The organism is Streptomyces sp. Ac-502 (assembly GCF_045222935.1).
Taxonomy (GTDB): domain Bacteria; phylum Actinomycetota; class Actinomycetes; order Streptomycetales; family Streptomycetaceae; genus Streptomyces; species Streptomyces monomycini.
In genome coordinates this window covers 7,105,557-7,163,227 of the sequence record NZ_JBHFFO010000001.1, presented here as the reverse complement: position 1 = coordinate 7,163,227, position 57,671 = coordinate 7,105,557, and the positions used below count along the sequence as shown (strand labels likewise).

The following is a 57,671-nucleotide window of genomic DNA, read 5'->3' as shown; positions in this document are numbered from 1 at the left end:
CGTTCGAGAAGGCCAACCCGGGCAAGAAGGTCAAGCTGATCCCGATCCAGGCGTCCGAGAACGACTACTACGCCAAGATCCAGCAGATGATGCGCTCCCCGAAGACCGCCCCCGACCTGGTCTACGAGGACACCTTCCTGATCAACTCGGACATCACCGCCGGGCTGCTGCGCCCGCTGGACGACCACCTCGCCACGTGGGCGGACTGGAAACAGTTCGAGCCGGCCGCGAAGGCCGCCGCGCGGGCCCAGGACGGCAAGACGTACGGCGTGCCGGACGGCACGGACACCCGCGGCCTGTGGTTCAACAAGAACATCTTCAAGAAGGCCGGGCTGCCGCAGGACTGGCGGCCGAAGACCTGGGACGAGGTGCTGGACGCGGCCCGCGCCGTCAAGCGCAAGGTCCCGGGCGTCATCCCCCTGAACGTCTACACCGGCAAGGGGGCGGGCGAGGCCGCCGTGATGCAGGGCTTCGAGATGCTGCTGTACGGCACGGGCAAGGACCAGCTCTACGACCCCGCGACGAAGAAGTGGGTCACCGGGAGCAAGGGCTTCCGGGACAGCCTGGAGTTCATCCGCACCGTGTACGCGGAGAAACTGGGCCCCGACGTGTCCGACGCGCTCAGCCCCAACATCCAGACGAACGTCGCCACCGAGCTGATGCCCGAGGAGAAGCTCGCGATCAACCTGGACGGCTCGTGGCTGGGCCAGCAGTGGCAGCCGAAGGGCGGCGGCAAGCCGTGGCCCGAGTGGCCGGCGGTGCTGGGCCGGACGGCGTTCCCCACACAGACCGGAGCCGCGCCCGGCCGGGTCAGCCTGGCGGGCGGCTGGACCTGGTCCGTACCGCGGCAGGCGCAGCAGCCCGACCTGGCCTGGAAGCTGATCGAGACGCTCCAGACGCGGCACAACGCGCTGGAGTGGTGTGTGCGCGGCGCCCAGGTCGCCGTACGCAAGGACGTGGCGGCGGACCCCGCGTACCTGAAGTCCATCCCGGGCATCGACTTCTTCACCGGCCTGGTGCGGGTCAGCCAGTACCGTCCGGCGCTGCCCGTCTACCCCAAGGTCTCGGCGGCGATCGGCGAGGCGATGGAGGCGGTCACCTCCGGTGACGCGACGCCGGAGAAGGCGGCCGCGGACTACGACGAGCAGCTGAAGTCCGTCGTGGACGGACAGGTCGTCGCCAAGCCATGAGCCGCGCCGCCACGACGACCACCGCGTACGGCACGGCGGGCCGCGGCGCCCGGCCCCGCCGCACGGCCCTGCTCCGCTGGTCACCACTGGCCCCCGCGACCGTCCTGCTGCTGCTCTTCCTCGCCGGGCCCATCGGCTACTGCGTCTACATCGCCTTCACCGACATGCAGCTGACCGGCCAGGAGTCCGCCTCCTTCGTGGGCCTGGACAACTTCCGGCACGCCTTCGGCGACCCCGCCTTCCTGAACGCCGTCGTCCTGACCCTGGTCTTCACCCTGATCTCCTCGATCCTGGGCCAGAACACGCTGGGCCTGGCGCTCGCCGCGCTGATGCGGCGCGCGTCCAAGCCCGCCCGTACGGTCACCGGCGCGGTCGTCCTCACCGCCTGGGTGCTGCCGGAGATCGTCGCGGGCTTCCTGCTGTACACCTTCTTCGAGCGGCGCGGCACGCTCAACGCGATCCTGGACTGGCTGCATCTGCCCTCGCAGAACTGGCTGTTCACGCTGCCGATCCTGGCCGTGTCGTTCGCCAACGTCTGGCGCGGCACGGCCTTCTCGATGCTGATCTACTCGGCCGCGCTCTCCGAGATCCCCCAGGAGGTCACCGAGTCGGCGGAGGTGGACGGGGCGAGCGGCCGGCAGCGGCTGTGGCACGTGACGCTGCCGATGATCCGCCGCTCCATCGGCACCAACCTGATGCTCAACACCCTCCAGACGCTCTCCGTGTTCGGGCTGATCTGGGCCATGACCCGCGGCGGGCCCGGCAGCCGCAGCCAGACCCTGCCGGTGTTCATGTACGACCAGGCGTTCCTGAAGTCGCTGATCGGGTACGGCACCGCCGTCGCCCTGCTGCTGCTCGTGGTGGGCGCCCTCTTCTCCGTCGTCTATCTGCGTCTGCTGCGCGAGGAGGTGTGACGCGGTGCGCGCCTCCCGTGCCCGGCCCCTGCTGACCCGCCGCACCCGGCGCCGCCTCGCCGCCGACGCGGCGCTGCTCGCCGTGGCCGCCGCCTTCGCCGTACCGCTGGCCTGGCTGGTGCTCTCCTCGCTGGACACCGAGGCGACACTGCGGGTCCGGGTGCCGGGGTCACCGTCGCTGGACAACTTCTCGGCGGTCCTGACGGACGAGATCACCTTCACGCCGATGCTCAACAGCCTGGTGCTGTGCGGCAGCGCCACCGCCCTGACGGTCGCCTGCGCGGCGCTGGCGGCCTACCCGCTGTCCCGCTACCGCTCCCGGTTCAGCCGCCCGTACCTGCTGACCGTCCTGTTCTCCACCTGTCTGCCCATCACCGCGGTCATGGTCCCGGTGTACGCGCTGTTCGTGCAGGTCAACCTGATCGACACCGTGTACGGCACCGCGCTGTTCCTCGCCGCCTCCCAGCTCCCGTTCGCCATCTGGCTGATGAAGAACTTCATGGACGGCATCCCCCGGGTCCTGGAAGAGGCCGCCTGGACCGACGGCGCGTCCTGGTTCCAGACGCTGTGGCGGGTGATCCTGCCGCTGACGGGGCCGGGTGTCACGGTCGTGACGATCTACACCTTCGCGATCATGTGGGGCAACTTCTTCGTCCCGTTCCTGCTGCTCCTGTCCCCCGAGCAACTGCCCGCCTCCGTCAGCATCTTCACCTTCTTCGGCAACTACGGCGCCATCGCCTTCGGCCAGCTGGCGGCGTTCTCGATCCTGTACTCGACACCGGTCGTCCTGCTGTACGTGCTGATCTCGCGCCGGCTGGGCGGCGGGTTCGCGCTGAGCGGCGCGGTGAAGGGCTGACCCGTCCCTCCCGAGGAGGAACCGTGAGACCGAGACCGATACCAAGACCGATACCGGGACCGGGGCCGGGACCGGGACCGGTGTCCCTGCTGGCGCCGAGATCCGCCGCGGCGCTCCGCTCCCTGGCAGCCGCCCTGGCCGCCCTGGCCACCGCCGCGTCAGCCCTCCTGGCCGCCGCGCCGCCGGCCGGTGCCGTCCCGGAGACCGGCCCGTCCCGTACGGCCGCCGCGACGGCGGTCCGCGGTGGCAACGTCCTGTTCAGCGCGTCCGGCCGCTGCACCGTCGGCTTCAACGCCACCAAGGGCGGCACCTATTACGCGATCATGGAGGGCCGGTGCGTGGGCGGCGCCCGGGACTGGTACGCCGACGCGGCCCGTACCGTGCACGTCGGCGTCACCGAAGCCGTGCGCTTCCCCGGCGAGGATCACGCCCTCGTCCGCTACACCAACCCGGCCGTCTCCTACCCCGGCGAGGTCGACCTCGGCGGCGGCCGGTACCTGGACATCACCGGCGCCGCGCGGCCCGTCGTCGGCCAGTCGGTGTGCCTGCCCGGCTCCGCGACCGGTCAGCGCTGCGGGCGGGTGGACGCCGTGAACGTCAGCGTGACCTACCCGGAGGGCACCGTGTCCGGGCTCGCGCGGACGTCGGCCTGCACCGAGCCGGGTACGGCGGCGGGCCGCCCCGCCGTCTCCGGCAGCTCCGCCGTCGGCCTCGCCATCGGCGGCAGCGGCACCTGCGCCTCCGGCGGCACCACCTACCTCCAGCCGGTCCTTCCGGTGCTCCAGGCGTTCGGCCTCACTCTGCACTGACGAAACCCGGGCGGGCGGGCGCGGACCGGCGCTCACCGGCAGTACCAGTCCTCCGGCACGCCCCGCGCCGTCTGCCCCCAGTGGCCCTCCCGGCTCAGCCGGCAGATGTTCTCAGCCGCGTCCCCGACATCGACGGACCACTCCCGCACCGTGCCGTCCGCGCTGCCGCTGACCATCGACCGGCCGCCGGGCCAGTACGACAGGGACAGCACGCTGCCGGTGTGCCCGGACAGCACGGCCGTCGTAGCGCGGGCCGCCACGTCCCACAGGCGTACGGTGTCGTCGTCGCCGCCCGAGGCCAGGAAGCGGCTGTCCGGGCTGAACGCCAGCGAGGCGACGCTGCTGGAGTGGCCGCGCAGCGTGGCGGCCAGGCGGCGCCCCGGGACGTCCCACAGCAGGATGTCGTGGTCCGTACCGGACGTGGCCAGGGTCTTGCCGTCGTCGGCGAAGGCGGCGGCGAAGACAGGGTAGGAACGGCCGGTGAACCGGGCGGTCTCTTCGAGGGTGGCCGCGTCCCACAGCCGTACGACGCTTCGGTTGCCGGCGTTCTCGGTGACCGCCAGGTTCCGGCCGTCCGGTGCGAAGGTGACGGTGGAGCCGTTGCCCGAGAGCTGGCGCCCGGCCGTACGCCGGTGGCTCGCCACGTCCCACAGGAACAGGCGGCGGTCGTCCCCGACGGTGGCCAGCCGCTTGCCGTCCTTCGAGAAAGCCGCCTCCCGCACGGTGTTGGTGTGCGCGCGCAGAACGGCGAGCAGCCGGCCGGAGCGCACGTCCCACAGCCGGACCGTACGGTCGGCGTGCACGGACGCGAAGACATCGCCGTGCGGCGAGAACACCAGGCTGGTGATGACCCCGGGCGGTGCGTCGAGCGACCGCAGGGGTTGCGGCCGGTCGGCGGACCACAGCGTCAGCTCGCTGCCCGCGGCGGCGATGGTCCGGCCGTCCGGGGACACCGCGACCGAGGTGATCCCGCCCTGCCGGCCGCCGAGCCGCTCCCGCCCGTGGCCGGCGGCCCGCCACAGCCGGACCGTGCCCGTGTCGTCGTCCGCGGGCGCGGCCAGGGCGGTGCCGCCCCGCGCGTAGGACAGCGCGCTCGCCGACTCCACGCGCGCCGTGAACTTCTCCCGCGCGTGCCGGCGGTTCACGTCCCACAGCCGGACGATGCCGTCGTAGCTGCCCACGGCGAGGGTACGGCGGTCCGGCGACCAGGCCAGGGCCGTGATCCGGTCGGCCGTACCGGTGAGTTCGCCCGTCCGGCGCCGCCCGGCGACGTCCCACAGCAGCACCGTACGGTCCCCGCCCCCGCTGGCGAGGCTGCGCCCGTCCGGGCTGAACGCCAGCGCGAACACCGGCTGGACGTGCCCGGTGAGGGTGGCCAGCGGCCGGTGGGTGCGCGCGTCCCACAGCCGGACCGTACGGTCGTCACCGGCCGACGCCAGGACCTTCCCGTCCGGGGAGAAGGACACCGCCGTCACATTGCCCTGGTGCCCGGTGAGATCGGCGACCGGGCGCCGCGAGGCGACGTCCCACAGCCGCACCGCGTCGCCCGTGCTGCCGGACGCGAGGGTGCGGCTGTCCCGGGAGAAGGACAGCGACATCACCCGGCCCGAAGGGCCCTCCAGCACGCCGAGCAGGCGGCGTTCGGCGACGTCCCACAGCCGCACGGTGGTGTCGTCCCCGGCGGTCGCGAGGAAGCGGCCGTCCGGGCTGAAGGCGAGGGCGTAGACCGGGCCGATGTGGCCGGTCAAAGTGCCGCGCAGCCGGTCGGTGGCGGTGTCCCACAGCTTGACCGTACGGTCCACCGAGCCGGTGGCCAAGGTGCGGCCGTCCGGGCTGAAGGCCACCGCGGTCACGACGCCGGTGTGGCCGGTGAACTGGTTGGCGCGGAACGCGCCGTAGGCGCTCAGCAGACTGCCCCGCGCCTCGACCGTCGCCGCCTGCCGGTAGCCGTAGAGCGCGGTCAGCGCCGCCGCCTGGGGCTGCTCCCGGCGCAGCTCGGCGGCCTCCGCCGCGTACTGCCGGGACACCGCGATCCGGCGCTGCGCCTCGGCGTCCGCCCGCTGCTCGAACGCGATGCCCGCCGCGATCAGCGCGAGGACGAGCAGGGCGCCGAGCGAGGCGGTGAGCCAGCGCGCGCGGCGGCCCCGCCGCCGGTCGGCGCCGGTGGCACTGCGCAGGAAGTCCCGTTCCAGGGCGTTGAGCGCGGCACCGTGCACCCGCTCCCAGGTCTGCGCGCCGGCCAGCTGCGCGCCCCGGTACAGCGCGCCCGCGTCCCGGCCCAGTTCGTGCCACGCCTCGGCGGCGGTGGTGAGTCTGCGGTGGGTCCGCAGCGCCTCCCGGTCCTCGTCGAGCCAGCGCCGCAGCCGGGGCCAGGCCCGGATCACGGCCTCGTGCGCCACCTCGACCGTCCCGTCGGACAGCACCACCAGCCGGGCGGCGGCCAGCTTGCGCAGCAGCCCGTCGATCTCCCGCGGCTCGGCCAGGCCGTCCAGTTCGCGGCGGGCCAGCCGGCGCCGGGTGTCCTCGGTCCCCTCGCCGAGCGCGGTCAGCCGCAGGAACACCGCGCGCATCACGTCCCGCTGCCGGGGCGCGGCCTCCTCGTACATCCGCTCGGCGGTCTGCGCGACGGCGCCGCGCATCCCGCCGGTGGCGCGGTAGTCCGCCAGCCGCAGCGTGTCGCCGCTCCGCCGCTGCCACGCCTCGCGCATCGCGTGCCCGACCAGCGGCAGCGCGCCCGGCTGGCCGGCCGCCTCGGCCAGCACCGCCTCCACCAGGTCGGCGTCCACCTGGACGCCGGACCGGACGGCGGGCTCGGCGATGATGTCCCGCAACTCGGCGCGGCCGGGCGGCCCGACGGGCAGCTGGGCGGCCGTACGCAGCACGGCGACCAGCCCCGGGTGGACGAAGCAGCGCGCGTAGAAGTCGGCCCGGATACCGACGGCCAGCCGGATCCGCCGGTCGTCGGAGCGGGCCAGGCCGGCCACCGCGCCGAGGAAGGCGGTGCGCTCGGCCTCGTCGGCGCAGAGCGTGAAGGCCTCCTCGAACTGGTCGACGACCAGCAGCGCGCGGGTGGTGTCGGGCCGCGCGGCGAGCCAGGTGCGCAGGGCCAGGTCGAGCGCGGCGGGGTCGTCGTCCATGCTGCGGCGGAGGGGGTGGCGGGGGCTTCAGGGGCGGGGGCTTCAGGGGCGGGGGTTTCGGGGGCGAGGGCTTCAGGGGCGGGGGCTTCGGGAGCGGGGGCTTCGGAAGTGGGGGTGGGGCCGTCGTCCGTACGCGCCTGCTCGTCCGTGTCCGCGTCGCCCTCGTCCGTGCCGGCGTCGCCCTCGCCCGTGCCCGCGTCGCCCTCGCTCGTGCCCGGGGATGCGTCCGTACGCGCGGAGCCGCCCGTACTCGCGGCCTCAGCCGTCCCCCCGGCCCCATCACCCCCCGCACCTTCTCCCTCCCCCACAGCCCCCACCGCCGCAGCCGCCTCCCCCACCGCGGCGACCGTGTCGGCGGCCGGGCCTCCGTCGCCCGGCGGGCCGGGTTCCGCCACCAGGCGGGCCACGGCCGCCGCCAGGGCGGTGAGCGGCCGCGCCCCGGGGGTCAGCAGTACGGGGTGCCAGTGCGCGCCGAGGTAGGGCAGCAGTCCGGCCCGCAGCAGGGAGGACTTGCCGCTTCCGGAGGCGCCGAAGACCACGGTGAGCGCGTGCTGTTCGACGCGCCCGGCCAGTTCCTTGGTGAGGGTCGCCCGGCCGAAGTACTCGGCGGCGTTGGCGGCCTCGAAGGCGGCCAGCCCCGGGTACGGGCACCGTGCCGTGACCGGTTCGTCGCCGCCGGCCCCGGCGGCCGCCCGCCACCGCGCCTCCCACTCGGCACGCTCCCCGCCGCACGCCTGGGCGTAGGCCAGCACGACGTCCAGCGTCGCCAGCCGCTCCCCTTGGCCGCCTCCGCCAGGGTGCTGGCCGAATAGTGCGCCGTCTTGGCGAGCGTGCGATAGCTCGGCGTCCCGGCCCGCTGCCGCAGTTGCCGGAGCTCCCAGGCCAGCCGCTCCACCGGCCCGGCCTGCGGGTCCACCGGGCGTTCGGGCCGTCCCAGCCGGGGCTTGTGCTGCCCTCCCCCTGCGATCCCCGCCACCTTCTTCCTGCGCCGGGGCCGCCCCCGCGGCCCGATCTCCCATTGTCCGACTTGTTTGTCCCGGACGAGCTGCACTTTCGGACAACTCCACGGCGTTGCACAGTCGTGCTCTCCGGGGCGGTCGGGGTGGCGAACGAGGGTGGTGCGAGTACCACGTGTCCTCGCGCCGCAAGCGGCCCCGACGCCCCGGGCAGCCGTAGCTTCCTACGACTTCGCTTCCTGTACCTCCGCACCATAGGTGCGCCGGTGCCGCCGCCCCTACCGTGTGCCGGTGACCACGCACCCCACCGGTGGCCCGTCCGGGCCGCCGTTCGACGCAGCGGCGGCGCGGCGGCTGCGCGAGGCGCTCGGCATGACGCACGCGCATGTCGCGTACGGGCTCTGGGCGGCGTACGGGCTGCGGGTGTCGCCCGCGGCCGTGGCCGCCTGGGAGCGGGGCGAGGCGTCCCCTTCGCAGGCCGAGCTGACCGCGCTGGCCGGGGCCCTGTGGTGCGCGCCCGGCGAACTGCTCGCGGCGCCGCGGTCCTTGCGCGATCACCGGCTCGCGCGCGGCATGGCGGCGGACGACCTGGCGCTGCGTATCGGGATGGACGCCGCCGCGTACGCGCGGATGGAGGCGGCCGGTACCTGGTCCGGCAACGACCGGCAGGCGGCCGGGCTGGCCGAGGCGCTGCGGCTGCCGCCCCGCGCGCTGACCCGGCTGACCGGCCGCGACGCCAGGCTCACCGAACTGCTGCGCAGTGCCGCGACGACCCGCTGGCAGGCGTACGTGCGGCCGGTCGCCAAGCTCGTCCCGCTGCCGAAGCCGCGTGTGCAGGCGGCGCTGCGCGGGCTGCACGGCGACTACCAGGGGCTGATGACCGCCTCGCTGAACTGGGGCGGCGGCGGGAGCGCCGACGCGTCGGGGCAGGCCGGGCAGACGTTCCTCGATGGCATCCTGGAGACGTTCTGGGCGCGCACCGGCGGTGGCTGACCGCGTCCGGTCCCTACGGCGGGGAGGGCGGCGCGGTGGGCAGGGCGGCAGACGGGACAGCGGGCGGGACAGCCGACGGCTCCGGGGGCATGACGGAGGCCACGGCAGAGGTCACGGCAGAGGTCACGACGGAGGTCACGGCGGAGGTCACCGCGGACTTCTGGTTCGACCCGGTCTGCCCGTACACCTGGATCGCCGCGCAGTGGCTCCGGGAAGTGACCCGGGTCCGCCCGGTCGGGGTACGGCTGCGGCTGATGAGTCTCCAAGTGCTCAACGAGGGCAGGGAGGTCAACCCCGAGGACCCGGACGGCGAGTGGGGCGCGTACCTGTGGGCGCCGGTACGGGCCTGTGCGGCGGTGCAACAGCGGTACGGGCACGCGGCGTTGGGCCGCTTCTACCGGGCGCTCGGCATCCGGCTGCACCACCGGGGCGAGTGGGACGGCATCGAGCGCGCGCTGTCGGACGCGGGGCTGCCGCGCGAGGTGGCCGCGGCGGCGTGGACCACGGAGTACGACGCGGTGATCCGGTCCTCGCACGCACGCGCCGTCGCCCTGGTCGGAACGGACGTCGGCACGCCGGTCGTCGCGGTGGACGGGGTGGCCTTCTTCGGGCCGGTGGTCTCCCCGCTCCGCGAGGAGAGGCGGCGGGCCGGCTGTGGGACGGTGTCCTGAAGCTGGCTTCCGTACCGGGCTTCCACGAGCTGCGCCGCCCAGCCGCCGCACCGGACTTCGGACCCGAACCGGCCGCCGGGGCCCTTCCTTGTGTCGGCCACAAGTCGGACGGGTGTCCCCCTACGGGATGACGGCCCCTGCCCAGGTCGGACTTCCGGCCGGTACCGCTTTCACCCCTTCGGACTGAGGCATCGAGGACCCCGGACCACGAAGAATGGGACTGCACCACCCACCTGCCTCCCAGGGCCCTCCCGGCCCCGTGGAGCCCGGTGTTCCGCCGGGGCCCGACCGCCCCGGCGACCCCGCCCGTCCCCTTCCCTGGAGTTCACCCGTGTCCCACGCGGCCGCTTTCCCCGCCCCCGCCCGAGCCACCGCGGCCGTCGCCGCCCGTGCCACGGACCTGAGCAAGGTCTACGGGCAGGGTGAGACCCAGGTGGTCGCGCTGGACCAGGTGTCCGTCGAGTTCGGCCGGGCCCGCTTCACCGCGATCATGGGACCGTCCGGTTCCGGCAAGTCCACGCTGATGCACTGCATGGCGGGCCTGGACTCCATATCGTCCGGCTCGGCCCTGATCGGGGACACCGAGCTGACCGGTCTGAACGACAAGAAGCTGACCCAGCTGCGCCGCGACAAGATCGGCTTCATCTTCCAGGCGTTCAACCTGCTGCCGACGCTCACCGCGCTGGAGAACATCACGCTGCCCATGGACATCGCGGGCCGCAAGCCCGACCGGGACTGGCTGGACCGCATCGTCTCGACGGTCGGCCTGTCCGGGCGGCTCAAGCACCGGCCCGCGCAGCTCTCCGGCGGCCAGCAGCAGCGCGTCGCGGTGGCCCGCGCGCTGGCCTCCCAGCCCGAGATCATCTTCGCCGACGAGCCGACCGGCAACCTCGACTCCCGCTCCGGCGCCGAAGTCCTGGGCTTCCTGCGCGAGTCCGTACGGGCGATGCAGCAGACCGTCGTCATGGTCACCCACGACCCGGTCGCCGCCGCCTACGCGGACCGGGTGATCTTCCTCGCCGACGGCCGCATCGTCGAGGAACTGTACGAGCCGACCGCCGACGCCGTCCTGGACCGGATGCGGCTGTTCGACGCCAAGAACCGTACGAGCTGACGCCCGCCGCCGCCCCCTCACCCCAGGACTGACACCACCACCATGTTCCGAACCGCCCTGCGCAACGTGCTCGCGCACAAAGCCCGCCTGATGATGACCGCGCTCGCGGTCCTCCTCGGCGTGGCCTTCGTCTCCGGCACCCTGGTCTTCAGCGACACGGTCGGCGAGGCCGTCAAGAAGGCCTCGGCCAAGAGCTACCAGGACGTGGCCGTCTCCGTACAGGCCACCTCGGGCGACGCGCCGCCCATCCCCGAGGACGGGCAGAACCGCACGACCCTGCTCACCGACCGGCTGGCCGACCAGGTCCGCTCGCTGCCGGGCGTGGCCGCCGTGCACGCCAACGTCCAAGGCCGCGCCACCGTCGCCGACAAGGAGAACCAGCCGATCGGCCGCGACTGGCAGAACGTGGCCACCAACTACCAGCCGGGCGCGGACGGCAAGGACAGCCGCTACCCGGTCGTCCAGGGCCACGGCCCGGCCGCGGCCGGTGAGATCGCCCTGGACCAGGCCACCGCCGAGAAGAGCGGCCTGAAGCTCGGCGACACCGTGCGCTTCGCCACCAACGGACCGGCCCTGCACAAGAAGCTCGTCGGCATCGTCCACTCCGAGGACCCGCAGGTCACCGCGGGCGGCAGCCTCGCGCTGTTCGACACCGCCACCGCCCAGAAGCTGTTCGTGCACCCCGGCCAGTACGACGAACTCGTGGTGGCCGCCAAGCCCGGCACCGACGAGAAGGCGCTGACCGCCGCGGTCGAGAAGCTGCTGCCGAAGGACCGCGCGACGGCGACCAGCGGCGCCGCGCTCGCCGCCGGCCAGGCCAAGATGGTCGAGCAGAGCAACCAGGCGATGAGCAAGACGCTGCTGGTCTTCGCCGGTATCGCGCTGTTCGTCGGCATCTTCATCATCGCCAACACCTTCACCATGCTCATCTCCCAGCGCAGCCGCGAGATCGCGCTGATGCGGGCGATCGGCGCCTCCCGCCGTCAGGTGGTGCGCTCGGTGCTCGCCGAGGCCGGCCTGCTCGGCCTGGTCTCCTCCGTCGTCGGCTTCGCCCTCGGCACCGGCATCGCGGTCACCATGCGCGCCGTGCTCAACGCCAACGGCGCCGGCTTCCCCGACGGCCCGCTGGTCATCAGCCCCAACGCCGTACTGTCCGCGCTCGGCGTCGGCGTGCTGGTGACCGTACTGGCCGCCTGGCTGCCCTCCCGCAAGGCCGCGAAGATCGCCCCGGTCGAGGCGCTGAACACCGTGGACGCGGCGCCCGAGCTGCGCGGCCTGGTCGTGCGCAACACCATCGGCGCGGTCGTCACCGCCGCCGGCGTCGCGATCATGCTCTACGTCTCCACCCTGAAGGACGCCGAGGACATCACGCCCGCCATGGCGGGCTCGGCGCTCACCCTGGTCGGCGTCATCATCCTCGCGCCGCTGCTGTCCCGGCCGCTGGTCTCGCTGGCCGGCAAGGTCACCACCCGGGTCTTCGGCATCAGCGGCAAGCTGGCCAAGGAGAACGCGCTGCGCAACCCGCGCCGTACCGCCGCCACCGCCTCCGCCCTGATGATCGGCCTCACCCTGATCACCGGCATGACGGTCGCCGGCGTCTCCGGCCAGCGCGCCTCGGACGAGATGGCCGCCCAGGGCCTGACCGCCGACTACCAGGTCAGCACGGCCAACTTCCGCGGCCTGGACCCCGAGCTGACGAAGAAGGCCGGACAGCTGCCGGGCGTGCGGGCTGCGGTGCCCCTGCGCTCGGCCGCCTTCGAGACGGACGGCGGCGACGGCTACGGTTCGCTCACCGGCACCGACCTCGCGCACCTCGGCCAGGTCACCGACCTCAGGTTCGTCAGCGGGTCGCTGGACGCCGTGCGCGACGGCGGGGTCGCGGTCTCCCGCAGCCGGGCGGAGAAGCTGCGCTGGAAGACGGGCGAGACCCACGAGGTCGGCTTCTTCACCGGCACGGAGAAGAAGGAGAAGGCCCGGCTGAAGATCGCCGGCGTCTACGAGGACAACGCCACCGTCGGCGACATGTTCGGCTCCACCGCGCTGGTCGACCCGCACAACAAGCCCGTCAAGGACGAGAAGGTCCTGGTCAAGACGGTCAACGGGCCCGACGCCGGGCTGGAGAAGGAGATCCGCAAGGCCCTCGGCGACAGCCCGCTGCTCAAGGTCCAGGACAAGGACGCGCTGCGCAAGGAGAACGCCGGCAGCATCGACACCGTCCTGAACATGGTCTACGGACTGCTCGGCATGGCCGTGATCATCGCGGTGGTCGGTGTCGTCAACACCCTGGCCATGTCGGTCTTCGAACGCACCCGTGAGATCGGGATGCTGCGCGCCATCGGCCTGGCCCGCGGCGGCATCAAGCAGATGGTCCGTCTGGAATCCGTCGTCATCTCCCTGTTCGGCGCGGTGCTCGGCATCGGCGTGGGCGTCTTCCTCGCCTGGGCCGGCGGCAAGATGGCGGCCGGCGCGATGCCGACGTACGAGATGATCCTGCCGTGGGACCGGCTGGGCATCTTCCTGGCGATCGCCCTGGTGGTCGGTGTCCTCGCCGCCGCCTGGCCGGCCCGCCGCGCCGCCCGCCTGAACATGCTGGAGTCCATCGGCGCCCAGTGACCCCGAAGGCGCCTGCCCCTCCCGCCCGTCCGCCCCGCCCCGCTTCCCCCAGGGACGGGGCGGACGCTTTCGCGGTACCGGCGGCAGAACCGGACGCCGAGGGTTCGGCCGCCCCGAAAGGGCAACCCGCAGCGGCATGGCAGCCGAATCCTCGTCCGAGAAACCCACCACGCTGATGGCCCACTCGTGGTGGTCCGTACTGCGGCGTACGGCCAAGGAGTTCGTGGACGACGAGCTCCACGACCGCGCCGCCGGCCTCACGTACTACGGGGTGCTCTCCCTCTTCCCCGCGCTGCTGGTGCTGGTCTCGATGCTCGGCGTGATCGGGAAGTCGGCGACCGACGCCGTGCTCGGCACGCTGGAGGAGATCACGCCGGACGCCGCGCAGCAGATCCTGAGCGGCGCGGTGCGCCAGCTCCAGCACGGTCCCGGTACGGGCAGTGTGCTGGCCGTGCTGGGCCTGCTGGCCGCGCTGTGGTCGGCCTCCAGCTACATCGCGGCCTTCATCCGGGCCGCCAACGCCGTCTACGACCTGCCGGAGGGGCGGCCGGCGTGGAAGACCCTGCCGCTGCGGCTCGGGGTGACGGTCGTACTGATGGTGCTGCTGGCCGCCAGCGCGGTGATCGTGGTCTTCACCGGCTCGCTGGCCCGGCAGGCGGGCCGCGGCCTGGGCATCGGTGACACCGGCCTGGCGGTCTGGTCGGTCGCCAAGTGGCCCGTCCTGGTCCTGCTCGTGGTGCTGATGATCACCATCCTGTACCGCGCCACGCCGAACGTGCGCGACCAGGGGCTGCGGTGGCTGACCCCCGGCAGCTTCCTGGCCGTGGCGCTGTGGCTGGCCGCCTCGGCGGGCTTCGCGCTGTACGTCGCGAACTTCGGCTCGTACAACAAGACGTACGGCACCCTGGCGGGCGTCGTGATCTTCCTGGTCTGGCTGTGGCTGTCGAACCTGGCGGTCCTGCTGGGTCTGGAGTTCGACGCCGAGCTGGCCCGGCAGCGGGCGATCACCGAGGGACACCCGTCGCGCGAGGAGCCGTACGTGGAGCCGCGGGACACCCGTACCTGGCCGGACCGCCTGCGCCGGCCGCACCGGCGCCACCGTACGGAGCGGGAGCCGTCACCGGACCACTGAGAGCGCCGCCCGGCGGGACTGCCCCAAAAAGGTGAGCGTCTGCACCACCACCGCCCCAGTGGGTACTCCTGACCTTCCGGGGCCCACCCGCGGCGCGGACCCGAGCGCCTTTCGAGTGCTGAAGGAAACCGAGAGCAGTGACAGACGTAGCAAGCCAGGGACCGGCACCCGGCGACGACCGCCCGGTGCTCACCAACCGGCAAGGCCACCCGGTCTACGACAACCAGAACCAGCGGACGGTCGGCGCGCGCGGGCCGGCCACGCTGGAGAACTACCAGTTCATCGAGAAGATCAGCCACTTCGACCGGGAACGCATCCCGGAGCGGGTCGTGCACGCCCGCGGGGTGACCGCGTACGGCTACTTCGAGAGCTACGGGAAGTGGGGCGACGAGCCCGTCGGCCGGTACACCCGGGCCAAACTGTTCCAGGAGGCCGGCCGGCGCACCGAGGTGGCCGTACGGTTCTCCACCGTGATCGGCGGCCGGGACTCCTCCGAGGCGGCCCGCGACCCGCGCGGCTTCGCGGTGAAGTTCTACACCGAGGACGGCAACTGGGACCTGGTCGGCAACAACCTGGGCGTCTTCTTCATCCGGGACGCCATCAAGTTCCCCGACGTCATCCACGCCCTCAAGCCCGACCCGGTCTCGCACGAGCAGAAGCCGGCCCGCATCTTCGACTTCATGTCGCAGACGCCGGAGTCGATGCACATGCTGGTCAACCTCTTCAGCCCGCGCGGCATCCCGGCCGACTACCGGCACATGCAGGGCTTCGGCGTCAACACCTACAAATGGGTGAACGAGACGGGCGACACCGTCCTGGTCAAGTACCACTGGCTGCCCAAGCAGGGCGTGCGCAGCATGACCGAGGCGGACGCCGCCGCCGTCCAGGCCGGGGAGCTGGGCCACGCGACGAAGGACCTGTACGACGCGGTCCGGCGCGGTGACCACCCCGAGTGGGAGCTGGTCGTCCAGATGATGAGCGACGACGACCACCCGGAGCTGGACTTCGACCCGCTGGACGACACCAAGACCTGGCCGGAGCAGGACTTCCCGCCCCGCCCGGTGGGCCGGATGGTGCTCGACCGGATGCCGGACAACTACTTCGCCGAGAACGAGCAGATCTCCTTCGGCACCGGCGTCCTCGTCGACGGCCTGGACTTCTCCGACGACAAGATGCTCATCGGACGGACCTTCTCCTACAGCGACACCCAGCGCTACCGCGTCGGCCCGAACTACCTCCAGCTGCCGGTCAACCGCGCCAAGCACGCCCCCGTGCACACCAACCAGCGCGACGGCCTGATGGCGTACGAGCAGGACCAGCACGGGCAGAACCCGGAGGTCAACTACGAGCCGTCGATCACCGGCGGGCTGCGCGAAGGCACCTACCCGACCCACGACGAGCAGGGGCCGGAGATCCACGGCCGACTCACCCGCAAGCGCATCCCGCGCACCAACGACTACCTCCAGGCGGGCCAGCGGTACTGCCTGATGGAGGACTGGGAGCGCGACGACCTGGTGAAGAACCTCACCGACCTGATCTCGCAGGCCGACCGCGCGGTCCAGGAGCGGATGGTGTGGCACTTCCTGCTGGTCGACAACGACCTCGGGCTGCGGGTCGGCGAGGGGCTGGGCATCGGCCCGAAGGACGTCGCCCACCTGGAGCCGCTGGCGAGCCAGGACCTGACGGACGAGGACCGGGAGCGGCTGACGCGCCTCGGCGACAATCCGCCGCGGGACGTCTCCGGGCTGACCATGACCCACTGCGTACCCGACGAGCGGCATACCGTCGCCTCCTGACGGGCACGGTGAACGCACGGACGACGCCCTGCGGCACGGCCCCGCCGGCGATCCGGCGGGGCCGTGCCGTGTGTGCACCGAGGTGGTCTCCCGCGCCTCCCGCGCGGGGCGCCACGGGAGGAGGAACGATCGGGCATGGCAGCGGCGAAGCGGTACGCGGTCGCGGGATCGGGCCAGTGGGTGGACGACGAGGACGGGCGACGGCTGCCGGCGGGCGAGGTGCACGCCTGGGAGCAGGGGCTGAACCAGACGGTGTGCGGCCTCTCGCTCAGCCGCTCGCAGCTGGCGCGGTTCCCGCACATCGCCTGGCCCGACATCCTCCCCGAGTCCGGCGGGGCCGCGGACCGCGTCCAGCGGGTGTGCCCCCGCTGCGCGTCCGTCGCGGGCCGCCGGGGCGGTGACGCCCGCCCCCGGTGGCACCGCACCAATCCCCGGCCGTGACCGGACCGCTCGCCTGCCGCCGTGCGGGTCGCCTGCCGCCGTGCGGGGGCACAGCGCGGCGCCGTGCGGACGTACGGCACGCGGACGTAGGGCACGCGGACGTACGGCCCGGTGCCGCCGTACGGGCGTACGGCGGCACCGGGCGGCGGCGTACGGGGTGGGCCGGGACCGGCGCTCAGCCCGGCCAGGTGCCGGTGGCCTTGCGGACGGCCACCGCGCCGCTGCGGTCCACGGCCGCCTTGACCACCGCGAGCGTCGCGCCCTGGAGCGCGGCGGCGGGCAGCACCTCGCGCCAGCGGCGTTCCTCGTCCGTGGCGTCCGGCGCGTCCTGCTCGCCGCCGACCAGCTTCCACAGGCGTTTGAACAGGGCACCGGCCAGCATCCCGCCGAGGAGGCCGAACACCATCCCCAGGGGCTTGTAGAGAAGTTTGATCATCAGTGGTGTCCTTTGCTCCGGCAGGCCCGCCGGGCCTTGGTGCGCGCCTTGGCGAGCGGGCGCTGGATCTTCTTCCTCGTCCGCAGCTCCTTACGCAGTGTCGTACGCAGCGGGTACGGACGCACCCGCGCCCGGGTACGGCGGCGGCGCAGCACCAGGACGCCGGCCAGCAGCGCGCCGCCCGCGACGGCGGCCGTGCGGACGGCCGGGGAACCGGCCATCCGGTCCGTGACCGCCGCGGTCCGGTGCAGTGTCCGGTCCTTGACGCGGACCGCCTTCTCCTGGGCGCGGCTCTTCACGTCGGCCTTGTCGGCGAGCGCGGCGACGGTGTCGCCGAGTTCCTGCCGGGTCCGCTCGATGCGGGCGCGCAGTTCGGCCGGGCTCGCGGTGCCGTCCTTGCCGGGGTCACTGGTCATCGCCGGGCCCTCTCCTTGATCGTCTCGACGTCCTTCCGGACGCTGCGTACGGCCTCCTCAGGCACCGGCGGGGTGGCGCGGCGGATCCGCTGCCGCCCCAGGAGCCCCAGGACCGCCGCCAGCACCAGCAGCGCGCCCACGACCACCAGGCCCGCCGCCCACAGCGGCAGCACCAGCCCGAGCGCGATGATCGCGGTCGCCACCAGGGCCTGGGCCGCCAGGAACGCCACCGTGCCGGCGCCGCCGAGCAGCCCGCCGCCCACGCCGAAGCGCTTGCCCTTGCGGGCCAGCTCCGCCTGCGTCAGCCGCATCTCGTCACGCACCAGGCCGGCCAGCTGCTCCGACGCCTGGGTGACCAGTTCGCCGACCGGCCTGCCGTCCGGCCGGGCCGTCCGGTGATCCACGGAATCGCTCATCCCGGTCACGCCTCCTTCCTCCTGCGCGCCGGGTACCTCCTCACGGGCCGGTTAACCGGATCCATGGCCCGTACGGGTGCCGGGCACGCGAAAGGCGCGCGCCCCCGGCAGGGGACGCGCGCCGACAGCTGCGGAAGCGGTGGGTCAGAAGACCGACTCGGTCTCGTCCATCCGGCTCACCGGCACGGTCTTCAGCTCGCTGACCGCGTCGGCCAGCGGGCTCATCACGATGTCCGTGCCGCGCAGGGCGGTCATCTGGCCGAAGTCGCCGCGGTGCGCGGCCTCGACGGCGTGCCAGCCGAAGCGGGTGGCCAGCACGCGGTCGTACGCGGTGGGCGTGCCGCCGCGCTGGACGTGGCCGAGGATGACCGGGCGGGCCTCCTTGCCGAGGCGGTGCTCCAGCTCGCGGGCGAGGGCGGTGCCGATGCCCTGGAAGCGCTCGTGGCCGTACTGGTCGATCGCGCCGTGGCCGTAGTCCATCGTGCCCTCGGCGGGGTGGGCGCCCTCGGCGACGCAGACCACGGCGAACTTCTTGCCCCGGTCGAAGCGCTCCTCGACCATGGCGACCAGGTCGTTCACGTCGAAGGGGCGCTCCGGCAGGCAGATGCCGTGGGCGCCGCCGGCCATGCCGGACTCCAGCGCGATCCAGCCCGCGTGCCGGCCCATGACCTCGACGACCATGACCCGCTGGTGCGACTCGGCGGTCGTCTTGAGGCGGTCGATGGCCTCGGTGGCGACGCCGACGGCGGTGTCGAAGCCGAAGGTGCGGTCGGTGGCGGAGATGTCGTTGTCGATGGTCTTGGGCACACCGACGATCGGCAGACCGGCGTCGGCGAGCATCGTCGACGCGGTGAGCGTGCCTTCGCCACCGATGGGGATGAGCACGTCGATGCCGTACTCACGGGCCAGGTCCTTGCCGTTCTCGCATGCCTCGCGCAGCCGGGCGCGCTCCAGGCGGGCGGAGCCGAGGATGGTGCCGCCGCGGGCCAGGATGCCGCTGACGGCGTCCAGGTCGAGCTTGCGGTACCGGCCGTCCAGCAGTCCCTTGAATCCGTCCTCGAAGCCGATGACCTCGTCGTCGTGGCCGGTGAGGGCCCGGTGCACCACCGAACGGATCACAGCGTTGAGGCCGGGGCAGTCGCCGCCCGCGGTGAGGACTCCGATACGCATGGTGCTGTGTCTCCTGTGCTCGCTGTTGGTTCTTGTGAGCCGGTCCGATTGTTTCACGGGCCGGCCGGCGTTGCTCTCACAGCGTCGGGCACCACTGCGGCTGCCCGCTGACACATGCGTAAAACTGGAGGGGCGGCTTAACCACAGCCGCAGGTATTGTCAAGAGGGGCAAGCTCACCATAACGGGAAATTTGACCTTGCGAAGCGACGGATGGATCGGAGAGCACGCGTGACGCGCAGCGTGTACGTGACCGGTATCGACCGCGGCGACGGCCGCCAGGTCGTCGAGCTGGGAGTCATGGAACTCCTGACCCGTCATGTGGACCGGGTGGGCGTCTTCCGCCCGCTGGTCCACGACGGGCCCGACCGCCTGTTCGAACTGCTGCGGGCCCGCTACCGGCTCTCCCAGCCCGCCGAGACCGTCTTCGGTCTCGGTTACGAGGAGGCCGCCCGCCTCCAGGCCGAGCAGGGCACCGACGAGCTGGTCTCCCAGCTCGTCGAGCGTTTCCACCGGGTGGCCAAGGACCACGAGTACGTCCTGGTGCTCGGCTCCGACTACGCGGCCACCAGCCTGCCGGCCGAGCTGAACCTCAACGCCCGGCTGGCGAACGAGTTCGGCGCCGCGGTGCTGCCGATCGTCGGCGGCCAGGGACAGGAGGCCGAGTCGGTGCGCGCCGAGGCCCACAACGCCTACCGCGCCTACCACTCGCTGGGCTGCGACGTCGTCGCCCTGATCGTGAACCGGGTGGCGCCCGGGCAGCACTCGGCCGTCGCCGGGCAGCTCTCCGCCCACCTGCCCGTCCCCTGCTACGCGCTCCCCGAGGACGGCGCCCTCTCCGCGCCCACCGTCGGCCAGATCGTGCACGCGCTCGGCGCCGAGGTGCTGCTCGGCGACGACTCGGGGCTGGCCCGCGACGCCCGCGACTTCGTCTTCGGCGGCGCCATGCTGCCGACCTTCCTGAAGGCGCTGACCCCCGGCTGCCTGGTCGTGACCCCCGGCGACCGCGCCGACCTGGTCATCGGCTCGCTCGCCGCGCACAGCGCCGGCGCCCCGTCCATAGCGGGTGTGCTGCTGACCCTGGACGAGCGGCCCGGGCCCGACATCATGGCGCTGGCCAACCGCCTCGCGCCCGGCACCCCGGTCGTCTCCGTCTCCGGCGGCTCCTTCCCGACCGCGGCGGAGCTGTTCGCCGTCGAGGGCAAGCTGAACGCCGCGGCGCCGCGCAAGGCGGAGACCGCGCTCGGCCTGTTCGAGCGGCACGTGGACACCGCCGAGCTGACGAACCGGATCTCCGTCGCCCGCTCCGGCCGCGTCACGCCGATGATGTTCGAACACGAGCTGATCGAGCGCTCCCGCTCGGGCCGCCGCCGAGTCGTCCTGCCGGAGGGCAACGAGGAGCGGGTGCTGCGCGCCGCCGACGTACTGCTGCGCCGCGACGTGTGCGACCTGACGCTGCTCGGCGAGGAGGAGGCGATCCGCAAGCGCGCCGCCGACCTCGCCATCGACCTGGCCGGCGCGCAGATCATCGACCCGCAGGTCTCCCCGCTGCGCGAGCGCTTCGCCGAGCTGTACGGCAAGCTCCGCGCCCACAAGGGCGTCACCTACGAGCTGGCGTACGACGTGGTCGCGGACGTGTCGTACTTCGGCACCCTGATGGTGCAGGAGGGCCTGGCCGACGGCATGGTCTCCGGCGCGGTGCACTCCACCGCGGCCACCATCCGCCCCGCCTTCGAGATCATCAAGACCAGGCCGGGCGCGCAGATCGTCTCCTCGGTGTTCTTCATGTGCCTGGCCGACCGCGTCCTGGTCTACGGCGACTGCGCGGTCAACCCGGACCCGGACGCCGAACAGCTCGCGGACATCGCCATCCAGTCGGCGGCCACCGCCGCCCAGTTCGGCGTCGAGCCGCGGATCGCGATGCTGTCGTACTCCACCGGCACCTCCGGCTCCGGCGCGGACGTCGACAAGGTGCGCAAGGCCACCGAGCTGGTCCGCGAGCGCCGTCCCGACCTGCTGGTCGAGGGCCCGATCCAGTACGACGCGGCCGTGGACGCCGCGGTGGCCAAGACGAAGCTGCCGGACTCCGAGGTGGCCGGCCGGGCCACCGTGCTGGTCTTCCCGGACCTGAACACCGGCAACAACACCTACAAGGCCGTGCAGCGCTCGGCCAACGCGGTCGCCGTCGGCCCGGTGCTCCAGGGCCTGCGCAAGCCGGTCAACGACCTGTCGCGCGGCGCGCTCGTCCAGGACATCGTCAACACCGTGGCCATCACGGCCATCCAGGCGCAGGGTGCGGCACCGGGCGGCTCGCCCGCCGCCGACGTCTGAGGCCCCGCGCCGCCCGCCCCCACCACCGACCGAAAGCTGCTTCATGACTGCCAACGCCACCCGCGTCCTCGTCCTCAACTCCGGCTCCTCGTCGGTGAAGTACCAGCTGCTCGACATGCAGGACGGCTCCCGGCTCGCCGTGGGCCTGGTCGAACGCATCGGTGAGGAGACCTCGCGCCTGTCCCACACCCCGCTGGCCGCCGGCGGCGAGAAGCGGGAGCGCGAGGCGCGGATAGCCGACCACGAGGAGGCGCTGAAGGCGGTCGCCGACGAGCTGTCCGCGGACGGGCTCGGCCTGGACTCGCCCGAGCTGGCGGCCATCGGGCACCGGGTGGTGCACGGCGGCCTGAAGTTCACCGAGCCGACCGTGATCGACGACGCGGTGCTCAAGGAGATCGAGCGGCTGGTGCCGGTCGCGCCGCTGCACAACCCGGCGAACATCACCGGCATCAGGACCGCCCAGGCGCTCCGCCCCGACCTGCCGCAGGTCGCGGTCTTCGACACCGCCTTCCACACCACGATGCCGGAGCACGCGGCGCGCTACGCCATCGACGTGGAGACCGCCGACGCGCACCGCATCCGCCGCTACGGCTTCCACGGCACCTCGCACGCGTACGTCTCGCGCAAGACCGCCGAGCTGCTCGGCAAGGCGCCCGAGGACGTCAACGTCATCGTGCTGCACCTGGGCAACGGCGCCTCCGCCTCGGCAGTGGCCGGCGGCCGCTGCGTGGACACCTCCATGGGGCTGACGCCGCTGGAGGGCCTGGTCATGGGCACCCGCTCCGGTGACATCGACCCGGCCGTGGTCTTCCACCTCAAGCGGGTGGCCGGGATGGACGCGGACGAGGTCGACGAGCTGCTCAACAAGAAGAGCGGCCTGGTCGGGCTCTGCGGCGACAACGACATGCGGGAGATCCGCCGCCGGATCGACGAGGGCGACGAGCGCGCCGCGCTCGCCTTCGACATCTACATCCACCGGCTGAAGAAGTACATCGGCGCCTACAGCGCGGTACTGGGCCGGGTGGACGCGGTGGCGTTCACCGCGGGCGTCGGCGAGAACGCCGCCCCGGTGCGCGAGGCCGCGGTCCTGGGTCTGGAGGAGCTGGGACTGGCGGTGGACGCCGACCTGAACGCCGTACGGTCCGACGAGGCGCGGCTGATATCGCCGGAGTACGCCCGGGTCGCGGTCGCCGTCGTCCCCACGGACGAGGAGCTGGAGATCGCCGGCCAGACATACGCCCTGGTCAGCAACTGACCTCCGGCACCCCCGCCGGGCGCCGCCGGCACCCGCGCGACGCCTGGCCGACACCCCGTACCCGGGCACCCGAGCCCAAATAATTCCGCTCCGAAACAAACGATAGGATTGAGCCATGCGCCGTTCCAAAATCGTCTGCACCCTGGGCCCCGCCGTCGACTCCTACGACCAGCTGAAGACGCTGATCGAGGCCGGCATGAACGTGGCCCGATTCAACATGAGCCACGGCACCCACGCGGAGCACGAGGAGCGCTACCACCGCGTCCGCAAGGCCGCCGAGGAGACCGGCCGCGCCATCGGCGTGCTGGCCGACCTCCAGGGCCCCAAGATCCGCCTGGAGACCTTCGCCGACGGCCCCGTCGAGCTGGTGCGCGGCGACGAGTTCGTCATCACCACCGAGGACGTGCCCGGCGACAAGACCATCTGCGGCACGACCTACAAGGGCCTGCCCGGTGACGTCTCCAAGGGCGACCCGGTCCTGATCAACGACGGCAACGTGGCGCTCCAGGTCGTCGAGATCGACGGCCCGCGGGTGCGCTGCATCGTCATCGAGGGCGGTGTCATCTCCGACCACAAGGGCATCAACCTGCCCGGCGCGGCGGTCAACGTCCCGGCGCTGTCCGAGAAGGACGTCGAGGACCTGAAGTTCGCCCTGAACATGGGCTGCGACCTGGTCGCCCTGTCCTTCGTGCGGGACGCCAAGGACGTCCAGGACGTGCACCGCGTCATGGACGAGGTCGGCCGACGCGTCCCGGTGATCGCCAAGGTGGAGAAGCCGCAGGCGGTCGCCAACATGGAGCAGGTCGTCGCGGCCTTCGACGGCGTGATGGTGGCCCGTGGCGACCTCGCCGTGGAGTACCCGCTGGAGAAGGTCCCGATGGTGCAGAAGCGCCTGGTGGAGATGTGCCGGCGGAACGCCAAGCCGGTGATCGTGGCGACCCAGATGATGGAGTCGATGATCACCAACTCGCGGCCGACCCGCGCCGAGGCGTCCGACGTCGCCAACGCGATCCTGGACGGCGCCGACGCGGTCATGCTCTCCGCCGAGTCCTCGGTCGGCCAGTACCCGATCGAGACCGTCAAGACGATGTCGAAGATCGTCGAGGCGGCCGAGGAGGAGCTGCTGGCCAAGGGCCTGCAGCCGCTGGTCCCGGGCAAGAAGCCCCGTACCCAGGGCGGCGCGGTGGCCCGCGCGGCCGCCGAGATGGCCGACTTCCTCGACGGCAAGGCGCTGATCGCCTTCACCAAGTCCGGTGACACCGCCCGCCGGCTGTCCCGCTACCGCTCGGCGCAGCCGATCCTGGCCTTCACCACGGACGCCGCCACCCGCAACCAGCTCGCGCTGAGCTGGGGCGTGGAGACCTTCGTCGTCCCGCACGTGGAGCACACCGACGAGATGGTCGACCTGGTCGACGCCGAGCTGCTCAAGCTCCAGCGCTACAACGACGGCGACACCATGATCATCACCGCCGGTTCGCCCCCGGCGTCCCCGGCACCACCAACATGGTCCGCGTCCACCACCTGGGCGGCGACCGCGGCTGACGCGCGGCGAGTGACCTGCGTACGGCGGTGGGCCGCATCCCCTCGGGGTGCGGCCCACCGCCGTACGCAGGTGCCGGGCTCAGTCCGAGACCGAGTGGTGCAGCCCCGGAATCGTCAGGGTGCCGCCGAACTGGCCCGCCTGGGTGATCTTCACCTTGGTGAAGTACGCGAAGGGGACGTTGAGGGGCGGCGGGTGCTCCGGGTCGAAGACGATCGGGATCAGGCCGAAGAGGTTGCCCTGGAGGCGTTCGGTGTACATGGTGACCTTGCCGTCCCGGATCGTCGAGGTCGAGCCCGCGGCCGCCTGGACGTGGTACTTCTTCCCGGCCTGGCCGTCCACGATCTGGTGGAGGTCGCCGATGTCGATGCTGTCGGCGGTGAACTTCAGGGCCTGCTTGGTGCGACCGTTGGGCATCGTGAGGTTGACGACGCCCTGGTAGTCCAGACCGCGCAGGGTCAGGCCGCTGGACTCCAGGTACCAGGGCTGGTTCGGGACGGTGGCCGGGGGCTGCTCGGCCGCGCCGGCGACCTTCTTCTCCTCGACGCAGGGGAAGGGCTTCTTGCCGTCCGCGTCGGGGGCGTTCGGGTCGGCGCTGCTGCTGGGGGACGGGGACGGGGAGGCCGACGGCGAGGCGTCGTCCGCCGTGTCCTTCGCGTCGCCCAGCGCCTTCCCTGTCTTGTCCTTGGCGTCGTCGGCCGCTTTGCCCAGCTTGTCGGTGGTGTCCTTGAGCCGGTCGGTGGCCTTGCCGCCGGGCTTGCCGGACGCGTCGCCGGAGCCGGGGCCGGAGTCCTTGCCCGCGGGTGCGGAGGAGGACGGGGACGGCGACGGAGACGTGCCCGGGGTGCCGGACTTGCCGTCGCCGGGGTGGAAGACGTCGTGCAGCTTCTTGCCCACGCCCAGCGGGTCGTACCAGGGGTTCTGCTCCGAGGGGGACGAGGAGGCGGAGGGGGACGGGGTGGTGGACTTGCCCGCGGACGGGGGCGGGGCGGGCTTCTGGGGCGTGCCCTTCTTGTCCGGGGACGGGGAGGAGGCGCCGGGGGTGGGGGTGTCCGAGCCGGTGTCGGCCTTGTCCTTGGCCGCCTTCTCCTTCTCGGCCTGGTCCTTGGCCGCCTTCTCCTTGGCGTCCTTGGCGTCCTTCTCCGCCTTCTCCTTGGCGTCCTTGGCGTCCTTCTCCGCCTTCTCCTTGGCCGCCTTCTCCTTCGCCTGCTGCTCCGCCGTGTCGGGCGCGCTGACGCACGGCCCCTTCTTGAACGGGCTCTCCGGCTGCGGCTTGGCCATCGCCAGCTGCGGTGTCAGGCCCATCCCCATCAGGACCGCGGTGGGCATCGCGGCGAGGGCGATCGCCTTGCCCGCGGGTACGTGCAGCCGGGTCAGCAGCGGTTTGCGCGGGGCCGCGTGGCGCGGCCCGGTTCTCGTGGCCGGGGCGGCTGCCTGCGTCTCGTGCTCGTCACCCGGCACTGTGCCTCCCGTTCGTCCCGGTGACCGGGCTCGCTCCTGACAGGTCGTCCGGTGCGCCGCCCACGGGCCGGGCCGGTTCGCCCCCTCGGGGGCGACGGGCTTGCCCGGCGCCCAGGAGACCGCCAGCGCGCCGCCGACCAGGCCCAGCGCGAAGCCGACCACGAAGGCGCCGAAGTTGGAGACCACCAGGGAGACCAGGGACAGCAGGATCGCCGCGACACCCGCGAAGACGCGGGAGACGGGCTGGAACCACATGGTCAGGCCGAGCACGACCAGGAGTACGCCGATGATCAGCGAGCCGGCGCCCGCGGTCGTCGCCATCCGGACGGTCAGGGAGCCGATCGTGAGGTTCGCGTAGGGGATGTACATGATCGGAAATCCGGCCAGCAGCGTCAGCACCCCGCCCCAGAACGGGCGCTGACCTCGCCACTCCCGGAACGAAGTGCGCTTGCGGCCGGTCTTCTCGTTCAGCCGTGGTCGCGTGTCGGCGCTCATGTCGTACAGCTCCTCGGGACTGGCTAATCGGTGGTACGTGAGCTGGAGTGCGTGGCGCGGCGGCCACCGGCGTACGGGTGCGGGGCGCGCGGACGGCCGACCGCTCCGCCGCGCACGCCCCCGCCCCCGTGCGCTCAGTGCGTCAGTAGCACTCGTTCTTGCCGCGGCTGACGCTCATGTGCAGACCGCTGAGTTCGAACGTGCCGGCCGTGGTGGCCCAGGCGCGCTGCTTGACGTCCTTGAACAGGACGTGATCGGCCTGCTGGGCGAAGGAGCCGGGGAGGTAGGCACCTCTGCCCCCCTCGCCGGGCTTGGCCGGACCGGGTGTCTTGCCCCCGGCGCCGGTGTCGTCCACCGAGACGCCGATGTCCACGTTGGTGAACGTCGCGTTGGTCCGCAGGTCGTCGGCGTCGATGTAGAGCTTCTTCGCCAGGACCTTCGGGCCGCCCTCGGCGCCCGCCTTGAGCTGCATCGTCACGTCGCCGAAGACCGGCACCGGCACGACGACCGACTGGCACAGGTTGGTGATCTCCGCGGAGTTCAGGCCCACCACGGCGACCGGGTGCTGGCCGTTCTTGCCCTTGTCGAGGGCGCCGTACTGGACGAACCCGTCACCTTTGAGTTCCTTCGCGGTGACCTTGAACTGCTGCCCGGAGACGCTGAACGACGCTGCCAGCGCACCCTGTGCGATGGCGACTCCGATGGCAGCCGTCGCCGCGACGCTCGGCACCATGACAACGGCGAACCGCTTCCATCTGGTCCCGCCACGAGCCAGGGACTCCATGACTTTCCTCCTTCTCGGACGTACATCTCCGGTTGCGGCCCGGGTCTGGGGGAGACGGCGGCCGTACCTGGGATGGGAGAAGTGCTACGTCCTCGGGAAGGAGAGCGCCCGTACCGAAATGGCGTACAGGCGTACGGCGTTCCGATGCACCGGCGATCACCCCCGAGCGACAACCACTGGCCACGCTCGCGCGCGGCGCTTGGCGGACAGGCCCTGCCGGGTGGGCAGGAACCCCCTGTCCGGGACCGGTGGCGGTGCCGCCGGCCACTCGGTGGGGACCCATGGCCCCCGCGGCACCGACCGGTTGCCGGGCGGCGGGAATGGACCGAGCGTGGCCGATCGTGGTGCATCGGCGGCCGTCGCACAAGGGGTTCGTTACTTGCCAGTAACGCAGAGCTGGCCAGGGCACAACGGCGCGAAATCAGGCAGCCACCCAGGGTCGTCGCCGACGGTGAGGAGACTTGGGGAAATCAGGGATGAACACCGACGAAACCCCTCTCCCCTCTTACTCCAAGTAACAGCGGCCACGATTACCAAGATTTGGTAAAACGTGGCCGCTGCCGTGTGGTGGGGTCCGCGCGCCTCAGGAGACGCGGGTGACCGGACGCCGAGGGGTCGAAATGGGGTCAGAGGAGGATCAGAACAGCACCCGCGCCAGAGCCGTACGGGCCGAGATCACCCGCGGGTCGTCGGTCCCGATGACCTCGAACAGCTCCAGCAGCCGCACCCGCGCGGCCTCGCGGTCGTCACCCGCCGTGCGCCGGACGGTGTCCACCAGCCGCCCGAAGGCGTCCTCCACATGACCGCCGACCAGGTCCAGGTCGGCCGCCCTGATCTGCGCCTGCACGTCGGCGGGGCCGTCGGCCGCCGCCTTGCGCACCTCCTGCGGGTCCAGATCCCGCACCCGGCGCAGCAGTTCGGCCTGCGCCAGGCCGAGCTTGGCCTCCGGGTTCGCCGGGTCGTCGGAGAGCACGTTCTTGTACGCCTGGACGGCGCCGTCGAGGTCACCGGCGTCCAGCGCCTGGTTCGCGGCCTCCAGCAGCGCGTCGTACGGGCCGACCGGCTCGGGGACGTCCTCCTGCGGCGGTGCGTCCGCCGGGTCGACGGGCGCGCCGACGATCCCGAACTGCTGCTCGGCGGCCTGGACGAGCTGGTCCAGCACCTGGCGGATCTGTGCCTCCGGGGCCGCGCCCTGGAACAGCGGGATCGGCTGGCCCGCGACGACCGCGAAGACCGCCGGGATGCCCTGCACGCCGAACTGCTGGAACAGCGCCTGGTTGGCGTCGACGTCGATCTTGGCCAGGACGAACTTGCCGGCGTACTCCCCCGCCAGCCGCTCCAGCAGCGGGCCGAGCTGCTTGCACGGCTCGCACCACTCGGCCCAGAAGTCGATGACGACCGGGACCTCGGTGGAGCGCTGGAGGATGTCCTGCTGGAACCCCGCCTCGTCGACGTCGAACACCAGACGGGCGCCGTCTGTGGGCCGGCCCGTGCGGGCCGCCTCGGCTCGCGCCTGCTCCGCCTTCTGCTTCGCTTCCCCGGCCGCCTTCACCGCGGCGAGGTCGACGACTCCACTCATGGACATGTTGCGTGGCTGCATGGGCCTATCCTCCCCCTTCCGCGGACCGTTGCGAAAAGCGGTGCCGAAAATTCACGGTGCGCGAAAAAGCACGCGGTGCCGGTCCGTCCGTGCGGCCCGCCGGTGTGCCGGCGCAGGACGGAGGTGCCGCGTGCGCACCGGCCGGGGCCGGTGCGGTGCTGCTGCGGCCCCGGGTCCCCACCCGCGGCCTGTGGTTGTCGCGTCCGGGGCGTGCCGTACCGGCCACACCCTTTCGCTACGACCCGTAGCGTAACTGTCCGGCGCCCCGGCCCGGCACCCCGTCTCGCGAACCGTACGGGTGATCTGCCTCACGAGGACGGGCCGGCCCGCACCTACTGGCCGGTATGGTCGCCCCCATGCACCGCTGCCCCCTCACCGGCACCAGCACCGCCGCGGGCCGTGCGGGCCCCCGCAGCCGTACGGGCCGGCCGCGCAGCGCCGAGGCGGACCGCGCGATCCTCGACGCCACCCGCGCCGCACTGGTCGAGCTGGGCTGGGGCAAGCTGACGATGGGCGACGTGGCCGCCCGCGCCAAGGTCGCCAAGACGACCCTCTACCGCCGCTGGGCCAACAAGAACGAGCTGGTCCTGGACGCCGTGGCGGTCCTCTTCGACGAACTCGAACTCCCCGACCGGGGCTGCCTCCAGGCCGACATCGAGGGCGTCGTCCTGCAGTTCGCCTCGCTGCTGGCCCGCCCGGAGACCAAGACCGCGCTGATGGCCGTGGTCGCCGAGTCCACCACCGACGAGGCGCTGCGGGTCCGTATCCGCTCCGCCGTGGTCGAGCGGCAGAAGCGGCTGGTGATCCTCGGGCGCGAGCGGGCCCAGGCGCGCGGGGAACTGCCGCCGGACCCGGCCGGTGAGGAGGGCGCGGCGGCCGCCGGGCGGGCGGTGGGGCTGATCTTCGACGTGATCGCGGGCGCCGTCGTGCACCGGGCGCTGGTCAGCGCGGAGCCGGTGGACGAACTGTGGGCGCAGCAGTTCAGCGCGCTGCTGCTGACCGGACTGGCCGGACTGGCCGGTCCTGCGGGTACGGAAGCGGGCCCGGCCGGGGGTGAGCCTCCCGGACGGCCGGTACGGGTACGGGTACGGGCCGCCACTCGCGCCGGGCACCCGTACCCGTACCGTCCCTCAGACCTGGTACCGGTCCGCCGCGAACAGGTGCACATGCTCCGCCACCCACTCCGACGTCCGCTTCAGCCCGTCCTCCAGGGACACCTCCGGCGTCCACCCGGCCCATTCGCGCGCCCGCGAATTGTCCGAAAGCAGTCGCTGGACCTCGCTCCCGGCGGGCCGCAGCCGGGAGCCCTCCACCACCACCTCGGCGTCCCGGCCGGACGCGGCGATCAGGGACCGCGCCAGGTCGCCGATGGAGATCTCCTGTCCCGTACCGAGGTTGACGACCTCGCCCAGCGCCCGGTCGCAGTCGGCCATCGCCAGGAAACCGGCCGCGGTGTCGGTGACATAGGTGAAGTCGCGGGTCGGGGTGAGCGAGCCCAGCCTGATCTCCCGGGCGCCGGAGTGCAGCTGCGCCAGGATGGTGGGGATCACGGCGCGCGCGGACTGGCGCGGGCCGTAGGTGTTGAACGGGCGGACGACCGTGACCGGCAGTTCGAAGGCGTGCCAGTGGGAGAGCGCCATCATGTCCGCGCCGATCTTCGAGGCGGAGTACGGGGACTGCGGCTGGAGCGGGTGGTCCTCGCCGATCGGCGCGGTCAGCGCGGTGCCGTACACCTCGCTGGTCGAGGTGTGCACCAGGCGGCGCACGGCGTGCCGGCGGCACGCCTCGGCGATGTTCTCGGTGCCCACGACGTTGGTCTGGACGTAGGCGCCGGGCGAGTCGTAGCTGTACGGGATGCCGATGAGGGCGGCGAGGTGGAAGACCGTGTCGCAGCCGGCCACCGCGTCCGCCACCCGGCCGGCGTCCCGCACATCGCCCGCGATCATCTCGACCGGGCTGTCCGGGCCCAGGTAGCGGGCCAGGTGCCCCTTCTCGGCGTACGGCTTGTAGTGGACGAAGGCGCGCACCTTCGCGCCGTAGCCGACGAGCTGGTCCACCAGCGTCGAGCCGATGAAGCCCTCGGCGCCGGTGACCAGGACGGTGCGGCCCTTCCAGCGGGCTTCCATGGTCGCGTGGTCGGGGGTGGCGCGGCCGGTGGTGGGGCGGTCGGTGGTGCTCATGCGGTCTCCCTCAGGTAGGTGGTGGTGGGGTGGGCTGCGGGGTGGCCGGCCAGCTTCAGGACCTTGGCGGCCAGCAGGTCGGCGGCGCGCGCGTGGGTGCCCGGGTCGGCGGCCTGGCCCATGGCCGCCAGCCGGGCGGGGTCGTCGAGCAGCGGGGTGACGAGCGCGTCCAGGCGTTCCGCAGTGGTCTCGGCGTCCGGCAGCAGGACGGCGGCGCCCGCGTCGGACAGCACCCGCGCGTTGTGGGTCTGGTGGTCACCGGGCGCGTGCGGGTACGGGACCAGGACGGACGGCATCCCGATCGTCGCCAGCTCGGCGACGGTCGCCGAGCCGGCCCGGCACACCACGAGGTCGGCGGCGGCGTAGGCCAGATCCATCCGGTCCAGGTACGGAACGGCCTCGGCGACCGCCGCACCGCCCGTCGCGACCAGCCGCTCCCGGGTCTCCTCCAGGGCCGCGGGACCGGTCTTGACCAGCAGCCGCAGATCCGTACGGGTCCGGTACCGGGCCGCGAGGCCGACCGCGGCCTCGGTGAGCCGCGCCGCGCCCAGGCTGCCGCCGTTGACGAGCAGCAGCCGGGTGCCCGCCGGCACGCCCAGCTCGCGGCGCGCCCGCTCCCGCAGCGCCGTACGGTCCAGGTTCGCCAGCGGCCCGACCAGCGGCATCCCGACCGTCTCGGCGCGCTCGCCGCCCGTCAGGTGCGCGCGGCTGCGGTCGAAGGCGAGCGCGATGTGCGGGGTGAGCCGGGCGGCGAACTTGTTGGCCCGGCCGGGCACCGCGTTGGACTCGTGGACCAGGCTGGGCAGCCCGGCCAGCCGCGCCCCGACGATGACCGGCGCGCTCGGGTAGCCGCCCATGCCGACCGCGACCTGGGCTTCCTGCTGCCGCAGGATCGAGCGGCACTGGGCGCCCGATTTCAGCAGCGCGGCGGGCAGCAGATAGCGCTTGGCGCCGAGCGACGGGTCGAAGGGAATCATGTCCACGGTGTGCAGGCGGTATCCGGCCTGCGGGATGAGCCGCGTCTCCAGCCCGCGCTCCGTACCGACGAAGGAGACCACCGCGTCGGGCACGGCCCGGCGCAGGGCGTCCGCGAGGGCGAGCCCGGGGTAGATGTGACCGCCGGTACCGCCCGCACCGATGACGACTGAGAGTGGTGTGCGCATGGCCGCCACGCTCGTCAAGCGCCCTAAGAAGGTTCTAAGACGGAGGTTTGGCAGCCTGTGTGCATGCCGTCCTCGCCTGCACCGCACCCCGCGCCCCGGAGCGCCGCCCAGCAGCCCGCCGCCGCGTCCCCGCCGAAGATCCTCGTCGTGGACGACGAACCGGAGGTACGGGCCGCCGTCGAGGACGGCCTCACCGTGGAGGGGTACGCGGTGCGCGGCGCCGCCGACGGGCTGGCCGCGCTCTCCGAGGTCGCCTCCTGGCAGCCGGACGCGATCGTGCTGGACGTGATGATGCCGGTGCTGGACGGCCTGGCGGTCTGCCGGCGGCTGCGCGCGCTGGACGACCGTACGCCGATCCTCGTGCTGACCGCGCTGGACTCGGTCAGCGAGCGGGTGGACGGGCTGGACGCGGGCGCCGACGACTACCTCGTCAAACCGTTCGCGCTGGACGAGCTGGTCGCGCGGGTGCGGGCGCTGCTGCGCCGCGCGTCGGCCGGCGCCGCCGACGACACCTCGCTGGCCTTCGCCGACCTGGTCGTCGACCCGGTGACCCGCACCGGCCACCGGGGCGGACGGCCACTGGAGTTCAGCCGTACGGAGTGGGCCCTGCTGGAACTGCTCCTGCTGCACCCCGGACAGGTGATGCCGCGTGAGGTGATCCTGGAGCGGGTCTGGGGCCGCGACTTCGGCCCGGACTCCAACTCCCTAGCGGTGTACGTCGGTTATCTGCGCCGCAAGCTGGAGGCGGACGGCGAGTCCCGGTTGGTGCACACCGTGCACGGCGTCGGCTACCGCCTGGACGAGCCGGACCAGCCGGGCCGGGGCGGCAGAGCGGGACGGGCGTGAGCGGGCGACGCGGCCTGGGCGCGCGCTGGCGGCGGCGCCGGCCGCTGCGGACCCGGCTGGCGATCGCCGCGTCCGCCGCAGTGGCCCTGGTGGCGGTCGGCATCTGCACGGCTGCGTTCTTCATCATCCGCTATCAGATGACCCGCCAGTTGGAGCTGAATCTGGCCCAGACGGCAGCCCAGTACAGCGAGAAGTTCCGCTCGTGGGGTCCGACCGCGGGCGACACGAGCTGCCGTTTCCAGGCCGTGCCCTGTGTCCAGTCGGTCCCCGCCGACAAGTCCCGGGACCCGCGCGACCCCTACGCCCTGCCGGTCGGCGACGCCACCCGCGCGGTCGCCGCCGGCCGGCACGCGCCGTACTACGACGAGCTGACCGTGGCCGGTTACCCGGTGCGCAGGTACACCGTGCGGCTGCGCGGCAAGGACGAGGCGCTCCAGGTGGCGCTGCGCACGGACACCGTGCAGCGCGGCGTCCAGAAGGCCGCGGTGGCGCTGGCGGGCGTCGGCGGCGCCGGGGTCCTGCTGGCGGCCGGGCTCGGCTACTGGGTGTCGCGCACCGGGCTGGCCCCGGTCGCCCGGCTCACCGCCACCGCCGAGCGCATCGCCGCCACCCGCGACGCCCGGCACCGCATCGAACTGCCCGCCGGTCCGCCCGGCCGCGAGGACGAGGTCACCCGCCTCGCCGCCAGCTTCAACACCATGCTCGGCGAGCTGGAGCAGTCGGTCACCGCGCAGCGCCGGCTGGTCGCGGACGCCTCCCACGAGCTGCGCACCCCGCTGACCGCGCTGCGCACCAACGCCGAACTGCTCGCCCGCGCCGACCGGCTGACCGAAGCCCAGCGCGACCGCGCGTCCGGCGCCCTGGGCCGGCAGCTGCGCGAGGTCACCACCCTCGTCAACGACCTGATCGAACTGGCCCGGGACGAGGAACCGCAGCCGCTGGTGGAGCAGGTGCGCCCGGCGGCGCTGCTGGAGCACGCGGTGGAGGCGGCCCGCGGCCACTGGCCGGAGATCACGTTCACCGTACGGGCCGACGCGGCGGCGGCCGGGGTGACCGTCCCGGGCGTACCGGCGCGGCTGTCCCGGCTGCTGTCCAACCTCCTGGACAACGCGGCGAAGTTCTCGCCGCCCGGCGGCCCGGTCGAGACGGAACTGGCCGCCACCGCGGACGGCCTGGAGCTGACCGTCCGCGACCACGGCCCCGGCATCACGGCCGAGGACCTGCCGTACGTCTTCGACCGCTTCTACCGCGCCGAGACCGCCCGCGCGCTGCCCGGCTCCGGCCTCGGCCTGGCCATGGCCCGCCAGATCGCCCGCGCCCACCGGGCCGAACTGACGGCCGCGCAGGCGCCGGGCGGCGGGGCGCTCTTCCGCCTCCGCTTCCCGGCGGGGTAGGACAGGGCCGTACGGGTTTCCGAACAGGACCTGGACCGTACGGATACCTGGAAAGGGCCGTGCAGGGTTTTGCTCAGGACCGTACGGGTTTTCGAACAGGAACGGCGTACTACCCTGGCCGGAATCACGGCCGGGTACGGGCCGAGCGGCGGACCGGAGGGGGCGGGCGGTGAGCGGACGAGCACGCCGTGCGCTGCCGGGCTTCCTGCCGCGCGCGCTGGCCGGGCTGTGGGCCGTCCTGCTGGTCCTGGCCGGGACGTCCGGGACGGCGGGGGCCACGTCCGGCCCGCCGCTGCCCGGCCCATCGGCTGCCGCCCCCGTGAGTCCGGCAGTCACCACATCCGGCCCCTTCGGCACCCCTTCCCGGCCAACGTCCGCCGCCGCACCCCGGGTGCTCACGGCACACACCGCGCCCGGCCACCCCCGGGCCGACGCCCGCACCGCCCCGGACCGGCCGGTGGCCCGCCAGACCGCCACCGCCCACATCCAGGCCGTCCTCTCCCCCACCCGCGCTTCCCCGGCCTCCCGGGCGCGCTGCCCTGCGCCTCCCCGACGGTCTCGCCACACCCCCTTCGGGTACGGCGAGACCGTCGGCCCGCGCCAGGAACGGGCGCCGCCCCGGGCCCGGTACTCCCCGCGCAGCCCGCGCGGGCCTCCCTTCGTACGGAGCAGCTGACGCCCCAGGCGTACGGCGGCCCGCAGCACCGGCATGCCCGGCGACGCCCCGACGCGCCGCCGCGGCCCGGTGCGCGCGGCCGGCCGGCGCCCCGCCTCCGTATCCCTGAAGGGGAGACCCATGCCGTCCCGCGCTCCGTCGCGGCGGCCCTGGCGTGCGCTGATCGCGCTCGCCGTCGTCGCCGTGTCCCTGTTCTTCGCCCTGACCACCCCCGCCCGCCTCGGCCTCGATCTCCGTGGCGGCACCCAGATCGTCCTGGAGACGAAGGACTCGCCCACCGCCCGTGCCGACTCCGCCGCCACCGACCGGGCCCTGGAGGTGCTGCGGCAGCGGATCGACGCGCTCGGCGTCGCCGAACCGTCGCTGTCCCGCTCCGGCGAGAAACGCATCGTCGCCGAACTGCCCGGCGTCCAGGACCCGAAGCAGGCCGTCGAGGTCATCGGCCGTACCGCGCAGCTCACCTTCCACCCCGTGCTCGCCACCCTGCCGGACCCCAAGGGCACGCCGGAGCTGAAGGCCAAGGACGACCGCACCCGCACCCTCGCCGACCCCGACGCTCCCGGCCAGGCCCTGCGGCTCGGCCCGCCCGCGCTGACCGGCGAGGGCGTCAAGGACGCGGAGGCCGTCTTCGATCCGCAGGGCGGGCGCGGCTGGACCGTCGACCTGTCCTTCCGCGGCGCCGCCGCGGACGCCTGGGCGCGGGTCACCGGCCAGGCGGCGTGCGCGGCGCCCGGCGAGCCGGCCCGGCGGGTCGCGATCGTGCTGGACGACCGGGTGATCTCCGCCCCCGGCATGCAGCAGAGCGTGCCGTGCACGACCGGCATCGCGGGCGGCAACGCCCAGATCACCGGCGGATTCAGCGACACCGAGGCCCGCGACCTGGCGGCCCTCGTCAAGGGCGGCGCCCTGCCGGTACCCGTCGAGGTCGTCGAGCAGCGCACCGTCGGGCCGACGCTGGGCGCCGACGCGATCAAGGCCAGTGCCACCGCCGCCGTCATCGGCCTGCTGTGCACCGGCGTGTTCGTCATCGTCGTCTACCGGCTGCTGGGCGCGCTGGCCACGATCGCACTCGCCGCGTACGGACTGATCTCGTACGCCGTGCTCGTCGCCCTGGGCGCCACCCTCACCCTGCCCGGCCTCGCCGGTTTCGTCCTCGCGGTCGGCATGGCGGTGGACGCCAACGTCCTGGTGTTCGAGCGGGCCAGGGAGGAGTACGCGCGCCGCGCGGCCCGCTCCGGCGGCGATCTGCGGCGCCCGCTGCGCGAGGGCTTCGGCAAGGCGTGGAGCGCGATCCTCGACTCGAACGTCACGACGCTGCTCGCCGCGGGCCTGCTGTTCTTCTTCGCCACCGGACCGGTCAAGGGCTTCGGCGTCACGCTGTCCATCGGCGTGCTGGCCTCGATGGTCTCCGCGCTGGTCATCACCCGGGTGCTGGCGGGCTGGGCGGTGCGCCGCGGGGCCGTACGGCGGCGGCCCGCCATCACCGGCATGGCGTCCGAGGGGCGGGTACGGCGGTGGCTGGCACGCCGCCGGCCGCGGCTGATGCGGCGGCGCCGCACCTGGCTGGGCGTCGGCGCCGGCCTGCTGCTGCTCGCCGTCACCGGGATCGGCGTACGCGGCCTGGAATTCGGCGTGGAGTTCACCGGCGGCCGGCTCGTCGAGTACAGCACCAGCCGTACGGTGGACGCCGAGACGGCGCGCGAGGCGGTCGCGGAGGCGGGCTTCCCGCGCGCGGTCGTCCAGGAGTCGGGCGACGGCGGGATCGCCGTACGGACCGAGCAGCTGACCGACGACGAGCAGGACCGTATCCGCACGTCCCTCCAGAAGCCCGGCGGCACGGTCGAGGTCGAGCGGGACGAGAAGATCGGGCCCAGCATGGGCAGCGAGCTGCGCGGCAAGGCGCTGATCGCACTGGGCATCGCGGTCGCCGCCCAGCTGGTCTATCTGAGCATCCGGTTCCGCTGGACGTTCGCGACGGCCGCGGTCCTGGCCATGGTGCAGGACGTGGTGCTGGTGGTGGGCCTGTTCGCGTGGCTCGGCAAACCGGTGGACAGCGTCTTCCTCGCGGCGCTGCTGACCGTCGTCGGCTACTCCGTCAACGACACGGTCGTGCTCTTCGACCGCGTACGGGAACTGCGGCGCGCCGCCAAGGGCGACCGGGCCGCGCGCGGCGCGGAGGGGCTCGCGCTCCTCGCCGACCGGGCGATCGTGCAGACCGTGCCCCGCACGGTGAACACCGGCATGGGCGCCCTGTTCGTCCTCGCCGCCCTCGCGGTACTGGGCGGCGACTCGCTGGCCGACTTCTCCGTGGCGCTGCTCGCGGGCGTCCTGTTCGGCATCGCCTCGACGATCTTCACGGCCACCCCGGCCGCCGTCGTCCTGGAGAGCCGCCACCCGGCCCCGGAGGCACCCGCGGCCCGCCCGCGCGACAAGGCGAGCGCCGGAAACGGCGCGATGGTCTGACACGGCGCCGGGGGCGGGGTCGCGCACGACCCCGCCCCCGGCACGTACCGCCGTCAGAACCCCGCCGGCTCCGTGTACACGCCCCACTCCTCGCGCAGCACGTCACAGATCTCGCCGAGCGTCGCCTCGGCCCGTACGGCCGCCAGCATCGGCTCGATCATGTTGCCGCCGCTGCGCGCGGCGTCCAGCATCGCCGCCAGCGACGCGCGCACCCGCGCGTCGTCCCGGGCCGCCTTGCGGTCCGCCAGGACCCGTACCTGGTCCCGCTCGACCTCGTGGCTGACCCGCAGGATCTCCAGGTCCCCGGTGACCGAGCCGTGGGCGCAGTTGACGCCGACGACCTTCTTCTCGCCCTTCTCCAGCGCCTGCTGGTAGCGGAAGGCGGACTCGGCGATCTCACCGGTGAACCAGCCGTCCTCGATACCGCGCAGAATGCCGGACGTCATCGGCCCGATGGGATGCTCGCCGTTCGGTACCGCCCGGGCGCCCCGCTCCTTGATCTGCTCGAAGATCTTCTCGGCGTCGGCCTCGATCCGGTCGGTCAGCGACTCGATGAACCACGAGCCGCCCAGCGGGTCGGCGACGTTGGCGACGCCGGTCTCCTCCATCAGCACCTGCTGCGTCCGCAGCGCGATCTCCGCGGCCTGCTCGCTGGGCAGGGCGAGGGTCTCGTCCAGCGCGTTGGTGTGCAGGGAGTTCGTCCCGCCGAGCACCGCGGCCAGCGCCTCGACGGCCGTCCGGACGACGTTGTTGTACGGCTGCTGGGCGGTCAGCGAGACACCGGCGGTCTGCGTGTGGAAGCGCAGCCACTGGGCCTTCTCGCTGGTCGCGCCGTACACGTCGCGCATCCAGCGGGCCCAGATGCGGCGGGCGGCCCGGAACTTCGCGATCTCCTCGAAGAAGTCCAGGTGGGCGTCGAAGAAGAAGGACAGGCCGGGCGCGAAGGTGTTCACGTCCAGGCCGCGGGAGAGGCCCAGCTCCACGTACCCGAAGCCGTCGGCGAGGGTGTACGCCAGCTCCTGCGCGGCCGTCGCGCCCGCCTCGCGGATGTGGTAACCGGAGACGGAGAGCGGCTTGTACGCGGGGATGCCGTGCGCGCAGTGCTCCATCAGGTCGCCGATCAGGCGCAGGTGGGGCTCGGGCGGGAAGAGCCATTCCTTCTGGGCGATGTACTCCTTGAAGATGTCCGTCTGGAGCGTGCCGTTCAGCACGGCCGGGTCGACGCCCTGGCGCTCGGCGGCGACCAGGTACATGCAGAAGACCGGGACGGCCGGGCCGGAGATCGTCATCGAGGTCGTCACGTCACCGAGCGGGATGTCCTTGAACAGGACCTCCATGTCGGCGGCCGAGTCGATGGCGACACCGCAGTGGCCCACCTCGCCGAGCGAACGCGGGTCGTCGGAGTCCCGCCCCATCAGCGTCGGCATGTCGAAGGCGACGGAGAGGCCGCCGCCCCCCGCCTTCAGGATCATCTTGTACCGCTCGTTGGTCTGCTCGGCGTTGCCGAAGCCCGCGAACTGGCGGATGGTCCACGTACGGCCGCGGTAGCCGGTCGGGTACAGCCCGCGCGTGAAGGGGTACTCCCCGGCCAGCCGATGCGCTCGAATCCCTCGACCGAGTCGCCGGGGCGGGGGCCGTACGCCGGCTCCACGCTGTCGCCGGAGAGCGTGGTGAAGTCCGCGTCCCGCTTACGGGCGGAGTCGTACCGGGCCTGCCAGCGACGGCGGCCCTCTTCGATCGCGTCAGCGTCCATGCTCACAAATTTACTAGGACGTCCTACTAATTGTCGATGGCTGACGGCCGGAAGTCACCGGACGGCGCCCGTCCGGCCCTGCGCGAAGGCCGCCGGACGTACCCGGCGGCCGTGCGACGACCGTACGGCGTCCGTACGCTCCCTCAGACCTTCGCGGGCTGCGGCGTACCGTCCGCGACCAGCGGCTCGATCTCCCGGACGACCTTGCGCTCGACGAAGAAGGCGGCGGTCGGGATGGTGCCGGAGATCAGCACCCACAGCAGCTTGCCGAACTTCCACTTCGCCTTGGACCCCAGGTCGAAGGCGAAGACGAGGTAGATGATGTAGAGCACGCCGTGGATCTGCGAGACCACGAGCGTGAGGTCCTTGCCCGTGTCGAAGCCGTACTTGGCCACCATGCAGGCGCACAGGACGAGGAGCATGACGGCGGTGACGTAGGCCATCACCCGGTAACGGGTCAGCACGCTGCGTTTCATGCTCCGAGCGTAACCGCCCGTTCCGGGGCGATCTTCGCCGCCCCTACCACGGATCACTCGTCCCGGAAATCACCGGCCGCGACCCGCAGCGGCCGCAGCATCGCGAAGATCTCCCCGCACTCCTCGGCGCTGTAGGCCCCCAGCCCGAACTCCATCGCCATCAGGTCACGCGTCGCCTTGTCACAGGTCACCCGCCCCTGCTCGGTGATGGACGCCAGCGTGCCGCGCCCGTCGTTGGGATTCGGCCGCTTGTCCACCAGCCCGGACCTCACCAGCCGGTCGACGGTGTTGGTCACCGACGTCGGGTGGACCATCAGCCGCTCCCCGATCTTCGACATGGGCAGCTCCCCCGCCTTGGAGAAGGTGAGCAGCACCAGCGCCTCGTACCGCGCGAACGTCAGCCCGTACGGCTTGAGCACCGCGTCCACCTCGGACAGCAGGATCTGCTGCGCCCGCATGACCGAAGTGATCGCGGCCATGGACGGCACAGCTCCCCATCGTCGCTGCCACAGTTCGTCGGCACGGGCAATGGGATCGAAGGCAAGACTGAGCGGCTTCGGCACGCCATCGACCCTACCGGTCGGCCAAAACGTGGTCAGCCCTGTCTCAGGTTTCGGTACCCGGGTGGATCAACTCTCGGCATCGGCGACCGCGCGGACCCGGCCGACCTGCTCGAAGACCGTCGACCACCAGCGGTCCGGCTGCGCGAACGCGTACCGGTCACGGGTCCGCGGATACTCCACGAGCCGCTGCGTGTACGGGCCGCGATCCTGCGGCGCGGCATGCTCCAGAAGCCTGGCACGCAGCCGACGTCCCGGTTCGTGAAGTGGCCGAGCATCCGCGGATCGCGCCGCGCGCCCGGACCGCCGGTCCGGAGCTCGTCGATGTGATCGGGCTCCAGCTTACGGGCAGCTTCCGCGGCCTCCGAAGGAGTCCCTTCGGGCGGGAACCTCGCTCGTTGCCCGGATCGCGTTGCGCCGCACCTCGAACACCACCACCCCCACCGCCACCACCCCCACCACCCCTCCAGCCGGCATCACCGCCCACAGGGGTGCGTACTCGGCTGCGAGGCCCGCCGCGCCCATTCCCAGGCCCATGACCGTCATGCGGCCCGCCTGCATCACCGTCATCGCCTGGCCCAGCAGGGCTTCGGGTACGGCGGCCGCGAACCAGCGGTCCACGCCGAAGTTGTAGGCGATGCCGGTGCCGGTCAGGGCGAGGAGTGCAACGGCCCAGCCGAGGGAGGGCGCGCTGCGAAGCCCAGGGAGGGGAGGACGCAGAAGATGCCGAGAGGGAAGGTCAGGCGGGTGCGGGCCCGGGGACCGAGGAAGGTGCCGGCCAGGGTTTCGGCGGTGATCGCGCCGATGGGCATGGCGCACATGAGCAGGCCGGCCGCTGCCGGGCCCGCGCCGAGGGAGTCCGCGTACGGGATGAGCAGCGCCTCGGGGATGACGACGAAGGTCGGGGGAAGCCAGGTCAGCAGGAAGAGGGCTCGGACGCGGCGGTCGGAGAGGAGTTGGCGGGTGCCGGTCAGGGAGGCGCCCAGCAGTGCCCCGGGGCCGTACAGCGCGCCGGGCGGGCGTGGGTGCCCAGGCGCAGGAGGAGGGCCGATCCGAGGAAGGTGCCGGTGGTGATGGCCAACACCGCGCCGGGTGTCACGGCGGCCAGCAGCAATCCCCCGGCGGCGAAGCCGACGAGTTGCGCGCCTTGGTTGACGATGCGGATCAGCGAGCGTCCCAGGACGAACAGGTCGCCCTCTCCCAGCACGTCGCCCAGCGTCCCGGCCCGTGTCCCGGCGAAGACGGGGGCGATGGCGGCGGTCGCGCAGCGCAGCGCCAGTAGTACGGCGACCGGTGTGCCCGGGACCGGCATCGCGGCGGCGCAGCCCGCGCACAGCAGGTCGCAGACGACGAGGACGCGGCGGGCCGGGTAGCGGTCGGCGACGGCGGAGAGGAGTGTGCCGCCGATGACGTACGGCAGCAGGCCGAGCGCGAAGGTCAGCGCGCTCAGCAGGGGCGACCCGGTGAGCTGGTAGACGAGTACGGAGAGCGCGATCTCGCAGAGGACGACGCCGAGGGAGGAGAGGAGGTGTGCGGCGAAGACGGAGCGGAATTCGGGGGTGGAGAAGACGGCGCGGTAGCCGGTTCCGGTGGGTGGTGGCGGCGGCTCCGGGCGCGGGTCGGCGGGGCCCGTGGTGGCGGGCCCGGAGGGGGTGGCGGGCATGGGGGCAGCGTGCCGGGCCTGGCCCGCGCTCCCCAGTTGTTCGGCAGCGGGCGAATCCATGACGGGTTCGGCCGTCCGGTGGGAAGAGTGGGGGTAAGAGGAGAGGGGGCCTCGGCCATGCCGCTGGACATGCGCTTCGGCGCGGACGACCTGCTGCGCATCCGCTTCGCCATTTCGCCGCTCTGCGAGACCCACGAAGCCGTACGGACCCTGTTACGCACCGACCGGCACGGCTACCACCTGCCCTGGCTGCGGCGGATGCGCGCGGCGCTGGCGGGCCTGGACCTGTCCGCGCTGCGGCTGCTGATGCCGTCGCCGCAGCCCGGCTACACCCCCGACTTCCTGGGGCCGCCGCCGGAGTCGTCGCTCGCGCCCTTCGAGGAGGAACTGGCGCGGGTGCGGGCCACGGACCCTGCCGTCGCCCACGCGGAGCTGGCCAAGTCGCTGGCCTGCACGCCGGGGGCCGCCGAGTCCCCGCGCGGCCGGGCGATGCTGACGGACCCGACCGCCGCCGTGCGGGAGCTGGCCGACGCCACCGAACGGGCGTGGCACGCGCTGCTGGCCCCGGACTGGCCGCGGCTGCGCGCGCTGCTGGAGGCCGAGGTCGCCTACCGGTCCCGGCAGCTGGCGAGCGACGGGCTGGAGAAGCTGTTCGCGGACCTCAGCCCGCGGATCACCTGGTCCGGCGGCACCCTCACGGTCCGTACCCGCGCGCACTTCCTGCAGATCCAGGAGCTGGACGGGCGGGGCGTCCTGCTGATGCCGAGCGTCTTCGTGTGGCCCGACGTGGTGAGCGCCTACGAACCGCACTGGCAGCCCACCGTCCTGTACCCGGCGCGCGGCATCGGCGGCCTGTGGCAGGAGCCGGAGGCCGGCCCGGCGCTGGCCCGGCTGCTCGGCGTGAACCGGGCGGCGGTGCTCGTCGCGCTGGACGAGCCGGCCTCGACCACGGCGCTGGCGCAGCGGCTGGGCCTCGCCCCCTCGTCGGTGTCGGCGCAGCTGTCGGTGCTGCGCGGCGCCGGACTGCTGACCTCGCGCCGCCACGGGCACGAGGTGCTGTACGAGCGCACACCGTTGGGCATCGCGCTCAGCGCGGGGAGTGCGGGCGGCACGCCACCGCGCTGAGACGTGCCGGGTCAGTTGCCGGAGTCCGCCGCGAGGTGGCGCTCGACGGTCTCGACCTTGGAGGTCAGGCCGTCGGTGACGGAGGGCCGGATGTCGGCCTTCAGGACGAGCGAGACCCGTCCGGCGCGCGCCTCGACGGCGCCCACGGCACGCTTGACGACGTCCATGACCTCGTCCCACTCGCCCTCGATGGACGTGAACATGGCGTCCGTACGGTTGGGCAGCCCGGACTCGCGGACCACCCGCACGGCGTCGGCGACGTACTCCCCGACGTCCTCGCCCACGCCCAGCGGGCTCACCGAGAAGGCGACGATCATGCGTTGACCACGCCTTCCCGGCGGGCGCGGGCGGCGATGACGGTGGCCTCGGCCTCGCGCTTGAGCATCCGCTCGGCGAAGAAGCCGCCGGTCGGCAGCACGGAGAGCACGAAGTACAGCGCGGCCGTCTTGAACTGCCACTTGGTGCGGTTCCAGGCGTCCAGCCAGAACACCACGTACAGGATGAACAGGACGCCGTGCACCATGCCCATCACCATCACGCCGTCGAAGCTGGTGGTCCGCTTGAGGACCGAGCAGACGAGCAACAGCAGGAACGAAACCGCCTCGGGGGCGGAGACCAGGCGGAGCCGGCGCAGGGCGGAAGCGGTCTTGATGTCCACGGGAACCTCGTTCGGGTGGCAGGGGGCGGCACGAAGCGCTTGTGCGGCATTTCACAAGGGCGTCACCATTGTTGCAGGCCCGCAAAGGATCACTGTTCAGGGGTCGGTGCGCCGGTTACCTTCGACCCTGTGGCTCAGTTTCGGCTCCAGGGGAGCAAAGTGCTCGCCGTCGACATGACCGGCGATGCCGTCAAGGCGAAGAACGGCGCGATGGTCGCCTACGACGGCCGGATGACGTTCAAGAAGATGACCGGCGGCGGTGACGGGCTGCGCGGCATGGTCACCCGCCGGCTGACCGGCGAACAGATGGAAGTGATGGAGGTGAAAGGCCACGGGACCTGCTACTTCGCCGACCGCGCGAGCGAGATCAACCTCGTACAGCTGAACGGCGAGAAGCTGTACGTGGAGGCCAGCAACCTGCTGTGCACCGACGCCGCGCTGCGCACCGGCACCACCTTCACCGGACTGCGCGGCGCCTCGCAGGGCAACGGCCTGTTCACCACCACCGTCGAGGGCAGCGGCCAGGCCGCCATCGTCTCCGACGGACCCGCCGTGGTGCTGCGCGTCACCAAGCAGTACCCGCTCCAGGTCGACCCGGGCGCGTACGTCGCGCACACCGGCGACCTCAAGCAGCACTTCCAGTCCGGGGTGAACTTCCGCACCTTCATGGGCGAGGGCTCGGGCGAGTCCTTCCAGATCCGCTTCGAGGGCGAGGGCCTGGTGTACGTACAGCCCAGCGAGCGCAACACCGTCGGCGGGGAGATCTGATGCCGTTCACCCTCGTCAACTCCCGCATGGTGCGGGCGCAGATCGGCCCGGGGCAGCGGATGTACAGCCAGCGCGGCGCGATGCTCGCCTACCAGGGCGACGTCAACTTCACCCCGAACATCCAGGGCGGCCAGGGCGGCATCGGCTCGATGATCGGCCGGCGGATCGCGAACGAGGCGACGCCGCTGATGACCGTGGAGGGAGCGGGACGGTCCTCTTCGGGCACGGCGGTCACCACATCCACGTCGTCGACCTGACCGGCGAGACCCTGTACGTCGAGGCGGACCGGCTGCTCGCCTTCGACGGGACGCTCCAGCAGGGCACGATGTTCATGGGCTCGCAGGGCGGCGTGATGGGCATGGTGCGCGGCCAGGTCACCGGCCAGGGCCTGTTCACCACGACCCTCAAGGGGCAGGGCGCGGTGGCCGTGATGGCGCACGGCGGCGTCATCGAGCTGCCCATCACCCCGCGGGGGGCCGTCCACGTCGACCCGCAGGCGTACGTGGCGCACCGCGGCGACGTCCGCAACAAGCTCTCCACGGCCCTCGGCTGGCGCGACATGGTCGGCCGCGGCTCGGGAGAGGCGTTCCAGCTGGAGCTGTCCGGCCAGGGCACCGTCTACGTACAGGCGTCGGAGGAGAAACTGTGACCGGTCCCGTCGTTCTCGACCCCCACACCCTCCCCTCGGACGACAACGTCAACGAGTACACCTTCAGCGTCGACCTGAACGGCCAGTGGTTCCTGCAGAAGGGGAAGATGATCGCCTACTACGGGCGGATCGACTTCCAGGGCATCGGGCACGGCGCGCTGGACCGCTTGGTCGCCCACAGTTTCCATTCGCCATTGCACGCGGCGGACTGGGTCGTCGCCGAGGGCCAGGGCAAGATGCTCCTCGCCGACCGGGCGTTCGACGTCAATTCCTACGATCTCGAAGACGGCAACCTGACCATTCGCTCGGGCAACTTGCTCGCCTTTCAGCCATCTCTGTCGCTGAAGCAGTCGATCATTCCGGGCTTCCTCACGCTGATCGGCACGGGCACGTTCGTGGCCGCCTCCAACGGCCCGGTCGTCTTCATGGAGCCGCCGATCCGGGTGGACCCGCAGGCCCTGGTGGGCTGGGCCGACTGCCCCTCGCCCTGCCACCACTACGACCACCAGTACCTGCGGGGATTCCTGGGCGGCGTACGGGCGCACACGGGCCTGGGCGGAGTCTCCGGCGAGGAGCACCAGTTCGAGTTCGTCGGGGCGGGCACAGTGCTGCTCCAGTCCACCGAGCAGCTGATGCCCGAGCTGGCGACGGGGGAGGTCACGGCCGAGGCGGGGGTGCCGGGCGGGGGTGAGGCAACGCGCCAAAGTGGCTCACAACCGCCGCAGCTGCCGGGTGCCCTCGGGGGCTCCAGCGCCGCTTCGGGCTGTGAGCGGTAGTCTGCGGACGGTGACCTCGAACGTCTGAGCAAGCGCCCGACCGAGCGCCTGAGCCATGTCACAGCCATGACTAATTCGATATTCAACTTTCACGGGTAGAATTCATTCATGACGACCGACAGCGACACTCCCTGGCTGACCGAGCAGGAGCAGCGAGCCTGGCGTACCCATCTGGACGTCAGCCGGCTGCTGATGCACCAGCTGGAGCGCGACCTGCAGCCGTTCGGACTGACCAACAACGACTACGAGATCCTGGTCAACCTCTCCGAGGCCGAGGACCGGCGGCTGCGCATGAGCGATCTGGCGGCCGCCACCCTCCAGTCCAAGAGCCGCCTGTCCCACCAGATCACCCGGATGGAGAACGCGGGCCTGGTACGCCGGGAGAGCTGCGAGTCCGACCGCCGCGGCCTGTACGCGGTGCTCACGGACGACGGCTGGGACACCATGCGCCGGGTCGCGCCGCACCACGTCGCGTCCGTACGCCGGCACTTCATCGACCTGTTCGACTCCGAGAACCTCGAATCCCTGCGGGCGTCCCTGACCCCGGTGGCCGAGCACCTCCGGGGCCGCCGCGGCAAGGTCTGACGGCTGCGCCGCCGGGGGTACGGGCCTGGCCGTCGCGCACCACGGGCGGCCACGGGCCCGGCCGTCGCGCACCGGCGACGGACGCGGGCCCGGCCGTCGGCGGAGTGCGGAGGCCGCGGGCCCGGCCGCTACGCCGCCGGCAGCCGCAGTTCGAACACCGAGCCGTCGCGGACGGCCAGCGTGCCGCCGTGCCGCTCCGCCACGTCGCGGGCGATGGCGAGGCCGAGACCGGCCCCGCCGTCGTCCCGGCTGCGGGCGTCGTCGAGCCGTACGAACCGCTCGAAGATCCGCTCCCGTTCCTCCGGCGGCACCCCGGGCCCGTCGTCCTCGACCCGCAGCACGGCCCACTGCCCGTCGCGCACCACACTCGCCCGTACGGCGCCCGCCGCGTGCCGCTGCGCGTTGTCCAGCAAGTTGCCCAGCACCCGGCCCACCTGGCTCCGCGACCCGGCGACCTCCACGCCCGCCAGGTCCCCCACCTGCACCGGAATCCGGTCCCCGATCCGCTGCGAGATCTCCTCACGCACCAGCGCCGCCAGGTCGATCCGGGTGTCCGCCGGCCGCTCCCCCGCGTCCAGCCGCGCCAGCAGCAGCAGGTCCGCCGCCAGGTTCTGCAGCCGTACGGCGTCCTCCACGGCGCCCTCCGCGTCCAGCAGCTCCGGGTGGGCGATGCCCACCTCCAACTGCGTCCGCAGGCTCGCGATCGGGCTGCGCAGCTCGTGCGAGGCGTCCGCGACGAACCGCCGCTGCCGCTCCACCGACTCCTGGAGCGCGCCCAGCGTCTCGTTGGTCGTACGGGCCAGCCGGTCGATCTCGTCCCGCGAGCCCGGCTCCGGCACCCGCCGCGACAGGTCCGTACTCGCCGTGATCACGGCCATCTCCCGCCGGATGCCCTCCACCGGCCGCAGCGCCCGCCGCGTCACCAGCCAGGTCACCCCGGCCACGACCAGCAGCAGGCACGGCAGCCCGATGAGCATCGCGGTCCGTACCGAGCCCACCGCCTCGCGCTCCGCCGTCAGCGGCGCCCCGGCGCGCACCACGGCCTTGTCGCCCTGGGTGTCCTTGGCCTCGACGGTGGCGAACCGGTAGTCCGCCGTCCGGTGCCCGACCGTGGCCGTGCCGCCACTGTGCCGGGCCTCGTCCTCGACCTCGCCCGGCTTGATCTCCCGGTCGTCGTCATCGTCGCCGGTGTCGTGCGGTTGCTGCCCGGCCGGCGGCGTCTGCTGTGCGGTGACGGCCTTCCCGTCCACCGCCCGTACGTCGTCGCCCGCCGCCAGTACCCGCCCGTCCTCGGCCAGCACCACCACCGGACGGTCGTCCCCGTCCGGCAGGTCCAGCTTCTCGTACGGCTTGCCCGTGGCGATCTGGGTCGCGACCTCGCGCGCGGCGTTCTCCGCCTGGAGGTCCGCCTGGCCCACCAGATTGTTCTTCAGCACCAGCAGCAGCGCCGTACCCGCCGCGACCAGCGCCACCGCCACCACGAGCGAGGCGCCCGCCGCGGCCCGGACCCGTACCTTCCCGAAGACCCTACGCACCGGACACCAGCCGGTACCCGGCGCCGCGCACCGTGGCGATCGCCGCGGCGCCCAGCTTCCGGCGCAGCGCGCTCACGTACACCTCGACGATGTTGTCGTCGCCCTCGTACGCGAAGTCCCAGACGTGCTCCAGGATCTCCGCCTTCGACACCACGTCCCCGGCACGCAGCGCCAGTTGCTCCAGCACGGCGAACTCCTTGGTGGTCAGGACGACTTCCGCCCCGTTCCGCTCCACCCGCCGGGCCCCCTGGTCGATGCTCAGCTCCCCCACCCGCAACACGGGCAACGCGGTCCGGCCGCGGCGGCGGAGCAGCGCCTTGATCCGGGCCACCAGCACCACGTACGAGAACGGCTTCGTCAGATAGTCGTCCGCGCCGGTGTCCAGCCCCTCGGCCTCGTCGTACTCCCCGTCCTTGGCCGTCAGCATCAGGATCGGTACGTCGTTGCCGGCGGCGCGCAGCGTCCCGCACACGCGGTAGCCGTTCATCCCCGGCAGCATGATGTCCAGCACGATCAGGTCGTACGCGCCCTCACCCGCCCGGTGCAGGCCCTCCAGGCCGTCGTGCACCACGTCGACCGCGTACCCCTCGGCCGTCAGGCCCTTGGCCAGCGACAGGGCCAGCCGCTTCTCGTCCTCCACGATCAACAGGCGCATACGCACACGATGCCACCGCCCGCCTGAAGAACCCTTCAGGTGGCTTCAGCCTGGCTTCAGCTTCCCCGGCCACTGTGGAACACGTCATCGAGCACCACCTCACCAACCGGGGAGAACGAACCGAGATGAAGCGCAACATCGTCATCGCCACCGTGGCCGCGGCCGCCCTCGTCGGCGGCGGCACCGCCACCGCTGTCGCCTTCGGCGACTCCGGGGCACCGTCCGCGCCGTCCGCTTCGGCTGCGTCTGCCGCGTCGTCCACGCCGCGTTCCAGCGTCAGCGTCCCCGACGACGACGTGCACGAGGACGCACGGGAGGCCAAGGCGGCGACCGTCTCCGCCCCCGAGGCCGCCGCCGCGGCCCTGAAGGCCACTCCCGGCACCGTCACCGGCATCGACCTCGACCAGGACCGTCCCGGCCTGGTCTGGGAGGTCGACGTCCTCGGCAAGGACGGCAAGTGGCACGAGGTCACCCTCGACGCGGGCGACGCGAAGGTCTTGAACCAGCGCGTCGAGCACGAGGGGGACGACGACCACGGCGTCGATCACGCCCGCGCCGAGCTGAAGGGTGCCACCGTCGATGCCGCGGAGGCGGCCCGGAAGGCCGCGGCCCACTACGGCACCGTCACCTCTGTCGACCTGGACGACGATCACCGTTCCAGCGCTGTGTGGGAGATCGAGACCGTCAGCAAGGACGGGAAGGAGCACAAGCTCCATGTCGACCCGAAGAGCGCAGCGGTGACGGTCGCTCCGCAGGACGCGGACGACGACGACAATGGTGGGCGCGACGATTAAGTCCCCCCGGGGCGGCCGACGAACTGCCCCCGGGCGGGGCGGGCCTGGTTTTTGGCTCGCACTGCCCGGGGTGGGCTGTTTTCGCGCTTCGCGCGAGGGGTGCGCTGACGCGCGGCTCGCATTGTTTGCGTTGGGGGGCGGGGGCGCGCAGGGCGCCAACTCTCCCCCAGCCTTCGGCCGGGGGACCCCCACGGCACCGTGCACGTCCTCGTCAGGGACATTGGGGACACAGATACCCGGCTGCCTGCGGGGATGGCCCCCTACACGCCCCTCCGGCCGGATTGGCGAGTCCGGGACAACTGGGGGAAGGGGGCGATCACCCTGGTGCCAGCCCTCCTGGTGGAGAGGTGGGCGGGGTGGCTGCCGAGAAGACCTGGGCGCTCAGCCCTCCCCGTCCTCCCCCGTGACCCCCGCCACCAGCTCGTCCGCCGCCGCGTACGGGTCCAGTTCCCCGGCGACGATCCGCTCGGCGAGCACGGACAGGCGCCGGTCCCCCCGTAGATCCCCGATCCGCTCCCGCAGGCGGGTGACCGCGATCGTCTCGACCTCGCGGGCCGCCCGGGTCCGGCGGCGTTCCGCCAGGGTGCCGTGCTCTTCCGACCAGGCGCGGTGTTTTTCCAGGGCCGCTACGACCTCGTCGGTGCCCTGGCCCCGGGCGGCGACCGTCTTGACGATCGGTGGGCGCCAGTCGCCGGGGGCGCGGGACTCGCCGAGGCCGAGCATGTGGTTGAGCTCGCGGGCCGTCGCGTCGGCACCGTCGCGGTCGGCCTTGTTGACGACGTAGACGTCGCCGATCTCCAGGATTCCGGCCTTGGCCGCCTGGATGCCGTCGCCCATGCCGGGGGCCAGCAGGACCACCGTGGTGTCGGCCTGGCCGGCGATGTCGACCTCGGACTGGCCGACGCCCACCGTCTCGACGAGGATCACGTCGCAGCCGGCCGCGTCCAGCACCCGGATGGCCTGGGGCGCGGCCCAGGCGAGGCCGCCCAGGTGGCCGCGGGTGGCCATGGAGCGGATGTAGACGCCGGGGTCGGACGCGTGGTCCGACATGCGGACGCGGTCGCCGAGGAGGGCGCCGCCGGAGAACGGGGAGGACGGGTCGACGGCGAGCACGCCCACCCGTTTGCCGGCCCGCCGGTAGGCGCTGACCAGGGCGGAGGTCGAGGTCGACTTACCGACGCCGGGCGAGCCGGTGAGGCCGACGACGTACGCGCCGCCGGCCAGGGGGGCCAGTGCCGCCATCACCTCGCGCAGCTGCGGGGACGCGCCCTCCACCAGCGAGATCAGCCGGGCCACGGCCCGCGGCCGGCCCTGTCGTGCCTGTTCCACCAGTGCGGGGACGTCCACCACGGCCCAGCTCCTCCCAGCTCGGTTTCCACGGATTCCACGGACACGCCGGGTGACGGGAGCGGGCGGGTCGTACCGCCCGGTCCGTCCCCCGCGGTCCGGCTACTTGCCCGGTACGCGGAGGATCAGCGCGTCGCCCTGACCACCGCCGCCGCACAGGGCCGCCGCGCCGACACCGCCGCCGCGCCGCCGCAGTTCCAGGGCGAGGTGGAGCACGATGCGGGCGCCGGACATGCCGATCGGGTGACCGAGCGCGATGGCTCCGCCGTTGACGTTCACCTTTTCCGGGGACACCCCGAGATCCTTCATTGACTGCACGGCCACCGCCGCGAACGCCTCGTTGATCTCGATCAGGTCAAGATCCTCGACGGTGAGGCCGGCCTTGCCCAGGGCGTGGCGAATGGCGTTGCTGGGCTGGGACTGGAGGGAATTGTCCGGGCCTGCCACGTTTCCGTGCGGGCCGATCTCCGCGATCCACTCCAGGCCCAGTTCCTCGGCCTTGGCCTTGCTCATGACGACCACCGCGGCGGCGCCGTCGGAGATCTGGGAGGAGGTGCCGGCCGTGATGGTGCCGTCCTTGGAGAAGGCGGGCCGCAGCTTGGCCAGGGTCTCGGTGGTCGTTTCGGCGCGGATGCCCTCGTCCTTGCTGAAGACGACCGGCTCGCCCTTGCGCTGCGGGATCTCCACGGGGGTGATCTCGGCCTCGAAGAGGCCGTTCTTCTGGGCGGCGGCGGCCCGCTGGTGGGAGCGGGCGGCGATCTCGTCCTGCTCGGCGCGGCCGATGCCCAGGCGGGTGTTGTGCTTCTCGGTGGACTCGCCCATGGCGACGTTCTCGTACGCGTCGGTGAGGCCGTCGTGGGCCATCGAGTCGAGCATCTCCACGGCGCCGTACTTGAAGCCCTCACGGGACTTGGGCAGCAGGTGGGGCGCGTTGGTCATGGACTCCTGGCCGCCGGCCACGACCACGTCGAACTCGCCGGCGCGGATCAGCTGGTCGGCGAGGGCGATGGCGTCCAGGCCGGAGAGGCAGACCTTGTTGACGGTCAGCGCCGGCACGCTCATCGGGATGCCGGCCTTGACGGCGGCCTGGCGGGCGGGGATCTGGCCCGCGCCGGCCTGCAGCACCTGACCCATGATCACGTACTGCACCTGGTCGCCGCCGATGCCCGCCCGGTCCAGCGCGGCCTTGATGGCCGCCCCGCCCAGGTCGGCGCCGGAGAAGCTGCGCAGGGATCCCAGCAGGCGGCCCATGGGGGTACGGGCGCCCGCGACGATCACGGAGGTGGTGCTGGACGTACCGTTCGCTGTCGACATCAGCGCGGCCCTTCCTGTACAGGGAGGTTAACGAGGGTTCCCGTCAATGTACTGAGGGGTAGGCGCCGGGTCACCGGGCTGCGGGTGTGATCGCGCGCACGTTGCGTAACCACGTGTGCGGGCGGTGCACTGGAGCCATGCTGACGCGAATCGACCACATCGGGATCGCCTGCGAGAACCTCGACACGACCGTCGAGTTCTACCGCGCCACGTACGGCTTCGAGGTGTTCCACACCGAGGTCAACGAGGAGCAGGGCGTCCGCGAGGCCATGCTGAAGATCAACGATACGTCGGACGGCGGCGCCTCGTACCTCCAGCTCCTGGAACCCACCCGGGCGGACTCCGCGGTGGGCAAGTGGCTCGCCAAGAACGGGGAAGGCGTGCACCACATCGCCTTCGGCACGGCGGACGTGGACGGGGACGCCGCGGCCGTACGGGACAAGGGTGTGCGGGTGCTCTACGACGAGCCGCGCACCGGTTCCATGGGGTCGCGGATCACCTTTCTGCACCCCAAGGACTGCCACGGCGTCCTGACCGAACTGGTCACCGCGGCACCGCGCGGGGGAACCTCCGCCCCCGCTTCCACGTCTCCCTCCACGACAGAGCACTGACCTTTCCCTTCCCCGGCCGGTAGAGTGCATCTTCGGCCGGGGGCCGGGTCGGGGCCCGGTCCACACTCCGCCGATGATCTGACACCATTTCTTCGGAAGGGTCAGCTCCAGCACGCGCCCGGCACGAGGCATTTCGGGCTGCGGAACGAGCAGATGGGAGCCGGCCGCCACCATGACCAGGGGACGGATGGGACCGCGCAGTGCGGGGCAACGACCGCTACGAGGCTGACGACCACCTCTCGCAGTTCGAGGCCGAGATGGAGCGGCTGAAGACGGAGCGGGACAAGGCGGTCCAGCACGCCGACGACCTCGGGTACCAGGTCGAGGTGTTGCGAGCCAAGCTCCACGAGGCGCGGCGCACCATCGCGGCCCGCCCCGCCTACGACAACGTCAGCCACCAGGCCGAGCAGCTGCTGCGCAACGCCCAGATCCAGGCCGACCAGTTGCGCACGGACGCCGAGCGCGAGGTGCGCGAGGCCCGCGCCCAGACGCAGCGGCTGCTGCAGGAGCAGGCCGAGCGCCAGGCGCGCATGGAGGCCGACCTGCACGCCGAGGCGGTCGAGCGCCGCCGCCGGCTGGACGAGGAGCTCAACGAGCGCCGCCAGACCGTCGAGTCGCACGTCAACGAGAACGTGGCCTGGGCGGAACAGCTGCGGGCCCGTACGGAGGCGCAGGCGCGCCGTCTCATGGACGAGTCGCGGGCCGAGGCCGAGCAGGCGCTGGCCGCCGCCCGCGCCGAGGCGCAGCGGCTGGCCGAGCAGACCCGTGCCCGGCTGGGCAGCGAGGCCGAGCAGGCCCGCGCCGAGGCCGACGCGATCCTGCGCCGGGCCCGTGCGGACGCCGAGCGGCTGCTGAACGCCGCCTCCAGCCAGGCCCAGGAGGCCACCGAGCAGGCCGAGCAGCTCCGTACGAGTGTCGGTACGGAGTCCGAGGAGGCGCGGCGGCAGTCCGCCGAGCTGACGAAGACCGCCGAGGAACGGCTGCAGGAGGCCGACCGCGCGCTGCGCGAGGCCCGCGCCGAGGCGGAGAAGCTGGTCACCGAGGCGCAGGAGAGCGCCGCCAAGCGCCTGTCGGCCGCCGAGTCGGACCAGGAGCAGCGGCTGCGGACCGCCAAGGCGGAGATCGCCCGGCTGGTCGCCGAGGCCACGAAGGAGGCCGACGCCCTCAAGGCGGAGGCCGAGCAGCTGCGCGCGGACGCCCGTACCGAGACCGAGCGGCTGGTCGCCGAGGCGCAGGAGGCCGCCAGGTCCAAGGCGGCGGAGGACTCCGCGGCGCAGCTCGCGAAGGCCGCGCGGACCGCCGAGGAGGTGCTGACCAAGGCGTCGGAGGACGCCAAGGCCACCACGAAGGCCGCCGCCGAGGAGGCCGAGCGGGTCCGCCGGGAGGCCGAGGCCGAGGCGGACCGGCTGCGCGGTGAGGCGCACGACACCGCCGAGCAGCTCAAGGGCGCCGCCAAGGACGACACGAAGGAGTACCGCGCCAAGACCGTCGAGCTCCAGGAGGAGGCACGGCGGCTGCGCGGCGAGGCCGAGCAGCTGCGGTCCGAGGCCGTCGACGAGGGCGACCGGATCCGGGCCGAGGCGCGCCGCGAGGCGGTCCAGCAGATCGAGGAGGCGGCCGCCACCGCCGAGGAACTGCTGGCCAAGGCGAAGTCGGACGCCGAGGAGACACGTTCGGGCGCGAGCGCGGAGAGCGAGCGGGTCCGTACCGAGGCCATCGAGCGGGCCACGGCGCTGCGCAAGCAGGCCGAGGAGGCGCTGGAGCGCGCCCGCGCGGAGGCCGAGGAGCTGCGCGGCGAGAGCGAGGAGGCCGCCGCGGCGCTGAAGGCGGAGGCCGAGGAGGCCGCGCGGCAGCTGCGTACGGAGGCCGAGGAGGCCGCTGCGGAGCGCCGCACCGAGGTGCAGGAGGAACTGGACCGGCTCCAGGCGGAGGCGGCCGAGAAGGTCACCGCGGCCGAGGAGGCGCTGCACGACGCCCGTGGCGAGGCCGAGAAGCTGCGCCGGGAGGCGCAGGAGGAGGCCGCCAAGCTCAAGGCGGAGTCCGCGGAGCGGCTGCGGGTGCTCCAGCAGCAGGCCGAGGACGAGGCCGAGCGGCTGCGCTCCGAGGCGGCGACCGACGCGTCCGCCGCGCGCGCCGAGGGCGAGTCCGTCGCCGTACGGCTGCGCAGTGACGCCGCCGCCGAGGCGGAGCGGCTGAAGACCGAGGCGCAGGAGACCGCGGACCGGGTGCGCGCGGAGGCCGCGGCCGCCGCGGAGCGTACGGGCGCCGAGGCCGCCGAGGCGCTGGCCGCCGCCCAGGAGGAGGCGGCCCGCCGCCGCCGGGAGGCCGAGGAGCTGCTCGGCGAGGCCCGCGAGGAGGCCCACCAGGAGCGCACGGCCGCGCGCGAGCAGAGCGAGGAGCTGCTGGCCTCGGCCCGTAAGCGGGTGGCCGAGGCGCAGGAGGAGGCGGAGCGGCTGGTCGAGGAGGCGGACCGGCGCGCCGACGAGCTGGTCGCCGCCGCGGAGCAGACCGCCCAGCAGGTGCGGGACGCGGTCGCCGGGCTGCACGAGCAGGCCGAGGAGGAGATCGCCGGGCTGCGCTCGGCGGCCGAGCACGCCGCGGACCGTACGCGGACCGAGGCGCAGGAGGAGGCCGACCGGGTACGGGCCGACGCCTACGCGGAGCGCGAGCGCGCCGCCGAGGACGCGGGCCGCACCCGCCGCGAGGCCCGGGAGGAGGCCGAGGCCGCCAAGGCGCTGGCGGACCGCACGGTCGCGGAGGCCATCGCGGAGGCCGACCGGCTGCGCACGGAGGCCGGCGCCGAGGCGGAACGGCTGCGCGCGGAGGCCGACAGCACGCTCGACGAGGCGCGCGAGGCGGCCGGCAAGGCCCGTACGGACGCCGCCGAGCAGGCCGACAGCCTGGTCGCGGAGGCCACCGCGCAGGCCGAGAAGATGGTGGCGGACGCCTCCGCCAAGGCGCAGCAGATGCGTACGGACGCGTCCGACGCGCTGGCCTCGGCCGAGCAGGACGCCAACCGGGCCCGCGCGGAGGCCCGCAACGACGCCAACCGGATGCGTTCGGACGCCGCCGAGCAGGTGGACCAGCTGCTCACCGAGGCGCGCGCGGAGGCCGAACGGATCGTCACCGAGGCGACCGAGCTGACCTCTTCGGCGCAGGACGACGCGGACCGCACGGTCCGCGAGGGCCGGGAGGCCGCCGAGCGGCTGCGGGCCGAAGGCGAGCAGCGGGCCGCGGAGCTGGTCGCGGAGGCGACCGCCGAGGCGGAGCGGCTGCGGGCCGAGGCCGCCGAGACGCTGGAGAGCGCGCGCCAGGAGGCGGAACGGACCGGCGACGCGGCGCGGGAGGCGGCGAACAAGACCCGTTCGGACGCCGCCGAGCAGGCCGACCAGCTGATGTCCGAGGCCGGCAGCGAGGCCGAGAAGCTGCGCGCGGACGCGGCGGAGACCGTCGCGGGCGCCGAGCGGGACGCCGACCGCACCCGGGCGGACGCCCGCGAGCAGGCGGACCGGATGATCGCCGAGGCCACCGCGGAGGCGGACCGGCTGCGCGCGGAGGCGGCGGACACCGTCACCTCGGCGCAGGAGCACGCCACCCGTACGCGTGCCGAGTCCGAGCGGATCAAGGAGGCGGCCGAGGCGGAGGCCGACCGGCTGCGTACCGAGGCGCTGGAGGAGTCGGAGCAGACCGTCGACGCGGCCCGCAAGGACGCCGCCAAGCGCCGCGCGGACGCCGCCGAGCAGGCCGACCAGCTGGTGGCCAAGGCCCAGGAGGAGGCGCTGAAGTCGGCGACCGCCGCCGAGGAGCAGGCCGACCGGATGGTGGGCGCGGCCCGCAAGGAGGCCGACCGGATCGTCGCCGAGGCCACCGCCGAGGGCAACGCGCGGGTCGAGAAGTCCCGTACGGACGCGGATGTCCTGCTGAGCGAGGCCCGCGGGGACGCCACCGCGATAAGGGACCGCGCCGAGGAGCTGCGGGCCCGTATCGAGAGCGAGGTCGAGGAGCTGCACGAGCGGGCCCGCCGCGAGTCGTCGGAGACGATGAAGAACGCCGGCGAGCGGGTCGACAAGCTGATCGCGCAGGCCACCCAGCAGCAGGCGGAGGCCGAGGAGAAGGCCAAGCGGATGGTGTCGGACGCCAGCAGCGAGGCCAGCAAGGTCCGGATCGCCGCGGTGAAGAAGGCGGAGGGGCTGCTCAAGGAGGCCGAGCAGAAGAAGGCCGCGGCCGTACGGGAGTCGGAGCGGCTGCGCGCCGAGGCCCGCGCGGAGGCGGAGCGGATCGTCGAGGAGGGCAAGCGGGAGCTGGAGGTGCTGGTGCGGCGCCGCAAGGACATCAACGCGGAGATCTCCCGTGTCCAGGACGTGCTGGAGGCGTTGGAGTCTTTCGAGACCCCGGCCAACGGTGGCGGCAAGGACGGGGCGAAGGCCGCGGCGGGGGCGGGCGCAACTCGTTCGAGTGGCAAGCAGTCTGAGGGGTAGCCACCCGAATGAGGGGCCATTCTCCACTCCAACCGTGCAATGACTCGATGACACGCCGTTGCGGCCCCTAGGATTCCCTTTATCACCTCACCGGTCTCTTTCGACAGGAACCCCATGAGCGACACTTCCTCCCCCTACGGCTTCGAGCTCGTGCGGCGTGGGTACGACCGCGGTCAGGTGGACGACCGCATCTCGAAGCTGGTCGCCGACCGCGACAGCGCCCTGGCCCGTATCACCTCGCTGGAGAAGCGGATCGAGGAGCTGCACCTCGAGACGCAGAACGCCCAGGCCCAGGTCAACGACGCCGAACCGTCCTACGCGGGCCTCGGGGCGCGCGTGGAGAAGATCCTCCGGCTCGCGGAGGAAGAGGCGAAGGACCTGCGCGAGGAGGCCCGGCGGGCCGCCGAGCAGCACCGCGAGCTGGCCGAGTCGGCCGCCCAGCAGGTCCGTAACGACGCCGAGCAGTTCGCGACGGACCGCAAGGCCAAGGCGGAGGACGAGGGCTCCCGCATCGTCGAGAAGGCGCAGGGCGAGGCGACCGCGCTGCGCGCCGAGGCGCAGAAGGACGCACAGTCCAAGCGGGAGGAGGCGGACTCCCTCTTCGAGGAGACCCGCGCCAAGGCCGCGCAGGCCGCGGCGGACTTCGAGACCAATCTCGCCAAGCGCCGCGAGCAGTCC

General features: G+C 72.8%; 41 protein-coding genes and 9 pseudogenes (2 of these 50 cut by a window edge). 28 read left to right on the top strand and 22 right to left on the bottom strand.

What is annotated here, in order from left to right; genetic code table 11:
- The 4 genes from ACEXOX_RS32745 to ACEXOX_RS32730 all read left to right on the top strand — a co-directional run.
- Nucleotides 1-1,190, top strand: partial view of an extracellular solute-binding protein gene (locus ACEXOX_RS32745; RefSeq protein ID WP_406524583.1) — the 3' portion only. The gene continues 175 nt to the left of window position 1, outside the view; 1,190 of the gene's 1,365 nt are visible here — the last part of the coding sequence; its start codon lies beyond the left edge, outside the window; the stop codon is at nucleotides 1,188-1,190.
- A complete protein-coding gene (locus tag ACEXOX_RS32740; RefSeq protein WP_406524582.1) occupies nucleotides 1,187-2,104 on the top strand; it encodes a carbohydrate ABC transporter permease in 918 nt (305 codons plus the stop codon). The genes ACEXOX_RS32745 and ACEXOX_RS32740 overlap by 4 nt, the downstream gene beginning before the upstream one ends.
- A gap of 4 nt (nucleotides 2,105-2,108) precedes the next feature.
- Nucleotides 2,109-2,960 carry a carbohydrate ABC transporter permease gene (locus ACEXOX_RS32735; RefSeq protein ID WP_406524581.1) on the top strand — a complete coding sequence of 284 codons (852 nt, stop codon included), beginning with the start codon at nucleotides 2,109-2,111 and terminating at the stop codon, nucleotides 2,958-2,960.
- A gap of 80 nt (nucleotides 2,961-3,040) precedes the next feature.
- The gene (locus ACEXOX_RS32730; protein ID WP_406524580.1) at nucleotides 3,041-3,769 is read left to right on the top strand and encodes a S1 family peptidase; all 729 of its coding nucleotides are present in this window, start codon (nucleotides 3,041-3,043) and stop codon (nucleotides 3,767-3,769) included.
- A 32-nt stretch (nucleotides 3,770-3,801) separates the two neighbouring features.
- Here ACEXOX_RS32730 and ACEXOX_RS32725 read toward each other — a convergent pair whose 3' ends face one another.
- Nucleotides 3,802-6,906, bottom strand: a complete 3,105-nt coding sequence (locus ACEXOX_RS32725) for a WD40 repeat domain-containing protein (RefSeq protein ID WP_406524579.1) — start codon at nucleotides 6,904-6,906, stop codon at nucleotides 3,802-3,804.
- Nucleotides 6,907-7,358: 452 nt separating this feature from the next.
- Nucleotides 7,359-7,925: pseudogene (locus ACEXOX_RS32720) on the bottom strand (hypothetical protein); the annotation flags it as partial.
- A 222-nt stretch (nucleotides 7,926-8,147) separates the two neighbouring features.
- On the opposite strand from ACEXOX_RS32720, the gene ACEXOX_RS32715 reads away from it, so the two are divergent.
- From ACEXOX_RS32715 to ACEXOX_RS32685, 7 genes and pseudogenes are all read left to right on the top strand, one after another.
- Nucleotides 8,148-8,855, top strand: a complete 708-nt coding sequence (locus ACEXOX_RS32715; protein WP_406524578.1) for a helix-turn-helix domain-containing protein — start codon at nucleotides 8,148-8,150, stop codon at nucleotides 8,853-8,855.
- A gap of 89 nt (nucleotides 8,856-8,944) precedes the next feature.
- Nucleotides 8,945-9,657 (top strand): annotated as a pseudogene (locus tag ACEXOX_RS32710) (DsbA family protein).
- Between the two features lie 200 nt (nucleotides 9,658-9,857).
- Complete coding sequence (locus tag ACEXOX_RS32705; protein ID WP_238782652.1) at nucleotides 9,858-10,640, top strand: ABC transporter ATP-binding protein; 783 nt, start codon at nucleotides 9,858-9,860, stop codon at nucleotides 10,638-10,640.
- A 42-nt stretch (nucleotides 10,641-10,682) separates the two neighbouring features.
- Entirely contained in the window at nucleotides 10,683-13,253 is a 2,571-nt protein-coding gene (locus ACEXOX_RS32700; protein ID WP_406524577.1) for an ABC transporter permease, read from the top strand.
- Between the two features lie 136 nt (nucleotides 13,254-13,389).
- Nucleotides 13,390-14,385, top strand: a complete 996-nt coding sequence (locus tag ACEXOX_RS32695; RefSeq protein ID WP_406524576.1) for a YihY/virulence factor BrkB family protein — start codon at nucleotides 13,390-13,392, stop codon at nucleotides 14,383-14,385.
- A gap of 137 nt (nucleotides 14,386-14,522) precedes the next feature.
- Nucleotides 14,523-16,181, top strand: a complete 1,659-nt coding sequence (locus tag ACEXOX_RS32690) for a catalase (RefSeq protein ID WP_406524575.1) — start codon at nucleotides 14,523-14,525, stop codon at nucleotides 16,179-16,181.
- A 135-nt stretch (nucleotides 16,182-16,316) separates the two neighbouring features.
- A complete protein-coding gene (locus ACEXOX_RS32685) occupies nucleotides 16,317-16,622 on the top strand; it encodes a hypothetical protein (RefSeq protein ID WP_406524574.1) in 306 nt (101 codons plus the stop codon).
- 175 nt (nucleotides 16,623-16,797) lie between these two features.
- On the opposite strand, the gene ACEXOX_RS32680 is transcribed toward ACEXOX_RS32685, so the two are convergent.
- From ACEXOX_RS32680 to ACEXOX_RS32665, 4 genes are all read right to left on the bottom strand, one after another.
- Nucleotides 16,798-17,058 (bottom strand): DUF4235 domain-containing protein, encoded by a 261-nt coding sequence (locus ACEXOX_RS32680; protein ID WP_406524573.1) that lies wholly within the window; start codon nucleotides 17,056-17,058, stop codon nucleotides 16,798-16,800.
- The gene (locus tag ACEXOX_RS32675) at nucleotides 17,058-17,474 is read right to left on the bottom strand and encodes a DUF3618 domain-containing protein (RefSeq protein ID WP_406524572.1); all 417 of its coding nucleotides are present in this window, start codon (nucleotides 17,472-17,474) and stop codon (nucleotides 17,058-17,060) included. Before ACEXOX_RS32675 ends, ACEXOX_RS32680 begins: the two co-directional genes overlap by 1 nt.
- Entirely contained in the window at nucleotides 17,471-17,890 is a 420-nt protein-coding gene (locus tag ACEXOX_RS32670) for a phage holin family protein (protein ID WP_406524571.1), read from the bottom strand. The genes ACEXOX_RS32675 and ACEXOX_RS32670 overlap by 4 nt, the downstream gene beginning before the upstream one ends.
- A 144-nt stretch (nucleotides 17,891-18,034) precedes the next feature.
- Complete coding sequence (locus ACEXOX_RS32665) at nucleotides 18,035-19,060, bottom strand: ATP-dependent 6-phosphofructokinase (protein ID WP_406524570.1); 1,026 nt, start codon at nucleotides 19,058-19,060, stop codon at nucleotides 18,035-18,037.
- A 229-nt stretch (nucleotides 19,061-19,289) separates the two neighbouring features.
- Between ACEXOX_RS32665 and pta the strand changes: the two genes are divergently transcribed.
- The 3 genes and pseudogenes from pta to pyk all read left to right on the top strand — a co-directional run bounded on the left by pta (nucleotide 19,290) and on the right by pyk (nucleotide 24,186).
- The gene (gene pta / locus ACEXOX_RS32660; RefSeq protein WP_406524569.1) at nucleotides 19,290-21,389 is read left to right on the top strand and encodes a phosphate acetyltransferase; all 2,100 of its coding nucleotides are present in this window, start codon (nucleotides 19,290-19,292) and stop codon (nucleotides 21,387-21,389) included.
- Between the two features lie 43 nt (nucleotides 21,390-21,432).
- Nucleotides 21,433-22,644 (top strand): acetate kinase, encoded by a 1,212-nt coding sequence (locus tag ACEXOX_RS32655; RefSeq protein ID WP_406524568.1) that lies wholly within the window; start codon nucleotides 21,433-21,435, stop codon nucleotides 22,642-22,644.
- A 115-nt stretch (nucleotides 22,645-22,759) separates the two neighbouring features.
- Nucleotides 22,760-24,186, top strand: a pseudogene (gene pyk / locus ACEXOX_RS32650) (pyruvate kinase).
- A 79-nt stretch (nucleotides 24,187-24,265) separates the two neighbouring features.
- Here pyk and ACEXOX_RS32645 read toward each other — a convergent pair.
- From ACEXOX_RS32645 to ACEXOX_RS32630, 4 genes and pseudogenes are all read right to left on the bottom strand, one after another.
- A complete protein-coding gene (locus ACEXOX_RS32645; protein WP_406526544.1) occupies nucleotides 24,266-25,645 on the bottom strand; it encodes a hypothetical protein in 1,380 nt (459 codons plus the stop codon).
- 168 nt (nucleotides 25,646-25,813) lie between these two features.
- A pseudogene (locus tag ACEXOX_RS32640) lies at nucleotides 25,814-26,140 on the bottom strand (DUF6114 domain-containing protein); the annotation flags it as partial.
- A 142-nt stretch (nucleotides 26,141-26,282) separates the two neighbouring features.
- Complete coding sequence (locus tag ACEXOX_RS32635; protein ID WP_406524567.1) at nucleotides 26,283-26,924, bottom strand: DUF6230 family protein; 642 nt, start codon at nucleotides 26,922-26,924, stop codon at nucleotides 26,283-26,285.
- Nucleotides 26,925-27,561: 637 nt separating this feature from the next.
- On the bottom strand, nucleotides 27,562-28,524 hold the full coding sequence (locus tag ACEXOX_RS32630; protein WP_406524566.1) for a tetratricopeptide repeat protein: 963 nt from the start codon (nucleotides 28,522-28,524) through the stop codon (nucleotides 27,562-27,564).
- 356 nt (nucleotides 28,525-28,880) lie between these two features.
- Between ACEXOX_RS32630 and ACEXOX_RS32625 the strand changes: the two are divergent.
- Nucleotides 28,881-29,540 (top strand): annotated as a pseudogene (locus ACEXOX_RS32625) (TetR/AcrR family transcriptional regulator); the annotation flags it as partial.
- 114 nt (nucleotides 29,541-29,654) lie between these two features.
- On the opposite strand, the gene ACEXOX_RS32620 reads toward ACEXOX_RS32625, so the two are convergent.
- Together ACEXOX_RS32620 and ACEXOX_RS32615 are read right to left on the bottom strand one after the other, a co-directional pair.
- On the bottom strand, nucleotides 29,655-30,650 hold the full coding sequence (locus tag ACEXOX_RS32620; protein WP_406526543.1) for a GDP-mannose 4,6-dehydratase: 996 nt from the start codon (nucleotides 30,648-30,650) through the stop codon (nucleotides 29,655-29,657).
- A 50-nt stretch (nucleotides 30,651-30,700) separates the two neighbouring features.
- Nucleotides 30,701-31,867 carry a UDP-N-acetylglucosamine--N-acetylmuramyl-(pentapeptide) pyrophosphoryl-undecaprenol N-acetylglucosamine transferase gene (locus tag ACEXOX_RS32615; protein ID WP_406524565.1) on the bottom strand — a complete coding sequence of 389 codons (1,167 nt, stop codon included), beginning with the start codon at nucleotides 31,865-31,867 and terminating at the stop codon, nucleotides 30,701-30,703.
- A 63-nt stretch (nucleotides 31,868-31,930) separates the two neighbouring features.
- Here ACEXOX_RS32615 and ACEXOX_RS32610 point away from each other — a divergent pair, with 63 nt between their 5' ends.
- From ACEXOX_RS32610 to secD, 4 genes are all read left to right on the top strand, one after another.
- Nucleotides 31,931-32,713, top strand: coding sequence for a response regulator transcription factor (locus tag ACEXOX_RS32610; protein WP_078624582.1), 783 nt, complete (start codon nucleotides 31,931-31,933; stop codon nucleotides 32,711-32,713).
- Entirely contained in the window at nucleotides 32,710-34,107 is a 1,398-nt protein-coding gene (locus ACEXOX_RS32605) for a sensor histidine kinase (protein WP_406524564.1), read from the top strand. The genes ACEXOX_RS32610 and ACEXOX_RS32605 overlap by 4 nt, the downstream gene beginning before the upstream one ends.
- Nucleotides 34,108-34,276: 169 nt before the next feature.
- Nucleotides 34,277-34,783, top strand: a complete 507-nt coding sequence (locus tag ACEXOX_RS32600) for a hypothetical protein (RefSeq protein ID WP_406524563.1) — start codon at nucleotides 34,277-34,279, stop codon at nucleotides 34,781-34,783.
- A gap of 120 nt (nucleotides 34,784-34,903) precedes the next feature.
- Nucleotides 34,904-37,246, top strand: coding sequence for a protein translocase subunit SecD (gene secD / locus ACEXOX_RS32595; RefSeq protein WP_406524562.1), 2,343 nt, complete (start codon nucleotides 34,904-34,906; stop codon nucleotides 37,244-37,246).
- A 53-nt stretch (nucleotides 37,247-37,299) separates the two neighbouring features.
- Here the strand turns inward: secD and ACEXOX_RS32590 are convergent.
- The 4 genes and pseudogenes from ACEXOX_RS32590 to ACEXOX_RS32575 all read right to left on the bottom strand — a co-directional run bounded on the left by ACEXOX_RS32590 (nucleotide 37,300) and on the right by ACEXOX_RS32575 (nucleotide 41,698).
- A pseudogene (locus tag ACEXOX_RS32590) lies at nucleotides 37,300-38,999 on the bottom strand (methylmalonyl-CoA mutase).
- Between the two features lie 143 nt (nucleotides 39,000-39,142).
- Nucleotides 39,143-39,475: a DUF3817 domain-containing protein gene (locus ACEXOX_RS32585; protein WP_030023405.1), complete on the bottom strand. Its 333-nt coding sequence runs from the start codon at nucleotides 39,473-39,475 to the stop codon at nucleotides 39,143-39,145.
- A 53-nt stretch (nucleotides 39,476-39,528) separates the two neighbouring features.
- Nucleotides 39,529-40,038: a MarR family winged helix-turn-helix transcriptional regulator gene (locus ACEXOX_RS32580; RefSeq protein WP_406524561.1), complete on the bottom strand. Its 510-nt coding sequence runs from the start codon at nucleotides 40,036-40,038 to the stop codon at nucleotides 39,529-39,531.
- A 339-nt stretch (nucleotides 40,039-40,377) separates the two neighbouring features.
- Nucleotides 40,378-41,698, bottom strand: a pseudogene (locus ACEXOX_RS32575) (MFS transporter).
- A 117-nt stretch (nucleotides 41,699-41,815) separates the two neighbouring features.
- Here ACEXOX_RS32575 and ACEXOX_RS32570 point away from each other — a divergent pair.
- Complete coding sequence (locus ACEXOX_RS32570; RefSeq protein WP_406524560.1) at nucleotides 41,816-42,823, top strand: DUF5937 family protein; 1,008 nt, start codon at nucleotides 41,816-41,818, stop codon at nucleotides 42,821-42,823.
- Nucleotides 42,824-42,834: 11 nt separating this feature from the next.
- Here the strand turns inward: ACEXOX_RS32570 and ACEXOX_RS32565 are convergent, their stop codons facing one another.
- Both ACEXOX_RS32565 and ACEXOX_RS32560 read right to left on the bottom strand, forming a co-directional pair.
- Nucleotides 42,835-43,140 carry an MTH1187 family thiamine-binding protein gene (locus tag ACEXOX_RS32565; protein ID WP_406524559.1) on the bottom strand — a complete coding sequence of 102 codons (306 nt, stop codon included), beginning with the start codon at nucleotides 43,138-43,140 and terminating at the stop codon, nucleotides 42,835-42,837.
- Complete coding sequence (locus ACEXOX_RS32560) at nucleotides 43,137-43,481, bottom strand: DUF3817 domain-containing protein (protein WP_125054207.1); 345 nt, start codon at nucleotides 43,479-43,481, stop codon at nucleotides 43,137-43,139. Before ACEXOX_RS32560 ends, ACEXOX_RS32565 begins: the two co-directional genes overlap by 4 nt.
- Before the next feature lie 129 nt (nucleotides 43,482-43,610).
- Between ACEXOX_RS32560 and ACEXOX_RS32555 the strand changes: the two genes are divergently transcribed.
- The 4 genes and pseudogenes from ACEXOX_RS32555 to ACEXOX_RS32540 all read left to right on the top strand — a co-directional run bounded on the left by ACEXOX_RS32555 (nucleotide 43,611) and on the right by ACEXOX_RS32540 (nucleotide 46,259).
- Nucleotides 43,611-44,249, top strand: a complete 639-nt coding sequence (locus ACEXOX_RS32555; protein WP_406524558.1) for an AIM24 family protein — start codon at nucleotides 43,611-43,613, stop codon at nucleotides 44,247-44,249.
- Nucleotides 44,249-44,898: pseudogene (locus tag ACEXOX_RS32550) on the top strand (AIM24 family protein). The gene ACEXOX_RS32555 and the pseudogene ACEXOX_RS32550 overlap by 1 nt, the downstream one beginning before the upstream one ends.
- Nucleotides 44,895-45,667, top strand: a pseudogene (locus ACEXOX_RS32545) (AIM24 family protein). Before ACEXOX_RS32550 ends, ACEXOX_RS32545 begins: the two co-directional pseudogenes overlap by 4 nt.
- 115 nt (nucleotides 45,668-45,782) lie before the next feature.
- Nucleotides 45,783-46,259, top strand: a complete 477-nt coding sequence (locus ACEXOX_RS32540) for a MarR family winged helix-turn-helix transcriptional regulator (protein ID WP_406524557.1) — start codon at nucleotides 45,783-45,785, stop codon at nucleotides 46,257-46,259.
- A 128-nt stretch (nucleotides 46,260-46,387) separates the two neighbouring features.
- On the opposite strand, the gene ACEXOX_RS32535 is transcribed toward ACEXOX_RS32540, so the two are convergent.
- Nucleotides 46,388-47,794, bottom strand: coding sequence for an ATP-binding protein (locus ACEXOX_RS32535; protein WP_406524556.1), 1,407 nt, complete (start codon nucleotides 47,792-47,794; stop codon nucleotides 46,388-46,390).
- Nucleotides 47,787-48,449, bottom strand: coding sequence for a response regulator transcription factor (locus ACEXOX_RS32530; protein WP_406524555.1), 663 nt, complete (start codon nucleotides 48,447-48,449; stop codon nucleotides 47,787-47,789). The genes ACEXOX_RS32535 and ACEXOX_RS32530 overlap by 8 nt, the downstream gene beginning before the upstream one ends.
- 125 nt (nucleotides 48,450-48,574) lie before the next feature.
- On the opposite strand from ACEXOX_RS32530, the gene ACEXOX_RS32525 reads away from it, so the two are divergent.
- A complete protein-coding gene (locus tag ACEXOX_RS32525) occupies nucleotides 48,575-49,243 on the top strand; it encodes a PepSY domain-containing protein (protein WP_406524554.1) in 669 nt (222 codons plus the stop codon).
- Between the two features lie 381 nt (nucleotides 49,244-49,624).
- Here ACEXOX_RS32525 and meaB read toward each other — a convergent pair whose 3' ends face one another.
- Entirely contained in the window at nucleotides 49,625-50,593 is a 969-nt protein-coding gene (gene meaB, locus ACEXOX_RS32520) for a methylmalonyl Co-A mutase-associated GTPase MeaB (protein ID WP_406524553.1), read from the bottom strand.
- A gap of 99 nt (nucleotides 50,594-50,692) precedes the next feature.
- Entirely contained in the window at nucleotides 50,693-51,868 is a 1,176-nt protein-coding gene (locus ACEXOX_RS32515; protein ID WP_406526542.1) for an acetyl-CoA C-acetyltransferase, read from the bottom strand.
- Nucleotides 51,869-52,041: 173 nt separating this feature from the next.
- Here ACEXOX_RS32515 and mce point away from each other — a divergent pair, with 173 nt between their 5' ends.
- The 3 genes from mce to ACEXOX_RS32500 form a co-directional block, all read left to right on the top strand.
- The gene (gene mce / locus ACEXOX_RS32510; RefSeq protein WP_406524552.1) at nucleotides 52,042-52,515 is read left to right on the top strand and encodes a methylmalonyl-CoA epimerase; all 474 of its coding nucleotides are present in this window, start codon (nucleotides 52,042-52,044) and stop codon (nucleotides 52,513-52,515) included.
- 200 nt (nucleotides 52,516-52,715) lie between these two features.
- The gene (gene scy, locus ACEXOX_RS32505; RefSeq protein ID WP_406524551.1) at nucleotides 52,716-56,993 is read left to right on the top strand and encodes a polarized growth protein Scy; all 4,278 of its coding nucleotides are present in this window, start codon (nucleotides 52,716-52,718) and stop codon (nucleotides 56,991-56,993) included.
- Between the two features lie 114 nt (nucleotides 56,994-57,107).
- Nucleotides 57,108-57,671: the 5' portion of a cellulose-binding protein gene (locus ACEXOX_RS32500; RefSeq protein ID WP_030022165.1), read on the top strand. It continues 375 nt past the right edge of the window; the window shows 564 of its 939 coding nt (coding positions 1-564); its start codon is at nucleotides 57,108-57,110; its stop codon lies beyond the right edge, outside the window.

Bases quoted from the DNA above. Each gene is read 5' to 3' on its own strand.
- ACEXOX_RS32740 (WP_406524582.1), top strand. From the start codon at position 1,187: ATGAGCCGCGCCGCCACGACGACCACCGCGTACGGCACGGCGGGCCGC.
- ACEXOX_RS32725 (WP_406524579.1), bottom strand. From the start codon at position 6,906: ATGGACGACGACCCCGCCGCGCTCGACCTGGCCCTGCGCACCTGGCTC.
- ACEXOX_RS32700 (WP_406524577.1), top strand. From the start codon at position 10,683: ATGTTCCGAACCGCCCTGCGCAACGTGCTCGCGCACAAAGCCCGCCTG.
- ACEXOX_RS32695 (WP_406524576.1), top strand. From the start codon at position 13,390: ATGGCAGCCGAATCCTCGTCCGAGAAACCCACCACGCTGATGGCCCAC.
- ACEXOX_RS32685 (WP_406524574.1), top strand. From the start codon at position 16,317: ATGGCAGCGGCGAAGCGGTACGCGGTCGCGGGATCGGGCCAGTGGGTG.
- ACEXOX_RS32680 (WP_406524573.1), bottom strand. From the start codon at position 17,058: ATGATCAAACTTCTCTACAAGCCCCTGGGGATGGTGTTCGGCCTCCTC.
- ACEXOX_RS32675 (WP_406524572.1), bottom strand. From the start codon at position 17,474: ATGACCAGTGACCCCGGCAAGGACGGCACCGCGAGCCCGGCCGAACTG.
- ACEXOX_RS32670 (WP_406524571.1), bottom strand. From the start codon at position 17,890: ATGAGCGATTCCGTGGATCACCGGACGGCCCGGCCGGACGGCAGGCCG.
- ACEXOX_RS32665 (WP_406524570.1), bottom strand. From the start codon at position 19,060: ATGCGTATCGGAGTCCTCACCGCGGGCGGCGACTGCCCCGGCCTCAAC.
- ACEXOX_RS32655 (WP_406524568.1), top strand. From the start codon at position 21,433: ATGACTGCCAACGCCACCCGCGTCCTCGTCCTCAACTCCGGCTCCTCG.
- ACEXOX_RS32635 (WP_406524567.1), bottom strand. From the start codon at position 26,924: ATGGAGTCCCTGGCTCGTGGCGGGACCAGATGGAAGCGGTTCGCCGTT.
- ACEXOX_RS32630 (WP_406524566.1), bottom strand. From the start codon at position 28,524: ATGCAGCCACGCAACATGTCCATGAGTGGAGTCGTCGACCTCGCCGCG.
- ACEXOX_RS32620 (WP_406526543.1), bottom strand. From the start codon at position 30,650: ATGGAAGCCCGCTGGAAGGGCCGCACCGTCCTGGTCACCGGCGCCGAG.
- ACEXOX_RS32615 (WP_406524565.1), bottom strand. From the start codon at position 31,867: ATGCGCACACCACTCTCAGTCGTCATCGGTGCGGGCGGTACCGGCGGT.
- ACEXOX_RS32610 (WP_078624582.1), top strand. From the start codon at position 31,931: ATGCCGTCCTCGCCTGCACCGCACCCCGCGCCCCGGAGCGCCGCCCAG.
- secD (WP_406524562.1), top strand. From the start codon at position 34,904: ATGCCGTCCCGCGCTCCGTCGCGGCGGCCCTGGCGTGCGCTGATCGCG.
- ACEXOX_RS32585 (WP_030023405.1), bottom strand. From the start codon at position 39,475: ATGAAACGCAGCGTGCTGACCCGTTACCGGGTGATGGCCTACGTCACC.
- ACEXOX_RS32570 (WP_406524560.1), top strand. From the start codon at position 41,816: ATGCCGCTGGACATGCGCTTCGGCGCGGACGACCTGCTGCGCATCCGC.
- ACEXOX_RS32565 (WP_406524559.1), bottom strand. From the start codon at position 43,140: ATGATCGTCGCCTTCTCGGTGAGCCCGCTGGGCGTGGGCGAGGACGTC.
- ACEXOX_RS32540 (WP_406524557.1), top strand. From the start codon at position 45,783: ATGACGACCGACAGCGACACTCCCTGGCTGACCGAGCAGGAGCAGCGA.
- ACEXOX_RS32530 (WP_406524555.1), bottom strand. From the start codon at position 48,449: ATGCGCCTGTTGATCGTGGAGGACGAGAAGCGGCTGGCCCTGTCGCTG.
- ACEXOX_RS32525 (WP_406524554.1), top strand. From the start codon at position 48,575: ATGAAGCGCAACATCGTCATCGCCACCGTGGCCGCGGCCGCCCTCGTC.
- mce (WP_406524552.1), top strand. From the start codon at position 52,042: ATGCTGACGCGAATCGACCACATCGGGATCGCCTGCGAGAACCTCGAC.